A 57,671-nucleotide genomic window follows, 5' to 3' on the forward strand; every position below is an offset into this window, starting at 1 on the left:
TAATAAAATCCAAATTAAAAATCTTATTTATGGTTTAAATAAAAAAATAAACCCCGAATTATATCGAGGTTTGTCATCAATCTGAAACCACTTTTTCAAGTGGTTTTTTTTCAGTTTTATTTTAGTTGACTAAGTAAATTAGCAATTGACCTAACCCCAATACCTGTTGCGCCTGTTGCCCATAAAGCGGTCGCACTTTTACGGAATGTTGCAGAGCAATCAATATGTAACCAGTTTTGTTGATAGTTTTTTATAAAATGTGATAAGAAAGCCGCAGCGGTACTGGCACCAGCGGTATTAGGTAAACCTGAATTTGCCATATCAGCAAATGACGATGGAAACTGAGTGCGATGAAATTCAGCCAATGGTAATCGCCAAAAAGCTTCATGTTCCAAATCGCTACTCGCTAATAGTTGATTAGCAAAGTTATCATCAAATGAGAGTAATGATTGATAATCATTCCCCACTGCAATTTTAGCCGCACCGGTGAGCGTTGCGCAGTCAATAATATAATGAGGTTTGTCATTATCAGCACAAATCAGGCCATCTGCTAACACTAAACGCCCTTCGGCATCAGTGTTATCAACTTCAACTGTTTTACCATTACGATAACGAATAATATCGCCAAGTTTAAAAGCATTGCCACTGACTAAATTATCGGCACAACATAAATAGAGTTTGATCCGATGATGTAGCCCTCGTGCAATCGCTAGCGCTAAAGCTCCCGTTACTAATGCAGCACCGCCCATATCTGAACGCATTGATTCCATAAAGCTACTTGGTTTTAAACTATAACCGCCCGAATCAAACGTAATCCCCTTGCCAACTAAACAAGCAGTAATCGGTGCGTTAGGGTCTTTAGTAGGATTATAATCTAGCTCAAGTAACGTAGCTGGTCTATCTGACCCCTTACCTACCGTATAAATGCCCATATAATTGTGCTCTTTTAAAGCTTCGCCTGAAATAATTTTATAAGTCACATCAGATGAATAAGTGCTAATTAACTTAGCGGCTTGTGTTGCTAACTCGGTAGGACTTAATGTTTCGGCTTGCTCGTTAACGATATCTCGACACCAATCAATAATTGCCAAACGATGTTCTAATTCTTGTTTATCTTTGCTATTGAGTTTTGGCCAATTGACTTTCGTACTTTTTTTGGCATTACGATAACCTAACCAAAAATGCCAACACGCTTCAAGATCCCAATTTTCACCACTTAGTTTCAGCAAATTTATTCCTTGGTTATCAAGTTTTCTCCCCGCACGTTGGATCGCACCAAGACGGTGATCCGATTTATAGTGAATAGTAATTGTATCGTTCGAAAAACTCAGCAGTGCATCTTTTCCCCATTGCGTTGGCGCAGCTTTATCAGACAGTAAAACAGATAACATGGACATAATAAGTACCTTAAATCATTCGTAATAATAGAAACAGTGGCTTAATTCTAATCAGAAACATGTTAATATAGCAAGTAAAGTTAAATATAATTAAGGGGTAGTCATGACGTGTGTTGTACCAATAAAAAATGGAGTTAATTTTCGTGATTTAGGTGGAATCAAAACAACCGATGGACGTCAAATTCGATCGGGTCTGCTATATCGCTCAGGTGCATTCTCACTGATCACGCCAGAAGAGCAATCTTTTTTATCTGATGAGTTAAATCTACACTATATTTTAGACTATCGCGATCCTGATGAAATTGCTCGAAATCCAGATAAATTATGGCAAAACACTCATTATATTAACGTACCTGCTAACCCTTTAAGCGATACGGTCACCGCAAGTTTAACAAGTGACTTAAGCAATCACACCCAAACACTGAAAAAAAATGCACCATTTGATTTTATGGTTAAGCTATACCAGCTTCTACCATTTAAAAACCCAGCATATCAAAAACTTTCGTCAATCTTACTGAACTCACAAGGTAAACCATTAGTGCAACATTGTGCGGTTGGTAAAGATCGTACCGGTGTTGGTGTCGCATTAACACTGTTTGCTTTAGGTGTGAGTGAAGAAGCTATCATGCAAGATTATTTACTCACTGAACAGCTATTGGCAGATTATCGTGAAAATCTATTACGCCAATACCAACATAAAGTGACTCCTGAGGAGTTTGAAAACCGCAAATTAATTTTTGCCGCCAAAAAAGAGTATTTAACAGCCGCATTTGACGCAATTAAAACGCGTTATGATACCATTGATGATTGGTTATCACAGGAATATCAATTAAATGAAAACAATAGAAAAAAAATTCAAGATATCTATTTAGTTTAATAAATAGCAATGATTTATTTTACCCTAATAGCCTAATAGATAGTAGCAAAACGCTATATTAAGATAACAAAATCAATTTAGAAATCGGTTGATTACTATTTACAGATAGATGAACATCGCCTACTTGACGATATTGATAATGAAAGTCTTGCCCAAAAGGAGCTATAATCATCTGCTGGTTTAAGTCAACTTTAACCGATTTTATTTGCCAAACCCCTTTGGCATACAGTTTTAATGCCGACTCTTTCAATGTCCATAATTGCCAAAAAGCTCTTAATGTATCATCTTGCTTAATCATCCATTGAAACTCATCATCCGCAAAAAAGTTTTTAGCCACATTTAGATAATTTTTACGTGGTCGTGCCACTTCGATATCTAAACCAACCTTATCTGTTAACGAAATTGCCACAGCCACCCAATCTTGGCTATGGCTAATATTAAAATCGGGTAGCGGTTGCTGTAAAAAACAAGGACGTCCATTATCACCAACTTTAATAGCGGGTAACCCTGAAATATCACAATGCTGTTGAAGTAAGCTCGCCAATATTGAACGACAAACTAAAAACTGTTTTTTGCGTTGACCATGTAATTTATTGGCTTCATCAAGAAGCTGGGGTGACAACAATGAAACATCAATGTTGGCATCATTAAGATTAGCAAGTTTAACTATAAGCATAATTGCAAAGAAAATATTAATAAAATTTATTTTTTACTATTTTAACAGCATGCTATGCTAACTGTTATCAAAATTAATCAAAATACCAATATTCATAAATAACAGCAAAGGTGTCTTATCATGTCATTACCAACAAAATTAGTTCATGCAGGACGTAAAAAGCGTTATACACAAGGTGCGGTTAATTCAGTTATTCAACGTGCATCATCACTGGTTTTTGATTCTATTGAAGCCAAAAAAGAGGCCACAAAAAATCGTGCTAGTGGTGCATTATTCTATGGACGACGTGGTACATTAACCCATTTTGCACTACAAGAAGCGCTGGTTGAAATTGAAGGAGGAGCGGGTTGTTACCTTTATCCATGTGGTGCAGCGGCTATTACTAATGCCATTTTAGCTTTTGTGAAAACCGGCGATCATATTTTAGTGTCAGAAGCCGTTTACGAACCCACTCAAGATTTTTGCCAGCACATTTTAAAAGATTTTGGTGTTCAAACTGATTACTTCTCGCCATTAATTGGTCGCTATATCACAAATCATATTAAGCCAAATACTAAAGTCGTGTTTCTTGAATCGCCAAGTTCAATAACCATGGAAGTTCAAGACATACCTGCCATTGTTAAAGCCATTCGCAGTGTTAATCCTGAAATCATCATTATGATAGATAATACATGGGGCGCGGGTATTTTATTTAAAGCGTTAGAGCATGATATTGATATTTCAATACAAGCCGGTACCAAATACCTGATCGGTCATTCGGATGCCATGATAGGCACCGCGGTGGCTAACGAGCGCTGTTGGGAAACATTGCGCGAACGTTCTTACTTAATGGGACAAATGTGTGATGCGGACACCGCCTATATGGCTGCGCGTGGTTTACGCACATTAGCAATAAGATTAAAACAACATCACGAAAGCGGTTTAAAAGTGGCAAAATGGCTAGCAAGTCATCCAAAAGTAGCGATCGTCAATCACCCAGCATTAGAAAGCTGTAAAGGACACGAATTTTTTAAACGTGACTTTTCAGGCGCAAGTGGCTTATTTTCATTTATACTCAAAGAACGATTAACAGACGTACAATTATCTGAATTTATTGATCATTTAACTTACTTCTCAATGGCCTATTCATGGGGTGGGTTTGAGTCATTAATTTTAGTCAATCAACCCGAAGAACTAGCCCAAATTAGACCGGTATCTGGGATAGATTTTGCAGGAACACTTATCCGACTACATATTGGTCTTGAAGATCCTGATGATTTAATTGCCGATCTTGCAGCGGGTTTAGATAGAATCAAACTACATAAAAATAAAGCCAATGCATTACAAAGCTTGGTGTAATTAAATAGAAGATGAATAATCCACACCAAACAATGTTTGATGAAAGCATCAAACAAACAATTATGCATAAAATCACACACCACAAAGCACTACTGGTTGCTTATAGTGGTGGTGTTGATTCAACCGTATTAATGCATGCACTAGTTGCACTCAAACAGCAATTATTACCTGATTTAAAGCTAAGAGCGATCTATATTCACCATGGTTTAAGCAACAATGCTGACAACTGGGCAATGCATTGCCAAAAACAATGCCAAGCATGGCAAGTGCCGCTGATCATTGAAAAAGTCAAACTCGACCCTAATGCAGGAAATATCGAAGAACAAGCCAGAAATGCACGCTATCAAGCTATCTATCGTCACTTAACAGATGATGAAACTTTATGCACTGCACAACACCTTGATGATCAATGTGAAACGTTCCTTTTAGCACTAAAACGCGGAAGTGGTCCTGCGGGATTGGCCGCCATGCCACAGGAACATAAACAGCATCTTCGCCCTTTATTAACCATTTCACGCGCACAAATTGAAACTTATGCTAATCAGCATCAACTCAACTGGATAGAAGATGAAAGCAACCAAGATGATCGTTACGACCGCAACTTTTTACGCTTAAAGGTCTTACCGACGCTTAATCAACGCTGGCCACATTTTTCGCAAATGGTGGCACGCAGTGCTGAGTTATGTCAGCAGCAAGAAGCGTTAATTAATGAATTGTTATTAGTTGATTTTCAACAAATGGTTAGCCAACAAGGACAGCTAAATCTAACCCCTTTAATGGCGTGTTCAGAATATAAACGCAATGCCATAATGCGCATGTGGCTACGATCCCAACAAATAACTATGCCTAGCCAAAAGCAATTAGCACTCATTTGGCATACCGTTGGCCTAGCAAAAGAAGATGCCAACCCTAAATTTATACTATATGACTGGCAAATTCGTCGCTATCAAAATCAACTTTATTTATTACCGTTATATCAAGATATTGAACAACAAATCCTTAATTGGAATTTGGCTTTGCCCCTAATTCTTCCTGATAGTATTGGTAAATTACAGGCTAATTATCAAACTGATTTATCTTGCCGTTTACCCCATGCAGATGAACAAGTCACTGTACGATTTCATGCTCAAGGACAATTTCAAATTATCAATCGCCATGGTTCACGATCAATAAAAAAGCTATGGCAAGAACATAATATTCCACCGTGGATGCGTACACGAATCCCGTTAATTTACTATAATGAACAACTGATTTGCGCGGTTGGCGTGTTTGTTACCGAACAAGGAAAAGGCACACAAATCGGTTTTAGCCTCGTGAATAATGGCTTATAGGATCTATCACCATTATGCTTCTATCTGATTATCTAAAATCTACAGATATTGAATTAATCCATAATAGGTTAAAAAAACTAGCCATGACAAGCTTAAAGCACATTCTTAATAATAACTACAGCGAATTAGAGCTTAATACTAAGCGAGATATCAAAACACTGACTTTTTGTGAAAGTCTAAGTGTGATTTTAACGGGAGGTTATACTGAACCTGTTTTTCAAATGTGCTTAAAAATTTATAAAGATGAAATGTATCTTGGTTATTATCACTATTTGACAACATTAGACCTTACCTTTGTTGATGAATTCTTTGTAATCAGATAGAATCAATTATTTTATTATAGATCAAGTAGATATTAATTTATGATGAAAAAATTACATTTATTAAGCTGCTGTATTTGCCTGTTACTATCATTAAAAACGCAAGCAGTTGTTGTCAATGATGTTACAGGTATGACACCAGTACAAGTCGCTGCGATTGTGCAACCAGAATCTACCCAGCAGGTGGCCGAACTGGTCAAAAATGCCTCTGGTCCAATTAGTATCGCTGGAGGAAAATATAGCATGGGTGGACAAACAGCAATAACCGGCGCAATCCAAATAGATACGCAAAAGCTGAACCATGTGATTGATTTTAATCCTGAGCAAAAACGTTTAACCATTGAGACCGGCGCAAGTTGGCGTCAAGTACAAGAACTTATTGATCCTTATAACTTATCGGTAAAAATCATGCAAAGCTATGCCAATTTCAGTATTGGCGGTTCACTGAGTGTGAATGTGCATGGTCGTTATATTGGGGAAGGGCCCATTATCCTATCTGTCGAACAGTTCAAAATCGTACTTGCCGATGGTTCAGTTGTAATAGCCAGTCCAGAAGAAAATCAGGATATATTTTACGGTGCTATTGGCGGTTATGGTGGCTTAGGCGTTATCACAGAAGTTACATTGCAACTTACTGATAATGTTAAGGTAAAACGTATTAATGAAGTTATGCCAATGACAAAGTATCACTCGTATTTCACTCAGCATATCCGTCCTGATAAAACCGCAATATTTCACAATGCCATAATCTATCCGCCTGATTTTAAAAAAGTCCGTGCAGTCACATTTAAACAAACACAAGAACCACTAACTATTTTGGATAGATTAAGACCTAACGATAAATCTTCAAATAATCAACAGGTAAAACTAAAAATCGTCTCTTCATCTACTTTAGGCAAAGAGTTACGAAAAGTTCATGATAATGTCGATTATGTAAAACAACCCGTGATGTGGCGTAATTATGAAGCCAGTTATGATGTAGCCAGTTTACAGCCTATTGCTGAAAAAAACAAAAGTTATGCGCTACAAGAATATTTTATACCGGTAGAACGATTTGATGATTTTTATCCCCAATTAATTGCTATTGTGAAAAAACATCAGGCGAATATCATCAATATTTCTATTCGACATGCAAATCCAGATAGCGGTTCGTTGCTGGCATGGGCCAAAACGGAAGTGTTTGCTTTTGTTATTTATTATCAGCAAACGACCGATGAACACAGTAAAGAGCAGGTAGGGCTCTGGACTCGAGAGTTAATTGATGCTGTACTAGCCAATGCTGGCAGTTATTATTTACCCTATCAATTACATGCAACCGCTGAACAGTTTCAGCGCGCATATCCACAAGCAGAGCGTTTTTTTAAACTTAAAGCACGGTTAGATCCAGAAAATAAATTTAGTAATATGCTGTTGGATCGATACCGTCCTAAAACGATTCAGTAACCAAAACAAAAATATAGTTATCTTGGTTATTATGCTATTCAATGACTTTTAATTCTAACCAAAAATAAAGGAGGCTATAAGCCTCCTTGCCAAACCAAACTACACTAGCTATTTTCCGATCTTGCTTTCCAACGTTTAAGTAACAATGCATTAGTAACCACACTCACGCTACTTAATGCCATAGCAGCACCAGCTATCATTGGATTTAAAAACCCGAATGCCGCTAGCGGAATACCAATCAAATTATAGAAAAATGCCCAAAATAGATTTTGTTTGATTTTATTATAGGTTCGGCGCGAAATATCGATTGCATCAGCAATTAAAAACAGATTCCCACGCATAAGAGTAATACTTGCTGCATGCATAGCCACATCGGTACCCGTACCCATGGCTATACCAATATTCGCAGCCGCCAATGCTGGCGCATCATTAATCCCATCCCCCACCATTGCCACTCGATGATGGGTATCAACATGACTTTCTTTTTGTAACTGATAAATATAATTGGCTTTATCTTGCGGTAACACTTCAGCAATGACTTTATCCAAACCTAACTGCTGTCCAACGTAATTCGCCGCTTTCTGGTTATCGCCAGTTAACATAACGTTTTTTACATTTAACTGATGCAACGCTTCAATGGCGGTTTTCGCTTCTGGCTTGATTACATCAGCAAAACCAAATAGCGCTAATATCACCACATTACCTTCTAATTGCTGTTTGGCTAAAAATGAAATGGTGTAACCTTTGCTGGCTAACTCATTAATCTTATCATCCATACCAACAAAATAGGCATTTAATGATTTCATCCATCGCAGGCTACCTAAATAATACTGCGTATTATCAACAATTGCCATCACCCCCGATCCTGCTACCGAGGTAATATTTTGAGCATAACCATACTCTTTAGCCTTACTTAAAATGGCTTTGGCTAGTGGATGCTCACTACCGGCTTGTAATGATGCGGCGAGCGATAATATTTGATCGGGCGTCTCACTGCCTATAATATCCATTTCAACCAATTCAGGCTTACCAATGGTGAGTGTACCGGTTTTATCAAATGCGACCGTATTAACATTGTGCAACGTTTCTAACGCTTCGGCGTCTTTAATTAAAATACCATGGCGAGCAGCCACCCCAGTCCCCACCATAATCGCGGTTGGTGTTGCCAAGCCTAACGCACATGGGCAAGCAATCACTAACACCGCAACGGCATAAAGTAATGCTTGCTGCCAATCATGCAATATCATTCCCCAAGCCAATAGCGTAACTAATGCAATCAATAAAATCACCGGCACAAAAATCGCACTAATGCGATCAACAATTCGTTGAATCGGCGCTTTTTTGGCCTGAGCTGATTCAACCATTGCAATGATTTTGGATAACGTAGAATCGGCCTGAATAGCTGTGGTTTTAACAAGCAGTAAGCCTTCACCATTAATCGTGCCACCAGTCACCATATCGTTAACCGATTTATTTACAGGAAAGCTCTCACCGGTTAACATCGACTCATCGCTACTTGATGCGCCTTCAATCACAATACCATCAACAGCAATGCGCTCGCCGGGCTTAACAATAACAATATCACCCACTTTAACTTGGCTAATGGGTACACTTACTTCTTGATCACCTTGCTTGACTAACGCAACATCAGGCCGTAGCGCACCAAGCGCTGCAATTGCTTGGGTGGTTTGATGTTTAGCGCTCGATTCTAGCCATTTACCAATCAAAATTAAGGTAATAATAATAACTGACGATTCAAAATAAAGATGTTCACCATTGCCAGTCATCAGCTGATAAACCGATAATCCATACGCAGCACTTGTGCCGATAGCAACCAATAAATCCATATTGCCAGCCCCTGCTTTAACCGCACTAAAGCCACTTCGATAAAATTTAGCCCCCAAGCCAAATTGTACAACCGATGCAATTCCCCATTGCAACCAAGCCGGCATCATCCAATTTATCCCAAACGGCGCTAATAGCATAGGCACCACAAAAGGCATAGCCAGTATTACAGCGGTGACAATAGTCCAGTGAAGTGATGGTTTTTTCGATTTTTGTTGATCACCTGCTGACTCAGTGATTTTAACCGCATGATAACCCGCTTTATCAACCGCAGACATCAATGTTTCGAGCTTTACATGTGCATCAGCATCAACCGTTGCTTTTTCGGTTGCGAGATTAACGCTAACATCAATCACACCGTCGACTTTTTTAAGTGCTTTTTCAACGCGCCCAACACAAGATGCGCAGCTCATATCTTCAACAATAAAATGATATTGGACCGTTTTCATGATATATACCCTATATGGTTTATCGAGTTTAAAGTTAGTATATACTGAATATTAAAGGTTATGCACAAAAATAAAGCGGTGATCACAGGGCTTAAATAACCCTGTGAAAAAAGAAAGGAAATTAGTTACGTAATTTTTCTGGCCAATCGTTTTGGGTAGAAACCAATAAATCTTTTACAATTCTAGGATTACCAGCCACAACATTGCCCGAAACCAGATAATTATTACCACCCGCAAAATCGGTAATAACGCCCCCAGCCTCGCGCAAAATCAGCTCACCAGCAGCGATATCCCATGGTTTTAAGCCAATTTCAAAAAAGCCATCTAAACGACCTGCGGCAACATAAGCCAAATCTAAAGCGGCCGAGCCTGCGCGACGAAAATCGCCACACTTAACAAACAACTTTTGCAAAACGGCAAAATAGCTGTCGCTGTACTGTTTAGCTTTAAACGGGAAAGCTGTTGCAAGTACGCTGCCGTCTAAATCTTTGGCATTACTGACTCGAATACGGTAACCATTAAGTTGAGCACCTTTACCACGAGCAGCTGTAAACAGCTCATTACTCATTGGGTTATAAACCACGGCAATTTCGGTTTTACCTTTAACTCGCGCTGCGATAGACACAGCAAAATGAGGGATATTTTTGATAAAATTGGTCGTACCATCAATTGGATCGATTATCCATTGTGTATCTGCATCATTACCTTTAACAAGGCCACTTTCTTCGGCAATAATAGTGTGATCAGGGTGAGCTTTTTTGATTGTTTCAACAATTAAAGCCTCGGCCGCACGGTCCACATTAGTGGCAAAATCATTAGCGCCTTTGGCTTCGATTTCGATTGAACTAGGATTTTCATAAGCCTTAATGGCCACATTGCCTGCTTTACGAGCAGCGCGAATAGCAATATTCAGCATCGGATGCATAATTTTCTTCCAATTGATGATGTTAAAGAACGGATTGATTTAGTAAGACTGATTCAGAGATACTAAAAATTACCGCATAGTATAAAGGTTTTGCTACTTTATTGCCAGAATATAAGGGAATTGATAGGTAAAATAGTTTTGGCTGGGCTGTTAGTAAAAGCCATGGAAACTTGGGGGTGTTTGTGGCCAAAAAACAGCACAAAATAGAACATTCCATTTACAGCACCGAAAGCGCATAAAGCATTAAATAATATGACATCCATTGAATATAAAACACTAAAACAAGCAGCGTAATTTTCTACGTCAGTTGCATGCACACTATGAGTGTATTTACACAACTATTCAATTGTTAGGTTATATTTTTTGTAAAAAATATTCAGGATTCTATACCGTTTCATAATTAGTCGAAGCTTCGCAGTCACTATTCGTTAAAACATGCGATCAGCATCGCATCAATCAGAAATTCACAAAACCGCCTAGCTCAAACAACTGAGAAAGCCGAAAACGATAGGGACTTTCATGGATTTTAGACTGTATTTTTTGTAAAAAATATTCAGGATTCTATACCGTTTCATAATTAGTCGAAGCTTCGCAGTCACTATTCGTTAAAACATGCGATCAGCATCGTATCAATCAAAAATGTACAAAACCGCCTAACTCAAACAACTGAGAAAGCCGAAAACGATAGGGACTTTCATAAATTTTAGACTGTATTTTTGTAAAAAATATTCAGGATTCTATACCGTTTCGCGATTAGTTGAAGCTTCGCCGTCACTATTCGTTAAAACATGCGATCAGCATCGTATCAATCAAAAATGTACAAAACCGCCTAGCTCAAACATCGGGGAAAGCCGAAAACGATAGGGACTTTCATGGATTTTAGACTGTATTTTTTGTAAAAAATATTCAGGATTCTATACCGTTTCATAATTAGTCGAAGCTTAGCTGTAACTATTCGTTAAAACATGCGATCAGCATCGTATCAATTAGAAATTTACAAAACCGCCTAGCTCAAACATCGGGGAAATCCGAAAACGATAGGCGATTTAATGAAGATGCAGCATAATCAGTAAATAGTCAGCGATGCAAAAGAAAGAAAACAAAAACTTAAAATTTTTATTAAATTTTATCATATAGTTAAACTGAATAAAGCGATTCCTAACAAAACGCCTAGGCATTTTTAGTGGGTTATTTTAATCATGAAATGTAAATGACCAGATATTTTCTTATAATTTATTCATATTCAGCGGTGAATTAATTATTAACTTTTACAAACAACATCATTAATACCTGCTATATTTTCATCACCACTATTTTTGAGAATCTGACAGTAATCAAATAGACAACATCCATGACTTAATAGCATTTTTTTGCTATAGTAAACGCCATTTTTATTTAATCTGGAAGAATTGTAAACTATGGAATCTATCCCTAATTGCCCTGTTTGCCAATCTGAACATACGTATCATGATGGTTCGTTTTATGTTTGCCCTGAATGTGCCCACGAATGGGATCCCAACGAAGAGGTATCTTCTGATGCTGGATTACAAGTAAAAGACAGTAATGGTAACTTACTTGCTGACGGCGATGATATTATTTTGATTAAAGATTTGAAATTAAAAGGCTCTTCAACAGTACTTAAAAAAGGGGCTAAAGCCAAAGGTATTCGTTTAGTCGAAGGTGATCACGAAATCGATTGCAAAATTGACGGCATGAAAATTATGCTTAAAGCTTGCTTTGTTAAAAAGGCTTAATCAAAAATTTTTATTAAAAAGCCTAATTAAAAGACGCAATTAATGCTGATTTTATCAGCATTAAGATGCTTAGTTTTAGATATTGCCTAATATGCTTTATCACACAATAAAAACATTCACATAGAACATTGATTTTTCATTTAACTGTTTTTGTTTATTTATCACTAAATCAATATGTTAAAATATAAACTTCGATAAATAACCACAAAAAACAAGCAAAAATTACATCATACTTTGCAACCATTTTCTGCAATTAGCGAGATAAAATAACAATATTGTTTGATTTGATTATTGATGGCGTTGAATAAAGAGTGCTTCGTGAGCCCGACCTAATAGCAATCTTTCATATACGTTATCAGTCTGTTCTATTATATGGTCTAATTGCTCCTCGGCATCATCAGGCAGTGGATAAGTGTTAATAAGCTTTCTGACTTTCTTATTAAGCATACTAAAATGATCCTTTGAACATAACGCTTCTTCAAATGCTATATAGAAAAATGCAATAACTCAAGACCTCATTTCAAGATCGGTTTCATCTTTGAGTAAAGCCTTAAGTTGCTCAAAAGGTTCTGCGCAATCAGGAAGTGAAGCGAGTCTTTCTGTCTGCTTTATTAATTCTTGTTCTTTGCTCATAGTTAATTGCTTATCCATCATCATTGAGCAAGTAAATAATTAGAATAATAAATAAGACTTGCTTCCGGTTGCTTAGTTTATCATTGTTTATTATTCCAAATAAATTATTATTCAACGATAGAATAGTGAATATTAAACATCTAATAATAATTTAATGATGTTTTTTGCTGGCAAGTATCACTGAGTTAAATACCACAATAGGGTAGCAATGCGCTCAAATATTTGTTCAAAAATAAATTCTGCAAACGCCGGCAATGTTGTAATTAAATAAGTGAGCATGACTAGCCCTAATAATAGTGTCACCGGATAGCCAACCACAAATATAGATAATTGTGGCGTTATTCTATTAAGTAGCCCTAATGATATGTTGATGATTAACAGTAAGGTCATTAAGGGGAGCGCTAGCATAATACCATTGATAAATAATAATTTACTGGCATCAATAAGTGCTAAGTATCCGTTTGCTTGCAATGGCATCACGGCAATTGGAATAATTTCAAAACTATTTGAGATGCCATATAACAGCCATAAATGGCCATCAACACTTAGAAATATTAATAGAGCAATAATGTTAATTAAGCGTGATAATACCGATGTGGATGGTCCTCCAATAGGGTCAAAAAACGTCGCCATGCCCAGCCCCATTTGCATGCCAATTAATTCGCCTGAAAAACGAACAGTCATAAATGCCATCTGCATGGTAAAACCAATTAGCGCGCCAATCATTATTTGCTGCGCGATAATCCATATTCCTATCAAAGAGTATATTTTGATATTGTCATCAATAGGTGGAAGTGGCAGTACAATTGCAATCAGTAGTGCCAAACCAATTTTAATGCGATTGGGAATTTCTTTTTCACCAAAAATGGGGGCAATCATGATCAATGCTAAAATACGCACAAAGGGGAAAAAACAGTCCTTAGCCCAAGAAAAGAAATGAATATTAAATAGAGTGTAACTGTTAAAATCCATCTAATTTAACTAGTTAAGTTAGGAATGTCAGTGATAACGGTTTGAATATAATCAATCATCAATGATAACATGGATGGTCCCATAATAATTAATACAGCAATGACCGCCAAAATTTTGGGAATAAATGATAATGTCATTTCGTTAATTTGCGTTGCCGCTTGTAATAAGCTAATGATTAGCCCTGTTACTAATGCTACTAACAGTAACGGTCCTGCTAGTGATGCAGCGACTTTTATGGCCTGCGTTGCTAAGGTACTAATATATTCAGGTGACATGGTGCAACTCAACTAAAAAAGCTTTGTGCCAGCGAACCGAGTAATAAGTGCCAACCATCAGCCAATACAAATAACATTAATTTAAATGGCAGTGATACCGTTGCTGGTGGTACCATCATCATCCCTAATGCCATAAGTGTGCTGGCAACCACAAGGTCAATGACTAAAAAAGGAATAAAAATGGTAAAACCGATTTGAAACGCTGTTTTTAGTTCACTCACCACAAAAGCAGGAACCAACACTGTTAGTGGGATGTCTTGGCGTGTTTGAATGTCGTTTTGATGAGACATGTTCACAAATAACGCTAGGTCGTTTTCTCGCGTTTGGGTAAGCATAAATTCTTTTAACGGTTTTGTTGCTTTAGTTAAACCTTCTTGCATGGTGATTTGATTTTGCGAATAGGGCACATAAGCGTCTTGATAAATGTTATCAATCACCGGCGACATAATAAAAAAGGTCATAAAAAGCGCTATCCCTAAAATAACTTGATTAGGGGGTGCTGATTGCGTACCAAGGGCATTACGTAACAGACCTAACACAATGATGATGCGTGTAAAGCTGGTCATCAAAAGTAATATTGCTGGAATAAAAGTGAGTAAGGTCAAAAAGACTAATGTCTCAACGGGTAATGACCAATTTTGCCCACCGCTTAAGGGCGTGCTCATGACGGATAATGCAGGGATTTCAGCATGGCTAGATAGGCTAAACAACAATAAGCTTAGCAAAATAGTTAAATTTAACCGCACTTGTTGTTACTCCTTTTTCGCTTTTAAAGCGGATTGTAATATCTGCTGAAATGCGTGACTTTTCGTCAAGTCTTTATCTGCCGCATTTTGCGCAAGTAACATTTTGCTGCGTTGTTCATCGATGGTATGTAATAAAGTCATTTGTTGACAAGTCACACCTACTACTAATAGTTGGTTATCAACATGAACCACCATAATACGTTCTTTAGGCGTAATACTGTATGTGGCTTTGACATCAATCCATTGGTCGGCCTTTTTTTTCCAACCCATTCGTTTAGCAAACCATCCTAATAATAAAATACAACCAATGACCACAATCAGCATTAATCCCATTGACGATCCAACTTCGGTGTAAATATTGGCCTGAGAAGAGGGCACCGATAAGGTATTGGTGTTGGCGGTTGGAACCATTGCTTGTGTCAAATCTGTTTGCTTTATTGCCATTAACGACTCAATCTTCGTACACGCTCTGATGGAGTAATAATATCGGTGATGCGTACACCATAGTTATCACCGACCACCACAATTTCACCTTGGGCAATTAAATAACCATTAATTAATATATCCAATGGTTCGCCGGCAAGTCCATCTAATGCAATGACCGATCCTTGAGTTAGGTTTAACAGATCTTTAATGGCTATTTTGGTTCGGCCAAGTTCGACACTTAATTCTACAGGAATGTCTAATATAAGATTAATATCTTGCTTTTTGTCTTCCGCATGTTGCGGAGATAATGTTTCAAAAATTGCTTGTTTAGTGATGAGCTCGTCACTCGCTACTGTTGTTTTTTGGTTTTTGTCGTGATTTGGTTTGGTGTCAGTCATTGAACACTTCCTCATTCAATTGTTCTATCACAGGATTAATGACCTGTTCTACTTGAATTGCATATTGTTTATTTACTTTACCGTAATGGCCTTTTAATACTGGTACGCCACCGACTGTTACATCTAAACTTGTTGGTTTGTCGATCACTAAAATATCATCCACTTTTAAGGCTAACAGTTTGTTAACGGTTGTGTGAATATGGGTAAAGTTAGCCACTAATTCGACAGTTGATTGTTTGATGCCAGTGGTTAATGAACTCATCCAAACCTTATCATCTTGATAAGTCTGTTGCTCAACAGGTGGTTTGATTAATAGCTCTTTGATTGGTTCGACCATAGAATAAGGAATACAAACACAAAAGGTTGCTTTGCTGTGACCCACTTCAACTTTAAAGTTTGTTGTTAATACAATATCATCAGGAGAACTGGTAATATTGGTAAATTTACTTTGCATTTCAGAGCGAATATATTCGGCTTCAATTGGGTAAACATCAGCCCATGCATTTTGATAAATAACTAATGCTAACTCTAGTACTCGTTTAATGATCTGTTGTTCGGTATGGGTAAATTCACGCCCTTCTGTTTCTATTTTAGTTGTATGTCCATCACCACCAAATAACGAATCAACAATAATAAAAACTAATTCAGGTGAAAATGAAAATAAACTTGAACCTCTTAATGGGTTAAGATGCACTAAATTTAAATGGTTTGCTGATGAAATATCAGAAAATTCTTTGAACGTATGAGGCTCAACGGGTGAAGCCATCACATCAGTATTGCGACGTAATCGGTTAAATAAACCAATTCGAAACTGACGGGCAAAACGTTCATTAATAATTTCTAACGCAGTTAAACGCTCAGGAATAAAGCGATGTTTGACCGATAGATCATAGGGTTTAACGTCGGCTTTTTTCCCTGAAGGTAACGAGACAACGGAAGCATCAATATTGTCATCATCTTGAGCTATCACAAAACTTTCAGATTTTTTTGCTACGTCATCCTTTTCATTTATATCTGTTGTGGCTTCGATCTTATCGGGCATCATAATCACCGTATAATAAAATCAGTAAATAGAACTTCATCAATCTTTACCGAATGTTTTGCATCATAGTGTCGCGATAGCGTATTTTTAATTTGTTCTTGTAAATTGATTTTCCCCGATTCTTGCTTTAGTTGATTAATATACTGTTTTGACGTTAAAAGCAGCACGTCACTTCTTACTTCTGGTAAATAATCTAATAGCACCGTTTTTTGATCTTCATTAGCAACTCGTAAAACAATGCCAACATAAAGAATTTTGTTGATATCGATATTTTCTTCTGAAACAGGTAATGAAATCGTAAATGGTTTTAATGTTAAAAATACAGGCGACAAGATTTCAGGTTCTTCTGGCTCTGTATGGGTGTTTGGTGAATGGTTTTGAAACCATAAATAAGCCGCAAAGCTTATCGCTGATAGCGCAATCAGAGTAAGGATTAAATTTAAAACACTGACTTTTTTTGGGGCTGTAGGCATATTTATTCTTGTCTCTATAAAATTTAAACAGATCTCTAATCCATTAACTGGACATGGTTACAAGAATAATAAAGCATATTTTTAAAATCGATTTGAAGAATAGGCAATAAAACATTACCTATTTATGCGCTTCAATTTATTTATCTCGAAAATTAAAAAATAATATCAATCGTTAAGCAAATATGCTAAGTCCGGAGTTGTGCGAACGATTTTCAACGGTAATTTGCTCAACATCAGCATCAGTCACATCAAGCGTTTGCACGGTCGGTAGCGGGTTGTTTTTTGTGTGTTGATGCATAGCGGATTGCTGTGAATCGTTCATCATCGAAAAATCACCAATATTAGCTTGCTCTAGCATAATGCCTTGATCTTCCAATGATGTTCTTAAAAAGGGTAATGCCGATTCTAACATACCTTTAACAACACTATGCTCAGCCATCATATGAAGATGCATTTTATCGTCATTCATGGCAAGTTTAATATGCAATGATCCTAACTCTTGTGGATGTAATTTGATGTCAGCAGTTTGAATACCTTGACGATTAAACATAATAATTTGTTCAGTTAATGAAGTTTGCCATTGCGCTATATTCACTGGCGTTGATAAATTGATTGTAGTCGATGTGGCGGTAGTATTAGATGACGATAATAATGAACTTAGTCCATTTACATTAGTTGTCAACGAGAATTCTTGATTAGCATGCTCTGCCGCATCTTTATCATAATGATTTGCTATAAATTGAATTTGAGTCGTCACTAATTTTTGCGTAATATTATTAGCATCTTGCGTATTATTTGTTTGGTTAACATACAAATTATTAAGACCGCCTTTAATGCTGGTCGCTTTTTTATGAGCAACGTTATCGTTCGATAAAAACGCTACATCTGTTTGTTGTGTTACTTTCTTAGTTAAATCTTCACTGTCATAGATAGAGGCAAGCAACTGCGTTGCCTGCTCATTTGCCCATGTTTCTGATGATGAATGATCAAATAAATGAGTATTTAGATTATTTGTTCTCAATGCATTGAAATCGGTTGTTATATCGCTATTTTGTGCTGTACTTACAAGAGCGCGTTTTTCTTGATCGAGATCCTGTATATTAATCGGATAAATAGACATCATTAATACCTCGTCTTTAAAGTCATTATCTTCGTGCTCATCTTCGGTCACATTTGACTTGGCATTAACTGATTTTTCCCCCTGCTCTGCTTGATTTTCGCTTAGTCGCAATAGTTGTTGTTGAAAGCAATCATTATCATCAGCCATTACGTCCGTTTCAACACTCTTTGCTTGATGAGAAGTGGTCATGTTCAAATCATTAATAAGATTAATATTCATTTAATGCTCTCCTTGCTAGTTGTAGCTGCGCAAATTCATCTGTCAGTTTTTGTTGTAAGCGATTTTGTTGCTGTTGCTGTTTTTTATAGTGCTTGTCTAATAGTGTTGTATAGGTGTTTAGGCTTTTTTGTGATTGATTAAGTTGATTGGTTATTTGCTTTTGTTTAATATCCAACGTTAACAATACTTTTTGCTGTTGTGCAATGCCTTGCTCAATGGTTGAAATAAAGGCGTTAAAATTACTCAGTTCACCGCCTTTAATACCACGAGATAAAGCGTTATTTAATTTTTGTTGATACTCGGCATAATAGTCATTTAATACATGCAGTTGTGATTGTGCATGGCGGTGGTTTTCATGCGCTTTTTTTAACTTAAGTAACGTCTCATCGACCGATTTTTTTGCTAGTTTTTTTAATGTTAAAAACGCAAATTGCCCAGAATTTTTATTTGCCATTACTCTTCCCTAACTTGTTGATTCGACAATACTCACTAATTGTTGATAAGCATCTTGATAGCTACAATGTTCATTAATACCTTGTTGTAAAAATTTTTGCATGGTAGGAAACAATACTATTGCCTTATCTAATAAAGGATCAGTACCTGTTACATAAGCCCCTACATTGATCAAATCACGGTTGCGTTGAAAACTTGAAAACAGTTGTTTAAATAATCGGGATTTTTTTTCATCTTCTGGCGCAGTAAGATCAGTCATCACCCGACTGATTGAAGCTTCAATATCAATAGCTGGATAATGTCCTGACTCAGCTAGCGAGCGAGATAAAACAATATGCCCATCTAAAATCGCTCTGGCCGAATCGGCAATCGGATCTTGTTGATCATCACCTTCCGTCAATACCGTATAAAATGCCGTAATGGAGCCTTTTCCGTTTTCATCATTACCGGCTCTTTCAACTAATGCCGGTAATTTGGCAAAGACAGAAGGGGGATAGCCTTTTGTTGCAGGGGGTTCTCCTATCGCTAAAGCAATTTCTCGTTGTGCCATTGCGTAACGCGTTAACGAGTCCATAATAAGTAAAACGTTAAACCCTTTATCACGAAAGTTTTCGGCAATTTTTGTTGCGTATGCAGCTCCTTGTAAGCGCAATAATGGTGATACATCGGCAGGAGCGGCTATAACAACTGCTCGAGCTAATCCTTCTTCGCCTAAAATATTTTCGATAAAATCTTTAACTTCACGCCCTCGTTCGCCAATCAGGCCTACCACAATAATATCTGCTTGTGTATAGCGTGCCATCATGCCAAGTAAGACACTTTTGCCAACCCCGGATCCTGCAAATAAGCCCATGCGTTGCCCTTTACCAACCGTGAGTAACGCATTAATGGCTCTGACGCCAACATCAAGTACTTGATGAACAGGAGTGCGTTGTAATGGGTTAATCGCTTTATGAGATAATCCTTCATACTCAACCAGATCAGGTAACGCTCTACCATCTAAAGGTTTACCCATAGCATCAACTACTCGCCCTAATAAGCCCATTCCCATTGGTAAAACTTTATGACTAAAGTGCGTTAGATCATACTGTTTAGTATAAACACGTGCGCCTAATAAAATACCGTCGGTTGATTCAAACGGCATTAAGTAAAGTGTTTTATCATTAAAGCCAACTACCTCACACTCAACAGGCTCAGTTTGACCATTGGTTTGTCGTTCAACTAGGCAGTTAGATCCCAAAGGTAATTTTAATCCAACAGCTTCAAGCACCAATCCCGATGCTTTAACTAAGCGTCCGTATTGGCGAATTAACGATAGCGATTGTAGTTGTTGGGTTGCTTGGTCAATTTTACTTAGCCATTGTGACGAGTATTTCACGTTAATAATCATCCTCTTTTAGGCTATCAGATATTATTTGCCAATGGTGATTGATATTGGTATCAATTTCATTAGTATCGGTTAAAATTTTGCAGCCACCGATTTCAATATTAGCATCGGCAATTAATTGCCATTGATATTGCTGATTTTCGTCATGAAACAGGGGTTCTAACCATTGCAAATCAGTAGGATTAAGATGTAACGATATCGGTTCTGATAAAATAGGACACTGCTCAACTAACGTTTGTATGCTATGGCTTAACTGCTTTTGTTTTACTTTAGCAATACTACCTACTGTTTTTTGAGCTGCGATTAATGCTAAATCAAGCAATTTAGGCACAATTAACTCATCAATATCATTAATTGATTGCTGAAAATTACTGACTAACTCGGTTATAGCATGCGCTGTCTTGCGCTTTGCTTCATTAAGCTCCTGCTCAATTTGTTCACGTCCTTCTTGTTGCCCAAGGTAATATCCTTGTTCATAGCCCGCTTGTTTACCTTCCTCAAAACCTTCAGATCGACCTAAATTAAATCCTTCTTGGTAGGCTTGTGCTTCAACCTGCTGTTTTAACTGCTCTAGCGTTTGTTCGATCTCGTTAGGCTCAATGGGTTCATGCTCAAAATCAGGAGCAGACGTTGGTTCACTAACCTCTAGTTGCTCAATCTCATTGCTTTTGCTTAATTCTGATAGCTTAGATGATGCTAAATCGCGAAAGCTTAGTGGTTCCCAATTTAATCTATCGGGCTGATTATACATATTCATCATCACCGCTAGTTAGAATCATTTCACCGCTTTCAGCTAATCGACGAGCAATAGCCAGAATTTTCTTCTGTTCTGTTTCTACTTGAGATAAACGTACAGGTGGTCTATTTTCTAAATCTTCACGTAAAATAGAGGCTGCACGCTGTGACATATTACTCAATAGTTTGTCACGTAATTCAACTGATGCCCCTTTCAATGCAATGATCAATACTTCATTATCGACTTCTTTAAGTAAGCGTTGGATACTTCTATCATCCACTTCAACCAGATTTTCAAACAAGAACATTTCATCAATAATTTTTTGCGTTAACTCTCCATCGTAATCACGCAATGCATTAATAACCTGCTCTTCTTGCTGTGTTTTCATTAAGTTAATAATTTCTGCCGCAGTACGTACTCCACCAAGATTATTCAGTTTAATATTTTGACCATGTAATAATGTCGATAATGAGGATGAGAGTAATTGCAGAGCGGAAGGCTCAACCCCACCAAAAGTCGCAATACGTAGCATGACATCGTTACGCAATTCATCATCAAACAGATTTAAAATTTCTGCTGCTAAATCACGGTTTAGATGAACTAAAATAGTTGCGATGATTTGTGGATGCTCTTTTTTGACCAGATCAACTGCTCTTGTCGCATCAACATAGTTAAGCATTTCAAGACCATCGGTTGCTTCTTCTTGATCAGTAGATAATAGTTCATCAAGTAAACGTTCAGCTTTTTCAGCACCCAATGATCGCCCTAATATTGAACGTAAATAGCCATTTGGATCGGTATTTAAAACTGCACACTCTTCAAGAGCCACTTGGCATTCATTAAGTATGCCTTTCAATTGTTCCTGAGACAACTGAGGTAACGACATCATAGCGCTACTAATTTGTTGCACCTCTTTTTGACTAAGATGCTGCATGACTTGTGCGGCAAGCCCTTCACCTAACACCATTAAAATCGCAGCCACTTTTTGAGATTCACTTAAAATCATTGTTTAGCGTCCTCTTTATTGATCCAACTACGAATAATTAATGCCATGACACGAGGTTCTTTCTCAACTATTTTGCGTATGTGCTGTTGTTGTTGCATATTATCTTCAAATATTTTGTGCTGTTGTTTACTGTGTGCTTTATAATCTAACTTTTCTTCTACCGTTGATTTAGGATTCAATGATTCCTCTTTTCCGGTCAAGAATTGACGTTGTAATTTCAACCATAATGAACGTAATACCTTGCGCCACATAATCCAGAAAATAAGAATATAAATAAGATATTTAAATCCTGTTTTGACAGAATCATAAAATTCATTGGTTTGCCAAAATGCGATATTGTCATTATCATCAAGTACTTGATCGGTAAATTTCAAATTCGCAACAGTTAATGTATCGCCACGTAAATCAGAAAAGCCCATTGCTTGACGTGCGAGCGCTTCAATATTTTGAAGTTCATCATTATCTAGCTTGACCCATTGTTCGGTTATGGCTGGTGACTGATTGTCATCATCTTCAGACTTAGTATTGTCTGACTCGATTGCGACAAATTTATAATTAACTAAAACAGCAACCGATAAACGTTTGATCCGGCCTTCAGGTATTTGACTGCGTATCACTTGCCTATTGACTTCAAAATTAACGGTATTATTTGATTGTAAGTTGTAAGATGCCTGTTTATCATTTTTTCCAGCCGATTCATCTTGTTCATCAATTGGTGCGCTAGATGTTGGTGCAGGTTGATTTGATAGTGCCCCAGGTACTCCACCTATACCATAGCTATTGGCGGATTGGCGATTTTCGACTTGTTGCTTACTGCGAATCGTTTGATTGGCTATATCGCTATTTGGATCATAAGTTTCAGAAGTCGATTCTTGTCGGCTAAAATCAACATCGGCATTAACTTGTACCTTAACATTCTGTTTACCCAAAATTGGGATGATGATTTTTTCTACTCGCTCACGAACACTATTTTCAATTCGCTCACTAAATTCAAGTTGAGCCACATTGGTATTTCTATCACGGTAGCCATCTCCAGTTAATAGGTGACCATGCTGATCAATAATGGTCACTTTATCTGCATGTAATTCTGGCACACTACTTGAAATTAAATGGATAATGGCATCGATTTGACCTTGTGATAATGAGCGACCAGGTAATAACGTTAATGCCACCGATGCTGAAGGGGATTTTCTTTCTCTGACAAATAAAGATGGCTTAGGCATTGCCAAGTGCACTCTGGCATCATTAATACTACTGATAATGGATATGGTTCGAGATAATTCCCCTTCTAAAGCCCGTTGATAATTGATTTGTTCATTGAATTGGCTCATACCGAAACTTTCTTTATCGAGCAATTCAAAACCCACCGAGCCACCTTTAGGTAAACCTTGTTGTGCAATACGTAATCGGGTATCGTAAACTTTATCTTGTGGAATTAAAATAGTGGAACCAGAAGATGAAAATTGATAAGGAATATTCATCTTATCAAGTTGGCTAATAATTTCGCCACCATCTTTATCATTTAAATTACTAAACAAAACACTATAGGACTCATCTTTAGCCCATAAATAGATGAAACTAATCATCGCTATCGTAATGACACCGGCAATTAACAATGCCATTTTGGTGTTTTGTTTTAGTTGATTGACAAAAGGCAACTTATTTAAGATTGATTCACCTTTATTATTGACTGCTTCGCTAGCCATAGCATCCTGACTCTAAACTATTTAGATTAACTCTGTAGTTTATTATCCATATATTTGAAAAATTCAATGGCGAGAAAAGCGTGCAGTTTTTCCCTTACTTAAACCCTTTGTTTTTTTATTTATGTGTTAACTTTAGCCATACAGTAACAAAAGAACTAAAAAGTAGTTATCAAAATGAATACAATCAACACATTCAATCCAATTGAACTCACTAATTTAAATGAATCAACGTCAATATCTTCAAAAACGCATTTTGCAGATAAAAACTTTGTTGCAGAATTAAAGACCGCTTTAGATAACATCAGTCAACTACAAATACAGGCAAATAATGAAGCCAAAGCTTTTGAAATGGGAGAGGCGAATATTTCATTGAATGAGGTTATGGTTAATATGCAAAAATCATCGGTTTCATTGCAGTTTGGTATTCAAGTGCGCAATAAACTGGTTGCTGCTTATCAAGAAATTATGAATATGAATGTCTAATTAATGACATCGAAAATAATTGCCATATCCTAAATTTTGCATTTTACTTTTACAAATAACCATTAATTTTAGTCTAAATGCGATAATCAACTCACCATACCCTTCAATTTTAAAATAAGCATCGCTCATATTTTTGATGCTTGTTGTACTGCTAAATATATTATTTCCGTTATCAACTGATGGCTCAAAAAACTTTACCATTTTTACTATACTATTTAAAAAAATAACGACATAATGCCATCATTTAATAAAAACAATCAATGAAATACATAAGGGATTCAAAGTGATAACATTCCAAAAAACAATATTATTAACTAGCCTATTACTTAGCATAGTATCAATCAATTGCCATGCTCAATCCCCTGTTGTGAGTTGCCCTGCAACTTTTTCTGATGGACACCACGTTTACCAGCTTGATAATGCCAAACTATTTGATGGTCCAATCTGTAATAAAGTAGATTTAGTGCCCGAATTTAAAAAAGAAAAAGTAATATGGGAACTTACCCCACAAATAAAGCCGTATTTAGTCTGCGAATATGCTGGAACCAATCATTACATTGTTCTTTATGCCAAGGGAGCAGCTTATTGCGAAAGATACGAAGCACCAGTACAGGCACATTGTATGTCATAACAACTTTGACAGTATGATTTTGAAAAAATAGCAATATAACTATCACCATTTAGTAAAAAATAACGAATAAAATACATTAAGGATCCAAAATGATAACACTAAAAAAAACCAATATAGCCTTAAATGAACAGTATCTCGACTACCCAACGTTAGGGCAACTGATTGTTCTGACATCGCTTGATGGGTTTTCTACTACAAGGGCAACTTGTTATCAAGAAAAGCTTGTTATTGCTGCTAATTTTTATCCACAAAATGGGGATGATTATAAGGTTATATATGTTGTTATTGAACTCGATAAGAAAAATACTCATTATTATTACGAGTCTGATGGAATTCTACCCCATTTTTTTGTCAGCCCTACTGGTAAGGATTATGTGTCTATTACTGTGTACCATCCAGATAAAGATTTAGAAATTATGCTCCCATTATTTGATAGAGAAAATATCGCCTATCCAAAGCCCAAACGCCCTATTGTCGGTGATTTTAAGGGAATATATCATGATTTTTCTATTTTCCATTATGTTGATATTTTTTCAGAGACAAAACCAGATAAATTGATTGCAGTTGCATTTAAAAATGATGATATAAAAAAAACCTATACCAATAAAATTCCGCTTCCAAAGCATAACAAATTATTTATTGATTCATTGAATAATCAAATTCATCTACTTGCTTGGGTTGACAATGGTTGGTTACATCGTCAAGTTGATGAAATGGGCAGCGTTTTACAGTCAAGAAATATAAACACAGGAAAGCGTTTTTATCTAACTTGCGTATTGAACTTAAGCTTTTCTAATACATCGAGTCTTTTAAATATTGATGAAAAAGGTAAGTTTTATTTAATCAATGTTTCACCCAAAGGAAAAATCGAACAAAATCTATTGCTCGATATGGAAAGACAAATTTATTATATTTGGGAACCGATAAAAATCGCCGCAGAAACGTTTGTTATGCGATTCACAGATGAAATCGGCAATGGGTGGATTACAATTCAAAATAATCAGGTGATCGAAGCCTTTTCTCAGGAAACCGTAGGTTGCTATATAAACCTATACTCAAAAGAAGTGTTTAAATTATCCACAAAAGAATTAATCATTAGTGAGATCGTCAAAACCAAAGATGCCAATTATACTGTTGTTTTTTACGGAAAAGAAGAAGACAATCACTCAAAAAACAAAGAGTTAATTATTTTAAATCGTAATATTGATTAAGGCTGTTTAACGGGATGCTTGCTTGGTTCCTATTGATGAATAAGATTCAAGCAAAGCACCCATAAACTTACATTAAACAGGCAATTTTTTGATAGCTACCGATTTTAGTTTGATAATCGGCCTGCTTACCAATCAACTCTCTAAGCTGAGAATGACGAGTAATCATTAATTGGGTTAACTGCTGCTGATAGCTAAGTATATTTTTGATATACATTCGAATCAGGTCTTGATGTTGCAATGGCATGTTTTCAATTTTCGAAAAATCATCAACCAACATAATACCTTTCGATAATTGAAGGTATTTCGCCTGCCAACTCAACAATAAATCCCAGTTTTCATTCTGGGCATTTATCAACATTTGTTCAACAACATAATTAAATTGTTCGTATTGTTCTAATAAGTTATTTCCTTGCATAATCATCCTTTTTTTATTTTGCAATTTCACGCCAAGATTCGGCAATATTGTTTAATAAATCGAAACAGGTTTGCAGTTTTTCTTTATCATTATGTAAATTGGCTAGAACTAACTGTTGACTAATATACTGATATAAGCGATCTAAATTTTCGGCAATTTCACCCCCTTTTTCTAAATCTAAGCAACTTTTAAGCCCATTATCAACAATATTAATCGCTTTAGAAATCGCGTTACCTTTACCTACTATATTGCCCTTTTGAATATACAAGCTAGCCAATTTTATTGCATTAAGTGCACCATCAAATAATAAAACGATTAATTGATGAGGGGATGCTTGATTAACACGGGTTTCTAAATTCACTTGCTCATAGGCTTGAGAACCTAATTTGTACATTACTTTCCTCTATTTTTTTAAGTTTGCCATCATATCAAATTGGGTCGTTAAATAATTACTCATGCTATCTAACTGATTAATTAAAATATCTAATTTAGTAAATTGAACTCGGTAGCGCTCAATGGTTTGTTCAATAGAATTACTCACTTGTTCATGGCGTTTATCTAATGATTTTAATGTGGTATTTAACCCATTAGTTGCCGAATCAATCATGCCATCACTGTCAATAAATCCACTGACTTTGGCAAAAACCTCATTGGCAATCCCCGTGTTTTTGCCATCACCTGTAAACAGTGTTGCCACTGCATCACTATTTTCATTCAGTGCTTTTTTTAATTCATTTTCTTTAAGCGTTAACTGGCCATTTTTATCCATGTTAATGCCTATTTGTGCTAAAACAGAGAACTCCCCTGATTGTCCTTTGGCAAAGATTGAACGGATACTTTGATCAATATTGCGTAATGTTGCATCGCCAACAAGAGGTCCATTACTACTATTTAATTCCTTTGAATTTTTCTCTTCTGCGGTGAATTTAGTTAATGTTGATATGGTAGACTGTAATTGATTAAATGCTTCGACCCATTCTTTAATGGCTTCTTCCGTTTTTTCATTATCAGCTGTTATAGTCAGGTTTTGGCTGGTTGTTGTGGTTGCTTTTAATGTTATATCAACACCATCTATTACATCTTTAACGGTATTTGACGCACTGGTTATTGCAATACCATTAAATGAAAGCTTGGCATCTTGCGCTTTTGCAACTTCGGTCATAGGACTATTACTAGGCTGATTAATATCAAATCCAATAATATTATTTAACTTATCATCATCGGATGAAATAGCTGTAATGGTTTGTTGTTCTCCCGTTTCTTTCGAGGTAATCACTAATTGATAGCCATCTGCCCCCGAACGAACAATTGCCGCTTTGATTGTCGAAGGGCTTGTTGTGCCGTCATCATTCATCATTTGGGCGTTGTTAATGGCGTTTGCTATTGACTCTAATGATGTCTCATCTTTAGATAAAGTCACATTCAGTTTATGACCATTGGCTTGTTCAATGGTCATAGTTCTCGTTTGATTGTCATTACCCAATTGAGCACTTTTATCATTGATTGCCGATGTTGCAACGCTATGCGATGTTGCTAATTGATCAACCGTCACCGCATAATCGCCTAAAACGGCTTTACTATTTGCTTTTACCGTAAAATAATTGTCATTACCTGTTGCAGTTCGACTTTGAAATAACTCTTTTTTTTGGAGTTTTGCCGTTGCTGTATTAAACGTTGTTAATGCACTTTTTAATTTACCAAAACCACTAATTTTGGCATTAATCGCTTTTTGTTGAGTAGTAATTGGTGTTAGGCGTGTCTTTTCAGCCGCTTCTAATTGATTTAAAATTTCACCAAGATCGATCCCCGAACCTATTCCCAATGCGCTCATTGCCATGATTTCATCTACCTATCATAATTATTCAATATTTTTTATATCGGCTCATTTTTCCAAAAATTTAGTCATTAGCGGAATTTTTATTTAAGGGATAAAGGTATCTGTGGTTTTGCGAACAAAAAATCATCATTAAAAATTATTTTAAAAATAAGTTAATTGTATGATTTATTTATTAATATTTATCATATTCTAGATTAAATTTGCTGTTTAAAAAAAGAGAATCATTAAAAAAATTAAAGATCCCAATTTTATTACCGATAAGTTATTTATCAGCAAAGGTATTGAATTAAATTTCGATATATCGTTGATTTTACTATTTATATTAACGGAGATAAAAATGGCACAAGTAATTAATACTAATACTATGTCTTTAATGGCAAAAAATAACCTTAACAATTCTCAAAGCGTTCTTAGCACATCTATTGAGCGTCTTTCATCTGGTATGCGTATTAATAGCGCAAAAGACGATGCAGCAGGTCAAGCAATTGCTAACCGTTTTTCATCAAACATCAAAGGCTTAACGCAAGCTGCTCGTAATGCTAATGATGGTATTTCACTTGCACAAACAACAGAAGGTGCGTTAAATGAAATCAACAATAACGTACAACGTATTCGTGAATTAACTGTTCAAGCAGCCAATGGTACTAACTCTGAAAGTGATTTAGTATCAATTCAAAACGAAATCGATCAACGTTTAGATGAAATCGACCGTGTTTCTAAACAAACTGATTTCAATGGTTCTAAAGTATTATCAGAAGATAAAACACTTAAAATTCAAGTAGGTGCAAACGACGGCGAAACCATTGAAATCAATTTGAAAAAAATTGATAGTACTGAGCTTGGTTTAAATGCATTTAATGTTTCTGATGCACCAACAGAAGATCCATTAAAAACAATTGATGCAGCATTATCAAAAATTGATGCATTACGTGGACAACTTGGTGCGGTGCAAAACCGTTTCGAATCAACTGTAACTAACATTAACAATACTGTAAATAACTTAAGTTCTGCACGTAGCCGTATTGAAGATGCTGATTATGCAACAGAAGTATCAAACATGACGCGTGGTCAAATTTTACAACAAGCAGGTACTTCAGTATTAGCACAAGCTAACCAAGTACCACAATCTGTACTTTCTTTATTGCAATAATTCGGATTATCATTTCGAGTTATTCCTCATAGTCATAACGGCATTTAACCATGCTGTTATGACTAATCATTATAATTAGCTATTTTTAAGCCTTTATTCTGCCCATTAAATTCATCAACTATCGTCATAATACTGTTAAGCATTTTTTTTAACATTGGTTCAATAATGGATGATAGTTTATATAACTCACAAGGTGTCATAAACCAAATCGATTGGAAACAATATATTCATCTGGTTCGTAATGAAGCTTTAAAGTTAGCGGTTCGTTTGCCGGCAACAGTTGAACTTGATGATTTATTACAAGTTGGCTACATCGGTTTATTAGACACAATCAAACGTTTTGACATTTCTCAAGGTAATACTTTTGCCACTTTTGCTATACCAAGAATTAAAGGCGCAATGCTTGATGAACTACGCAGCCGTGATTGGTTACCAAGGCAGACGCGTAAAAAAATAAAAGATGTCACAACGGCCATGAATGAGTTAGAACAAAAGCTAGGTATAGCACCTAACGATTATCAGATTGCTCAATATTTAAAATTATCTATTCATGAATACCGTAAAATTTTATTAGATTCAAATAGTAGCCAGATATGTTCATATGATGAAATCTATAAAAAATTGGGAGATAACATTGATGCCATTATTGAATATCAAGAAGATGATGATCCCTTTTCAGCAATAATCGATGAGGAAATCCGCAATACAATTATTCAACAAATTGAAAATTTGCCAGAAAAAGAAAAACTTGTTTTATCACTTTATTACCAAGAAGATCTCAATTTAAAAGAGATAGGTAAAGTAATGGATATTAGTGAATCAAGAGTTAGCCAATTACATAGCCAAGCAATAAAGCGGATACGAAGTAAAGTTATTTTTTAGAAATAATAAAAAAATTAAATAAACCGTAATCAATCGAAAATAAATTGAAATAATTTTTTTATTGACCTTTCGCGTTTAAAAATGTAACTTTACGCACATAAAAAAATATTTAACTTTAATTTTACTGATTATTCGTTTTTTTATGCGAATAAAATATATATAGATTGGTGGCTAAATTGGGAAATATACTAGATGACGATATTCTTAAATGTATACATCATTTAAATCTATCAACGCTGCTGTTAAGCCAGCGAATGCTTGAAAAAGATAAAGTTATGGCAATGTATCGATTGGGTATTGATGAAGAAACGGCCGATATTCTGAGTTGTTTAAGTACCTCGCAAATGTTGGTTTTATCAGAAACCAATCAATTAACATTTCAGCTACGATTCGAAAATGCAGAAATGATGAAAAAACTCACAGAAGAATCGCGCGTTGGCGATATTAAACAGATGCATACAGGCATTCTTTTATCAAGTTTGCTATTAGATTCAATCAATAAATAGCTAAGGAATCAAGATGTCAGGTACAAGTATTATTCAAAAACATGAGGAAACCCAACTTGCTATCAAATTAATTTCCCTTGGCGGAAGAATTCAAATGCTAGAAAGCGAAACTAATTTAAGCAGGAATAAGCTTATAAAACTTTATAAAGAGATTCAAGGTTGCCCGCCACCTAAAGGTTTATTGCCTTTTTCAACCTCGTGGTTTATGACATGGGAATCCAATATCCATGCCAGTATTTTTTATAACGCTTACTCTTTTTTAGTTAAAAATGGCTTGAAGTCTTGCATTCAAACTATTTTAAAAGCCTATCAACTTTATTTAGAACAATGCCAAGTTTCACATAAAGATGAACCTGTTTTAGGGTTAACCAGAGCTTGGATCTTAGTCAAATTTGTCGAAAAAAACATCATGCAACAATCATATTGTACGGCATGCGGAGGGCTCTTTATTACGCACGCTTATCACCCACAAAACACGTTTACTTGCAGTTTATGCCAACCACCGTCAAGAGCGGATAAGAATAATAAAACACTAAAAGAAAATAACGAAAAATGCCTAAAAGTGTTATCAACGTTGAGCAATTTAAATTCATCGGTTGTCACACGGATAACTGCGTAAATAAAAAATTAGAAATATTTCAGCAAGTTTACTGTTATTTCATGGAGAAAGAAGAAAGTCAATGCTAATCATTATAGGGTATATTGTCGTTATCGCCTCGGCGCTACTTGGTTATGTACTAAGCGGGGGCTATTTAGCCGTACTATTTCAACCACTTGAATTATTGATTATTGGTGGCGCTGCGATTGGTGCTTTTATTGTCAGTAATGAACAAAAAACAATAAAAGCAACACTTAAATCTTTAGGGCAATTATTTAAAACATCTAAATATAATAAAAACTTATATCTAACACTGATTAATTTAATGTATAGCATTTTGACGAAGATTCGGCAAAATGGGGGGTTATCCATTGAAGCCGATATTGATAATCCACATGAAAGTGACCTGTTTAAACAATACCCGCTTATTTTAAATAACCCTAGAATCTGCGATTTTATTACTGATTACTTACGACTAATGATTAGTGGCAATATGGATGTATTTGAAATCGAAACACTCATGAGTGAAGAAATTGAAACATTTGTCCATGAACTTGAAAAGCCTGTAGATGCCATTTCAGGTATTGGTGATGGCTTACCAGCATTTGGGATTGTTGCAGCTGTAATGGGCGTAATTAATACACTTGCACAAGCAGATAGACCTGCAAGTGAACTTGGTGAACTCATTGCGCATGCTATGGTCGGAACTTTTTTAGGTATCTTACTTGCCTATGGTTTTGTTTCACCATTAGCATCGTTATTGAAGCAAAGAAATGCCGATATGGTCAAAATATTAGAGTGCACAAAAGTGATTCTGCTCGCCAATATGCATGATTATGCTCCGCAAATTTGTATTGAATTTGGCCGAAAAACGCTTTTCTCGCATGAAAGACCGTCATTTTTTGAATTAGAAAAGTACATACAAGAAGTTAAAGATAAAAATACGAATCCAAATAGCGAATAATGAAAGATAAATCTATAAGAATAATTGTCAAAAAAAAATCTGGGCATGGTGGTGGGCATCATGGTGGTTCGTGGAAAATCGCTTACGCCGACTTTATGACTGCGATGATGGCACTATTTTTAGTGATGTGGTTAATTTCGACATCCACACCTCAAGAGTTGAAAGGCATTGCTGAGTACTTTAGAACCCCCTTAATTCTTGGCTACAATGGTGGTAAAAACATTAGTGATAGTGAAAGCCCCATTCCTGGTGGCGGTGATGATGTGAGTAAACAACTTGGCGAAGAAAAAAGTCATGTTTTAAATTCATCAAAAGATGAATTCGAAAAACAACAACTTGAAAGATTACAGATGATTGAGGCGGCACGTAAGATTTATGAAACGTTCGAAATTGATGATCGCCTTAAAAAACTAGCGCCTAATCTTATTATTGAATTAACGGAAATGGGGTTACGGATTCAAATTTTAGCCTCCGATGATAAACCCATGTTCGATGTTGGTAGCACAACTATTGATCCCAATATGCAAGAAATTTTGCATACATTAGCGCCAATTATCAATTCATTACCCAATAAAATTACCTTGTCAGGCCATACAGATGAACGCCAATATACAACGGGCGATCGAGGATATAGTAATTGGGAACTATCTGCCGATAGAGCCAATGCATCAAGGAGAGAGCTTATTGCTGGCGGATTAGATTCAAGTAAGATTATTCGCATTATTGCATTAGCTGACACCGTTAGTCTAAATAATGCTAACTATAGTAAAGATGCGAATCGCCGGATTAGTATCTTAATTTTAAATAAAACAGCACAACAGTATATTGAAGAAGAAAATAATATGACCGGCATCAATTTTTTAAGGCAATCACAACAAATTAAATCTGAATAAAAAATCAAATAACATGATTTATAAAGATACGTTATATCATTTTTGAGGACTCAAATTAAAAAATTTCCCAGCTGTCACAAAAATTATTAAAGTTTTCAAAAATAAAGACGATATAAAAATAACTTACTTTTTTAATTGATGTTATTAACTAAAACTATATTGAGGGGTTTTTATGGCAAATTCATTAATGAACACAGGTATTAGTGGATTAAATGCAGCACAAAATATGCTTAATGTAATTAGCAATAATATCAGTAATGCGCATACAACAGGTTACAATCGTCAACAGCAAATTCTACGCCAAGCCAATGGCACTCAGCATAGTTTTGGCTTTGTGGGCAATGGCGTTTGTGTATCGTCCGTTAATCGTGCTTTTAACCATTTTGTCGTTGGTCAATTACGCCAATCACAATCACAAAATGGTTCTATTAAATCTTATTACGGTGAGTTATCCAAAGTAGATAATTTATTAGCAGAAAATGATAATAGCATTTCATCACAGCTTAACAATCTTTTTGCGAGTTTAAATAAACTTGCTTCAAATGCGGGAGATGCCTCAACAAAACAAACAGTGATTAGTGATCTCACTTCGTTAACCAGTCAGTTTAATAAAACAGAAACAAATTTGAAAAATCAAATTGCTAATATTAATACTGAATTAAGCAATAATGTTGATAAGGTAAATACCTATACCCAACAAATTGCTGAACTGAACCAAAAAATTTCACAACTACAGTCGGCAGGTGGTGGACTTGCGCCTAATGCATTACTTGACCAACGTGATCAATTGGTTAATGAATTAAGCGAAATTATTGGCATTACTGTTACTGAGCAAAATGGACAATATAATCTTTCACTGGCAAATGGTTTAAATTTAGTTCAAGGTTCTTCGATTAACTTATTATCGGTACAACCTTCAGCAGACGATCCTTCATTAAATACCATTATTTATACGCATCATTCAGGTGCAACCCAAGAACTGACCAGTCAGAACATTACATCTGGCACATTAAATGGATTATTAACCTTTCGTGAAGGACCGTTAACCGAGGCTCGCAATCAATTAGGGTTAATTGCGCTAAATTTAGCTGAACGTTTTAATCAAGTGCATATGTCTGGTGTTGATATTAATGGTAATCAGGGTGAAAAGTTATTTGATTATAATCATCCTAGTTGCGTTACTAACACGAAAAATCAAGGCAATGCCACAGCTAAGATCGAGTTTAACGCTGTGACTGAAGTAAAAGCTTCGGATTATAAAATTGAATTTGATGGTAATAATTGGGTTGTCACACGATTATCAGATCATCAGCAAATCACTCCGCAAATCGAAGAGGGTAAATTGGTTTTTGACGGGCTGGCTATCGAAATAAACGGTAATGCCGTTAGTGGAGACTCGTTTATCATCAAACCTGTTGCTGATATTGCCTCGTCATTACAATTGCAAGTAAAAGATGTCAATAAATTAGCAACCGGTATTAATGATGAAGAAAATGGTGCAGGTGATAATCGTAATGTAGCTAAATTGTTAGCAATCCAGCATGAAAAACTTGTGAATGGCACAACAACGTTAAAAAGTGCTTACACTCGTTTAGTTAGCTACATTGGTAGTGAAACTCAAACGGCGAAAATTTCGGCTCAATCAAGCAAAAATATTACCCAACAAATTTATGAACAAAATCAATCAATATCTGGCGTGAATATTGAAGAAGAATATATCTCTATGCAGGTCTATATGCAGTATTACCAAGCTAATGCAAAAGTGATTGATGCAGCCACAACACTATTTGATACCATTTTAGGTTTAACTAAATGATAAAAGGATAAAAAATGCGCCTTAGCACAAACTCACTCTATCAAAAAAACTTGCAAGGTATTTTAAATACCAATAGCAAATGGCAAAAATCAGGGTTACATTTAGCGACTGGCAAAAAGATTTTATCGCCTTCTGATGATCCCATGGGCGCATCACAATCATTAATAATCAAACAAGCACAAGCACAAAATGAGCAATTTCAAGCAACACGCGAAAGTGCTGATAAATTACTTAGCCGCCAAGACACTATCTTAGCGGAGGCCAATACCGTTATCCAAACCATTCAAGAAACATTGGTCTATGCTTCAAACGAAACCTTAAATGAAGAAAATCGACTCGATCTTGCTAATAAATTACAAGGTTTAAAAGATCAACTTTTGTCATTAGCCAACGCAAAAGATACTAACGGTAACTATCTTTTTGCAGGTAAGAAAAACGATACTCCCCCTTTTGTTATGAACGAATCTGGCGAAGTGAGTTACGTTGGCAGCACAACTTCGGTAAATGTTTTGATTGATGACTCGCGCGAAGTATCGCTAAGTTTTACCGGCATTCAAGTATTTATGACAGGCTCAAATGTTAAAGAATCTGATGGTTCACCAGCAGAAAGTAACCTATTTGCCAGTATTGATTATGCGATTGAAGCGTTAAAAATAGATCTAGATTACGATAACAAAGATACCGTTGAACAATTTAGAGCTGGATTATCAAAAGCTCGCCATGGCATAGACAATTCTTTTAATAATATTTCAACACTCAGAGCAGAGGGCGGCTCAGTCCTATCTGAAGTTGATAGGTTATTAGCGCTTGGTAAAACATTAGATATTGAATATCAAACGCAAATCAGTCAGCTTGAAGATGTTGATTGGTACGAAGCAATTTCTGAATATGTCATGCTACAAGCTAATTTGCAAGCTGCACAATATACCTTTATGACGATGCAAAATATGTCACTGTTTCAAATGAAATAAAGTGTAGAAAAACAACGAGTTGTTTACACTGCATGATTAAAATAATCTGCTAAAACCGCATAAGGCATTTTATCAAAAATCACCTTATGCATTTTGCTTAATTATAGTTATTAATCAATATTTTAATCTTCAATTTCCTATTTTTGGAACCGCTAAAATATGGATCGGCTACACTAATTCATACAACTTTTTTGAGGGGTAAGGTAAACTTATCACAACTAAAAAAAGAGCTAATATGAATAAGATTAAACGAAAAAGACGAACATTCAATGATAATTTTAAACACCAAATGGTCAGCCTTTATCAACACGGTAAATCACGTAGTGAAATCGTTGCACAATAGGATTTGACACCCGCTAAATAACGCAAGCAAGCCAAAGAGGCTCATTTAAAACAAAAGATAACCGCAGCCTACAAGAACAAGAGTTGATAGCTTTGCGCAAAGAGCTTAAACAACTTCGTATGGAAAACGACATTCTAAAGCAAGCAGCACTGATAATAGGGCGAAAATCACTATCCTAAAAGCAAATTGTTGTCGCGAATTTAACTTATATTCGAGTTAACCAACGTTGGAATTATTTATGTGTTTTAGTGAATTTATCCGATAGGCAGATTGTCGGTTATCATGTTGGTAAACATAAAACGGCAGAGCTTGTCATGTCGGCATTAAGCTAAATTAAACAACCATTATCGAGATTGAATTTATTTCATTCAGACCGAGGTAAAGAGTTTGATAATCGGTTATTAGAGGATTGTTTTAAGACATTTAATATCACGCATTCATTAAGCAAGAAAGACTGTCCTTATGACAATGCGGTAGCAGAAGCGACATTTAAAACAATTAAAACGGAGTTTGTAAAAGGCCAACGTTTCAACTCAACAACGGAGTTACAACGCGCTTTTTCGGCTTATGTCTACTGGTATAATAATAAACGATTACATTCTTCGTTAGGCTACTTGCCTCCCGTCGAATTTAAAAAACATTTACCCCTTAATTTTTTTGTTTGAAAATGTGTTGCCATTTCGTGCACTTTACCCCATTTTTACCCTTTTTTTGTCTCTATTTTAATATCAATAATAATCAATATGTTAAAATCATCCTCAAAAAAAGGGTTAGAAATTTAAAAATCAGGAACTGTTGCGGTTTGGCTTAGTCCATAGCTATTAAATTTGCCTTGTACTGGCTCTAGGCATTTTTCTTGCTTTATCCACAAAATAAATTTTTGCCCTGTACTTTTACTATGCAAATGAAAGTGTGGATATTGCAAATGAACGCTTCCCCACTTTTCAATCATTTTATTTTTTACTTCAGGTGTCCATTTTCCTTGTGCTGTTAATCGTTTTTCGGCACGCTTTAATGCACTTTGACCTTTCGGATTAACACGGCTAAAACGTAAATAGCCTTTTATCGTCGTCGGTACTGTAGTGATAGGCATCGGTAAGGCATAATCACGAATTGATGATTTTTGCTGTATATCTGCTTTAAGGTTTTGCAACTCCTGCTCGGTGCCCAATAGGCGAATCACTCCGCCTAATGTTTGGTGCACTCTGTAACAAGGAAAGCTAATTGCGATATTGCCTTGGTGATTGACCAAAATTTGGTGTAATGATTGCATCACTTGATTCATTACATCCACTTCGGTTATCTCAATTTGCGAAATCGCTCGCAACTCTAAATAGTGTGAGTGCATCTTATTTACTCCTTACCGCTGGCCCCAAATACACCACCACGAATTAATACCGCAATCACATAATGTTGCTGATCAAGCGCTGGTTTTTCACCTTTTAAAACCCAATTATCAAATAGGGTATAAAAGTCTGATTTCTGTTTTGGTTGGCGAAAAGCATGCCCCATTGAAGTAACCGAGCCATACGGTTCTATCGCTATTGGAAATTGTGCATTATCTTCATACCAAGTATCGATAGTTCGAATTGCATTACTGATTTTTTGTGAATGCATGGCGGCTTGTTGGTTCTTCTCATACAATACTTTACTTTTTGTTTTACCCGTATCTAGGATTAATTCTTGTGATGGATAGACTTCTTGACTTAAGCCCATTTTCAGTTTGGCTTCAACGTTAAAAATCACAAACTCTTTACCGGATAATCCAGCCTCAATCAGTTTGGCAAGATCATTTACCGATTTATCATCATAATCAAATACATTAAGCTGGTATTGTTTAACATCGCTGACTTCAATAAATGGTTTTTTATCATTTTTTCGAGTAACTGAAAGGCTAATGTGCTCCGCGGTCATACGATTACGCCATAACCAACGACCATTTAAGATATTAATGGCATAACGCTTAGCCAAGTTAAGCATTCCTTGCGTTTGAATATAATCCTGCGTTGTTTTTTCTAGTTCTTTTTGATATTCAATATCATTACACACGGAAGGTTTACCTAAAAATGGTAACACTTTACAGCTCCATGTCACGACCAAAGTATCTTTATCGGCATCTAACGCAGCAACATCAACTGTTTGTAAATTTGGCTTTTGTATTTCAGCATCTAATTTGGTTGGATCGTTTGCAACTGCATTTTTAAGACGATTTGAAATAGTGCCTCGGACTGATTTTTCAGTGACTGTAACAGGAGATAATTTATTGGAATCCGTATTATCTTGCTGTGCAAAAATCGCATCAGAAATATCAAAACTACGTTCAAAAGCAAGTACGCTGGCGGTGGTGATTTTATCTTTACTCATAATGTATTCCTTATTCTATAATTTTCTAAATTTACTTAATTGGTTTCTTGATTAATAACATAAATTTCTGCATCATTAGATTGCAATTCACTGCATTTATAACGCCAAAAAGCCTGTGATAAATTCTCTTCCAAGCGTAAAGGAAAGACCCATTTACCAAGCCCATAAATACACTCCACAAATTGCGTGGCATGCTCATTACTGCGCGCATGTTCAACCTTACCTGCTGAAAATAGTGGCGAAATAGCTTGATAGCCTAAATGTAAAGGCACAAGCCAACCGCGCCCTTGTTTAACCGATGTGGTTTGCCAGTGATCTTTTTCTTGAGGATGATGATGTGACATTGCGGTTTCAATCAAGGCATCAAGCGCTGTAGCATTAGGATCTTGTTGTTGTAATTCCGCAGTGATATCTTGCAAATCTTGTGGAGCCTCAACCAAAACAAAAGCGGGTAATAGTGCATTGATTAAGTGTTTATTTGATTTTGATGCAGAATATAGCGCGACTGATTCAATATCAACAACCTGCCCACCAGCAACACGTTGCTGGTAAAGTTTTTGTTTCATCTGTTGGATAAATGCTTGCTGTTCATCTGCATCATCTAATGTTTCACGATCTTCAATTTTTACCTCGACAAGCAAGGAAACATCTAGATGAACTCGCCCTTCTTCAATAATTGAACGGGTACTACCATTTTTAGCTAGTGGATTGCGTGTTAATCGAAAAGTATAATCCGCATAGTTATTAGGTCGATAAACTTGTACATTACATTCATGACATGCAATTAACACACCATCTAAGTAAATAGGATTTTCTGATTCAATTTTACGACTTAAAGCATGAATAGCGCCTAAAAACCCCGAAATAGCAGGGAATCCATACGTTAATGGGCTAGAAATTGCATTAGCATTATGAATTTTGACATGATCAAATAATAAATAATAACGTAATGATGCCATTAAAAGATCCCCTCCCGTTTACGTTGACTTGCTTTCACCGCAGCACTAAATTCGCGGCGCCATTCGCTAAATTCAGGATCCGCAAATTGCTGTTTAATATTTTTAAATTTTTCTTTTAAAGCATTTTGAACCCACTTGGCAAAACTCTTTTCTAAACTTTGTTGCCAATCGCCTTGTTCATACTGCTTTTTAAAAGCATCTTCATTCTCTAATTGGGCTCGCTGTGGATCAAGCCAAAGTTTTTCATGAAAATCGAGAGAATAATCACGGCTCCAACCGGCTGGTTGAGTAGTTTGAATATGGCGAGCAAACTTAAGTAGTAATGATAAAATCACCACAAACGCATCTTTACGATCATCTCGTTCTTCTACAATATTTTTTGGCGCTTCAACCATATCAAACAGTAATTTAAAACCAAATCGACAAAAACCTTGTAAAGAATGATTAAAAATGGTTTCTTGCTGTTTGCCTACCATTGGAAATGGCGAGTTTTTGAATTTAGGAGGTATGGAAGGCAATAAAAAATTACGCCCCATTTGACTACCAATAAGTTGGCTTGCATTTTGAGCATTACTGCCACCGAGCCTAACAACAGCCAGCTCGTGAAAAGAAAAATAAGGTTGATGCTCAACATCCTTTTTTCGGCGCAGTTCTCGTGCATTTTTATTTTCTTCCGAAAATCGTGTTTGTACCTTTTTATAAACTAAATGACACAAAGCACTAGGATGTAATGGAATCAATAAACGGTAATTATGTTCTTGCTGTGATAAATAAGTTTCTTCACTATTAGGCCAGAAAAATTGCTTATTAAGTTCCGAAGCCTGCGCATCACTCCAATTATCTCTAAGTAACTGCTGAAAATTTTCCAAATAAAGAGCAGATTTATTTTTATCATCAGATAAAGCTTCTTGAACAGCAGGGTGATTATTAATAATAAGCTGTAAAATTGTTATATCATTTTTAACAGTTTGATTTAGTAATCCAAATATATCTAAGGATGCAGCGCTACCTGTTGCATCAAAAGGCAGGACATTTACTGTAGAAGATGATACAAAATTACCTAAAGTATTAGGTTTTACCTGAGTATTATAATTAGCATTACAAGCCTTAGAGCTAGGGTGAATTCCCTTGGAGAGATGCGTTGCGATAAGAAGCCATGAAATACGACGAATAGCTGCATCTTCCATCCACGCTTCAAATTCAAATCGCTTGGCTAATTCATCTAATTTTTGCTGAGCTTCATTAACTGCAACTAAATCACCCACTTCTTTTGCTTTTTCTAGCTTAGCGGTTTCACTTTTATAATTACTATTATTGGCAAGTCGCTGTTGCAGAAAATCTAAAATTACTTTTCTTATATCTTGCCAAGATATGTTATCCATTGGCCCTCCTTATATTTATCTTAAATTTTAATAAAATTAGAATAAAATAAATCAGGCTAAATATCAAACAAAAAATGATCAAAAAAAATAAACATAAAAAGAAATAAAAAAAGAAAAGATAAAACTTAAAAGGATAGATATTAATTAATATTAACCCAAAAAATTAACTAATTTAGAGAGTGGGACTTAATTTTTTTATAAACCGCTTATTCAGCGGTAAAATACTCTTTAAAGAAAAGAAAATACTTAAAATTTCTCAGCAACCTATACGGCTGTCCATTCAGAGTATAAAAGAATTACCTCACTTTTACTAGCAACCATTATTCACCTGACGATATTTTGTCAAAAAGTTTCAGGTAACTATGTGTTTCAGTATAAAAACAAGATTCTTTTATTCTTGCTTTTTATAAAATCCAAAGTAAGGATGAAAATACCAACTGTAATTACGATATAAGTTTACGCTACAAAATTCATTCGCTAATCGATATGGCGTTTTATTTGGGAAATATTCGGCTATTTTTGCTATGGCTTGCTCGACACTATTAATTAGCCAAGGTTGGATGCTAGGATTAGCAAGTGACCAGTTTTTATATTCAATTATACTATTTTGGGTATCTTTACAGCAGTCATCTGGTGTTTGCCATGCGATATCTGCATAGCTAAATTGGTAATTTCCATCATCGTCAAGTTGGCAAATATATTCATCTTGTGTCTCATCATTCCCTCTAAATGGTGAAATCGCCTGTAAATGCACACAATGGTGATGAGCTAAACCTTGTTGCCAATAGCTGGTCACATAATTACTTTTACGGACATTAATCGCAAACAGATCTGCCATGACCTTATGTTCTAATTCAGCTAGCGTTAGTCCATCTTCAGGGCAAGACTTAATACGTGGAACCGCATCAATATTTACTAACTGATGCCCAGGAATTAGTTCATTTGTTTTATGGGTTTTCAGCAAGAATAATGGCTCTTCTTCAAATCCTGGTTTAGAAAAACAGGCTTGATCCGTACGATATTTAGATTCAATTGCTTTTAAATTCGATCCTAATATGGCCACATTGGCCTTTTGTGCAATTTTTTGTGGTCGGTGACGCCATACCCGTCCAACTAACTGAATAATAGATCGCATGGATGATGGTTCTACAATTGCCCAATCATAATCGTGATCACGCCCGACTTCGGTGACTGGCGTGCCTATCACAATAAAGATATGGTTTTCTTTATTGCTACTTTTTATCGCTTGGAGAATTTCGGGTTGGCTAAATAGTGCTTGTTCATCACTGCGATTTAAAATTCTATCGAGTTTTTCTTCTAATTGGCTACGCAATAACAGCAGTTGCCGAGCATGATAGACCACGATATGAAAAGCGGTATCATTAGGTAACTTCTTTTGTGCATAAATTTGTTGTGTAAGTGAAATAACATCTTCTATATGGGCAAAACGCATTAAACCAATACTAACTTTTTTTTGTGATTTTTTATCTATTTGATGATGATCTTGGTGAAATTGATAAGCTTGATCTAATAGTTGCTTAGCCAGTACACCATAATTAATTTTTTGGTTTTCTGTTTTATTTTCTTGGTAATTTAATAGATCTAAAATATGCCCTTGGCGACGGATTGCACTTTGTGCTAATTGATGAATGCGTGTTGCTACAAATTGTTGATGGTGCTCGCTAAACGTTTTAGTATCAGCAATTTGGGATATCGACTGTTGATATTCATCAAACCAGCCACATACAATAGTATTATCGGCATATTGATTATTTTGATTCCAAATTTTTCGCCCGGCTTGGTAAGCGTCAAATAATCCGGCAATTAAATCTGGCGTTAAGGTCGCCGATGACAGTAGTACTTTGCTCCCAAACAATCCGGCTAAATGCACTAAACGCGCTAGCGCTGGCAAATCGTGTTGATCAAAATCATCCGGCTCATCTAAAATCAGATCTGAGGTTAACAATCTTAACGTTGGTGCAATATATTTACCGCCTCGCGTACATTCGCTCGCTTGGATAATATGGTCAATAGTGCATGTCACAATGGGCGCATAGAGTAATTGTCTTGCTTTGCTGTTTTCGATAATGGTACCTAATTCACAATCAGCAATACCACTTTCTGCTACATCAATATATTCATCAAGTAACGATTCGATAGATTCACTACCTTGGTTTTCTGAATTTTTTGGAGAATCGTTTTGTTGTATTTCTTCATTACTTAGCTCAAACAAGGTTTTTGTGGCTCGCCCACCCACTAAAATCGCCAGATGTTCATCACTTAAGTGTAATCTTTCTCTTAATGCTTTACCTGTTTGCAACGTTAAAACACGTAATCCCAATGCAATGGTAAAACGCACGCCACGTTTAGGATTTGAAAGCGCATACATTATTCGCCCATTGGCTAAGGTTTTACCGCAGCCAGTCGATGCCATATTCACACCAAAAAAGCCACATTCATCAGACATTTGTTGATAACTTTTCGCTAAATCAAAAGCATGATTTTGCCATTGAAATCGTTTTATGGTTGTTCGTTTGGTAAAGGGTTTATGCTGATTAATTGCGGGTAATTCAGTGATTATTTTAGGTAATAAACGAGCAAAGCGGGCTGAAAAATTAGCTACACCGATTAAATGATCATCTAAACATTGCTTCGCTTTTTTCAGGTAATTGGTATTGGCAATTAAGATTGCTTTATGTTTTTCGGCTTCTTCATTTGCTAAAGATAAACTTGAGTAGTTATGATCAGCCACCATTAAGCTTAAACGTGAAATATGCAATAAAAACGCGTCAATATTAGACAATTGCATTAAGGGAACATGATTTAGGGCTTTGGCTGCATAACGGCTTAGTTTTTTCAGCCAAGGCTGACTTAAGGTAATATCGCTTTTAAGCTGCCAAAAATCGTTGGGTGAAGTGTGTTGACTATGACTATTTTTAACCCATTTATCAATTGCCTTAAATGTTTTATAAAAACTTCGGATAGTTAAACCAGATATATCAAAATCTATTTTCTGTAAATTTTTAATATCCCCCGTTAATGAATCCGGTAAAAACGGCATTCTATGATGCGACACAATGAGCCACGCAATCCATTGTGCCAATAATGGTAACTGCGTAAGATCATTTTTTTCAACTTTGGTAAGCTGCTTGTACCAATTAGGATGTTGCTGTTGATATTGAGTAAAATGCGCTAATCGATTAAATAAGGCTTCGTTGGTGGTGCAGTCTTGAATCATTAATAAAAATAATTGCAACGAAATCCATTCATGTCGATAAGGATCAGCCGCCACAGCCGTTTCTGCTCGTAATTTAGATTGAAAACCAACCGTTGCTTTGCCTAAATCATGAAGTAGGGCTGCCATAGTTGTGATCAATTGAATAGCGGTTGCATATTGCCAACAATTTTCGCTGTCACTGCGTAAAATATTACGTTTAGTACGATTAGTTGGGACTCGTCCCTCTTGATTAAACTGACTACGATCGCCCACAATCCACAAAAGATCAGTTAAATTTTTACCATGTGTCCAATAACATGCAACAGCAGTATTTTTTCGTGCAGTTTTGCGTAATAATTTATAAAGCGTTTGTAACCCAGCTTCGGTCATCGGGCTTTGCCATGTCCGTTCACCGCAGCGCTCAGCAAACTGATCGATAATCCGCCGTGTTTCGGTTAAGGCGTTCTTTTTGCATTGACTAACAAGTAAAATATTCATATTTGAGCTGCTATCTGTTTTAAAGTATCAATAATCCTATCAAGTGCACCTAATTGGGCAAATTGCGCAATACATGCCATACGAAATTCTTTTTCACTGTCGCCTTGTTTGGCTGATAAAAAAGCTTGAGGTAATACAATGCCATCTTTAATAATATCTGCCGCATCAAAAACTAAGCCACCACGCCTAGTTTTTCCGTGTAAAATAGCCAGCCCATGTGGTAAACCTAATACCCAACAAGCCGTTGCGCCAAGGCCATAGGCTAAATAGTTACCATGATCTAAAAATTGATTAGCGGGATCATGACTTTTGCCTCGTGTGCCTTGTTCTCGTTTAAATTTGTCATCTTGTAAGGTTAATTGATTTGCCATTCCATAAAGACGTTTGCTAATTCGCCCTTCTGCAGCTAAAAGTGCTTGGCTGTTATCAACATCGGTAAATTGTTGTGTTGCATCAGTAAGAATATGCGCTAACTGCGTTTTATCAACATCCCAATCAAATTGTGGCCAACATTCACTAATAATATTAAGCCGTGTTTGTTGCAATAATTTAGCTGCTTGTAATCGACGTTTGTCATCAAACCAAAATTGACACCAACTTTGTAGGTATTGTGTCGGACGATATTCACTTTGTGGTGAAAAAAACTGACAGGCAAATTCAGATTCGGTTGATGAAAATAGAGGCGTTCCGCCTCCGCCACAAAAGCCAATCATAACGCCTGCCCGTGAAAGCTCTCGCACTGCCGCTTGCGTTAATGATGTTCCCGTGCCTAATAAAATACAGGTGGTATTTGCTATTGGGATATTCCAATATAACGACTGCTGACCTTGCTCGGTCACATACTCGACTCGCCCGCCATTAACCAAAACACGGCAATGCTCTAAATAATAAATATTGGCTCGCTTGGAATGCATGATCGTTTTTAGATCAGAAGAATGAATCATATCCATGATGATAACTGATTAAATTAATTGAAATATAGCCAATAAATTAACATTATTTTATATGAAAAACGAGCATTTTATTGTCTATTACGAGCAATTGAGTGATTGCAAAGTTATTAGATTATGGCAGGGATTTTTAAAGACGAGCGATGCTCGTCTTTATCTTTGTGATTAGCAATAAAGTTGCTGTAATGGCGTTACAGTTTGTGCTGGATCGTAATCTAGCGCTGCAGTTGTAGCATAAGCAGCATTCATGGTGGTATCGTAATGTACCTTATATTGAATGGCACTTCGACGCAATATTTTTGACGCTTCAATGGCTGCTCGTCCAGAAGTGGTATTAAGAATGTAGCTATATTCGCCATTTTTTATATGGTCATGGATATTTGGTCGACCTTCGTTTTCTTTTTTTACAATTTGGCATGGTATATCTGCTTGTTGTAACACTTTTGCCGTGCCGATAGTTGCATCGATACTAAATCCATGCGCAATTAATCGTTTAGCAACTTCTAACAGCCTTGTTTTATCCTGATCACGAACCGATAATAATGCTTTTCCTGATTTTTTCATATTCGATAGGCTACCAAGTTGCGCTTTAGCAAAGGCTTCAGCAAAGGTTTTACCGATTCCCATCACTTCCCCCGTTGAGCGCATTTCCGGACCTAAGATCGGATCAACACCACTGAATTTATTAAATGGCAATACCACTTCTTTTACCGAATAATAAGCAGGAATCACCTCTTTAGTCACTTTTTGCTTAGCAAGCGATTGCCCTGTCATCACGCGAGCGGCAATTTTAGCCAGTGGTAAACCTGTTGCTTTTGAGACAAACGGTACGGTACGTGCTGCACGAGGATTAATTTCAATCAGATAAATTTGGTTATCTTTGATGGCAAATTGTCCATTCATTAAGCCTTTTACATTAAGTTCAAGTGCCAATTGTTTGGCCTGCTGTCGTAGTTTGTCTAAAATATCTGCGTTTAAGGTGTGAGTTGGCAGTGAGCAAGCAGAATCGCCTGAGTGAATGCCTGCTTGTTCAATATGTTCCATAATGCCACCAATCACAATTTGTTCGCCATCAGCAATCACATCAATATCCACTTCAATGGCATCATCTAAAAAGTGATCGAGTAAGACTGGTGCATTATTTGATTCGCTTACTGCGGTTTTAAAATAACGCCTTAAATCTTGTTCATTATAGACAATTTCCATTGCGCGCCCCCCTAATACATAAGAAGGTCTAACCACTAATGGATAACCTATTTTTTCTGCTTTGATGACTGCCTCATTAATATCGGTTACTGTTGCGTTGACAGGTTGTTTTAATTTCAGTTTATCGACGATTTCTTGAAAGCGTTGACGATCTTCGGCTTTATCTATAGCATCGGGTGAGGTACCAATAATTGGTAGGCCAGCGGCTTCAAGCGCACGAGCAAGTTTTAGCGGTGTTTGCCCACCGTATTGCACAATAACACCATTTGGTTTTTCAACATGTGCAATTTCAAGCACATCTTCAAGCGTAACTGGCTCAAAATAGAGGCGGTCAGAAGTGTCATAATCGGTTGACACAGTTTCGGGATTACAGTTAACTATAATGGTTTCATAACCATCCTCACGCAGAGCTAATGCCGCATGCACACAGCAATAATCAAACTCAATACCTTGTCCAATCCGATTAGGACCACCACCTAGGATCATAATTTTTTTACGGCTAAATTGAGGATTAGCTTCACACTCTTGCTCATAGGTTGAATAAAGATAAGCGGTATCTGTTGCAAATTCAGCTGCACAGGTATCTACCCGCTTATAAACAGGGTGAATATGATATTGATGACGTAAATCGCAAACCGATTGCTCAGTAGTATTAAGTAGTTTGGCAATGCGTAAATCTGAAAAACCTTTACGTTTTAATTGCCATAATGTTTCTTGATCTATCTGTGCTAGTGACTGCTCTTTTAGCTTGTTTTCAAAATTAACTAGATCTTCAATTTGCACCAAAAACCAACGATCTATATTGGTTAATGTAAAGATCTCATCTAAACTCAATCCAGCCCTAAAGGCATCGGCAATATACCAAATACGATCGGCACCCGCTTCTTGGAGTTCATAACGAATTTTAGTGATATTTTTTTCATCGGTATAATCATCAATTTTAGGATCAAAACCTGAAGCGCCAACTTCAAGCCCTCGCAATGCTTTTTGTAATGATTCTTGGAAAGTACGCCCAATAGCCATGACTTCACCAACCGATTTCATTTGCGTGGTTAAACGATCGTTACAGCCCGCAAATTTTTCAAAATTAAAGCGTGGGATTTTAGTGACCACATAATCAATCGACGGTTCAAATGAGGCGGGGGTTTTACCGCCAGTAATATCATTAGATAATTCATCAAGAGTGTAACCAACTGCCAACTTAGCTGCAATTTTAGCAATTGGAAAACCAGTAGCTTTAGAAGCTAACGCTGATGAACGTGATACTCGCGGATTCATCTCAATGACAATTAATCGTCCGGTTTTAGGGTCGACCGAGAATTGCACATTGGAACCACCAGTTTCAACGCCAATTTCACGCAGTACGGCAATTGATGCATTACGCATGATTTGATACTCTTTATCTGTCAATGTTTGTGCTGGCGCAACGGTAATTGAATCACCGGTGTGAATACCCATTGGATCGAAGTTTTCAATTGAGCAAACAATAATGCAATTGTCATTTTTGTCTCGCACCACTTCCATTTCATACTCTTTCCAACCTATTAATGACTCATCGATGAGCAGTTCATTAGTCGGTGAAAGATCAAGCCCACGGGTACAGATTTCGTCAAATTCTTCTGTGTTATACGCAATTCCGCCTCCTGTGCCACCCATGGTAAAGGATGGGCGAATTATGCAGGGAAAACCAACTTGCTCAAGAACGGCATACGCTTCTTTAAGCGAATGAGCAATGCCTGATCTTGCAGTATCAAGACCAATTTTTTTCATAGCCTCATCAAAACGTTTACGATCTTCGGCTTTATCTATAGCGTCGGCTGTTGCGCCAATCATCTCGACATTAAACTCTTTTAATACGCCTTGTTTTTCAAGCTCTAATGCACAGTTTAGTGCTGTTTGCCCCCCCATGGTTGGTAAAATAGCATCGGGTCTTTCTTGTTCAATAATCTTGCGAACACATGTCCAATCAATTGGCTCGATATAAGTGGCATCGGCCAATTCAGGATCCGTCATAATAGTAGCAGGATTGGAGTTAACTAAAATAACGCGATAGCCTTCTTCACGTAGTGCCTTACAAGCTTGTGCACCGGAATAATCAAATTCACATGCTTGACCAATAACAATTGGGCCTGCGCCAATAATTAATATACTTTTGATATCTGTTCGCTTAGCCATAATTATTGCTCCTGCTTATAAATTTTAATTAACTCAATAAAATGATCAAAAAGAGGTGCGGCATCATGCGGCCCGGGACTGGCTTCTGGGTGACCTTGGAAGCTAAAAGCTGGTTTTTGGTTGTGATGAATACCTTGCAGTGAACCATCGAATAGTGATTTATGCGTCACGCGTAAATGAGCGGGTAAACTTACTTCATCTACTGCAAAACCATGGTTTTGTGCGGTAATCATCACCTGATTATTTTCCAGATCTTTCACAGGGTGATTTCCGCCATGGTGACCAAACTTCATTTTTATCGTTTTGGCACCACATGCCAGCGCTAAAAGTTGATGGCCTAAGCAGATGCCAAAGATAGGAATATCAGTGTTTAAAAACTGCTTAATAGCCTCAATTGCATAACTGCAAGGAGCGGGATCACCTGGACCATTAGATAAAAATATTCCGTCAGGCTTTAATGCAAGGACTTCTTTTGCTGTTGTTTTAGCTGGTACGACTGTTAATTTACAACCACGCTCAACTAACATGCGCAAAATATTGCGTTTTACGCCAAAGTCATAGGCAACAACATGGTATGGTAATTGAGTCTCTGGTATTGGATTAGTCTGCTGTTGTTGCCCTGTCCATAATATGCCTTCAGTCCAAATATAACTTGATGAACACGTCACTTCTTTAGCTAAATCAAGCCCACTTAATCCTTTAAAATTTATCGCCTGCTGTTTGGCTATTTCGGCTTTTTCAAGTAAGGTCTTTTTATCCGTTGCCGTTATGATAACACCATGCTGTGCCCCTTTTTCACGCAAAATACGCGTTAAGCGCCGTGTATCAATATCAGCAATGGCAATAACATTATGCTTTTTTAAATAGCTGGAAAGATCGAGTTCGCTTCTGTAGTTGCTAGCTAATAATGGCAAATCGCGAATAACCAGCCCTTTTGCATAAACTTGACCGGATTCGGCATCATCATCATTTGTCCCTACATTACCAATATGAGGATAGGTCAATGTAACCAATTGTTCACAGTAAGAGGGATCGGTAAGAATTTCTTGATAGCCGGTCATTGAGGTATTAAAAACCACTTCTCCAACAGTTTGACCATCAGCACCAATGGATTTTCCGATAAATTGCGAACCATCTTGTAACATAAGCAGGGCATAAGTTTGCATGATTAAAAAGACCTTTTGAATAATTTATCGATATTTTTGAATATAAATTCAAATTAATTTATCTATAAAGATACAATAATTGACCATTTTATTACACTTTTTTGTACAAAAGAAGCAATATTATAAAAATTATCTTAATAAATAAGTCTAATTTTTGAGACACCTCTCAATATAAAGATAAAATATTGGGATGATTATAATGTTTAACTTGAATTTGCATAATTATTCAAATAGAATTATTTGAATAATTACGGTTATTAGGAGCAATATTATGCACGGTTTTTATCAGCGCCATTTTTTACGATTACTCGACTTTAGCCCTAGTGAAATCAATCAATTAATTAATCTTGCTATTGAATTAAAACAAGCCAAACAACAAGGGCAAGAACAACAACATTTGATAGGTAAAAATATTGCATTAATTTTTGAGAAAGACTCTACCCGTACTCGTTGTGCTTTCGAGGTTGGTGCATTTGATCAAGGTGCTAATGTCACTTATTTAGGACCAAGTGGTAGTCAAATTGGGCATAAAGAGTCAATTGCAGATACTGCGCGCGTACTGGGTCGAATGTATAACGGAATTGAGTATCGTGGTTATGGCCAACAAATTGTTGAAACGCTAGCAAAATATTCAGGAGTGCCAGTTTGGAATGGTCTGACGACCGAAGCACATCCAACCCAAATATTAGCTGATTTTATGACAATGAAAGAGCATATAGGAGATCGCCCATTAAGCAGTATTAAATTTGCCTATTTAGGCGATGCTCGGAATAATATGGGAAATTCATTAATGGAAGGTGCTGCGTTAATGGGGATGGAAATTCGATTAGTGGCCCCAAAAGCTTGTCAGCCGGAAGCCGAACTTGTGCAAAAGTGCCAAGATATTGCCAAAACAACCGGTGCCAAAATTATCTTAACTGAAGATGTTACTTTGGGCGTTAAAGATGTTGATTTTTTATACACTGATGTATGGGTCTCAATGGGGGAGCCAAAAGAAGTCTGGGATGAACGGGTTAAATTATTAACGCCTTATCAAGTAAATGAAAATGTAATCAAACTTACCAATAATCCCAATGTCAAATTTATGCACTGCTTGCCAGCTTTTCATGATACCAATACGACAGTGGGCAAACAGATGGCAGCACAATATGGTTTAATCAATGGGCTTGAAGTAACTAATGACGTATTTGAATCTGAGCATAGTATTGTATTTGACGAGGCGGAAAACAGGCTACATACCATTAAAGCGGTAATGGTTGCAACATTAACCAAAGACGAATAATATTATCACAATCAATACAAAGGTGTTTTGTTAAAATAAGCGCCTTTCTTTTTGCCGACTTAATGTCGGCATAATTTTATCTAAAAAGAATATTGAATCATGACCAAACAAGAGCGAAATAAAGATTTTAAAAAATACCTAAAACTGACCAATCCCATTCATTTCTTAGCAGTAGGATTGGGTAGTGGCATGTCACCGATTATGCCAGGTACCATGGGTTCATTAATGGCAATCCCGTTATGGCTTTTGTTCTATGGATTACAGCCAGCTTTATACTGGATATTTATTTTAGTGACTTTTATTTTTGGTTGTTTTATTTGTCAAAAAACCTCGGATGATACACATACTCACGATTCAGGGCATATCGTTTGGGATGAATTTGTCGGCATGTGGATCACCTTATTTTTTATTCCGCAACTTTCAGTTATGTGGGTTGCCATAGCTTTTGTGGCATTTAGAGTGTTTGACATGGTAAAACCTTGGCCAATTCGCTGGTTTGATAAACGTGTACCGGGTGGATTTGGCATTATGGTAGATGATGTGCTTGCCGCTATCTTTTCATCATTCACCGTTTATGCCATGACATTGATTATTTAAGATGAAATTTTATACTAAAACACATGCTTTCCTGAAAGTTTTTGACAAAATTAGACTAAAACATCTTTTGTGACCAACCTAATTTGGTTGAAAGATTATTAAAGTAATCATAATCTTTGGTATGAATCAAATTAAATTCATACGATGAACGACGAATAATTACATCCTGTGTTGGTTTGACCGGTAAAATAATTTGGCTATCACAGGCAATATTTATATCAAGCGCAGTTGTTGGAAATTTAAGATGAATAGGATTATCTCCCTTAATAACTAATGGTCTAACTGCTAACGAATGCGGAAACATTGGTGTAATAATTAATGCGTCTAAATGAGGCGCTAAAATAGGTCCACCCGCTGATAGTGAATAGGCAGTAGAGCCTGTCGGTGTTGCAATAATCAATCCATCAGCCCGCTGTGAAAACGCATTGCGTTCATTAATGTAAACATCATAGTCAATCATATGGGCAACCGTATTGGGGGTCACAACAATTTCGTTCACAGCAAAACTTGAATTAATTAAATTGCCTTCATCATAAATAGAAACTTCTAGTAAAAAGCGAGGGTCATTGTCATATTCGCCGGCAATCACTGGGCTTAATTGTTCAATCACTTGTTCGTGTGATATGTCGGTTAAAAAACCTAAATTACCACGATTGACACCGATCACTTTAATTTTATATGGAGATAAGTAACGCGCAGAACGTAACATATTGCCATCCCCCCCCACAACAATGGCGAGGTCAGCTTGCTGGCCAATTGTTTCTAAAGAAGCATAATGGCTAACGGGAAATTGAATATGGTCCTCCAAGCGCTCTTCAACTAACACACGAATACCAAGTTTAACAAGCCAATCATAAAGCACTTGATGGGTTTCAATTGCTTCTAACTTACGCGGAAGTCCGATGAGACCAATGCATTTAAATGGAGTTTGCATAAAATATCCTTGTAATTTTTTACATAAAAAATATGTATTTTTTCGTCACAGGTCAAAAAATTACATATCAATGTACCAATAAGCTTGTAATCATAAAAATTGTCCCCATAATAACCGTTATTCACTAAGTTTTCGACTACATTATTTGGAGTACCTTATGACAGAACAAGATAAAAATACGTCAGAAAATGAAACTAGCATTGACACACCAGCAGAAGAAACAATCGAACAACAAGCAGCGTCACAACCTAATTTTGAAGAGCAATTAAAAGCGAAAGAAGTTCGCATTACAGAGCTTGAGCAAGCATTGCAATTAGCGAAAAAAAATGAAAGCGAAGCGATGATTCGTGCACGAGCTGAAATTGATAATGTTCGTAAACGTGTTGAGCAAGATGTTGATAAAGCACGTAAATTTGCACTAGAAAAATTCTCTAATGAATTATTACCAGTTATTGATAATCTAGAACGCGCTTTAGAATCAACAGACAAAGCTAATCCAGAACATAAGGCCACTGTGGAAGGGTTAGAATTGACATTAAAATCATTCTTAGATACGGTCAAAAAATTTGGTATTGAAGTAATTAATACCGAAGATTCACAATTAAATCCTGATGTACACCAAGCAATTAGCATGGTTGAATCGCCAGAACATCAATCAGGTCAAATCGTTAATACCATTCAAAAAGGTTACACCTTAAATGGTCGTTTAATTCGTCCTGCGATGGTCATTGTTGCTAAATAGTTTAGTTTAAATGGATAACCGCCAACCATTTTGGCGGTTAATTTTATTTATTCCGTTGTTCTTCACGAGCAAGCTTTTTCATTTTTTGCTCGATTCGTTGACGTTTTAATGGTGAAAGATAATCAACAAATAGTTTACCTTTTAAGTGATCCATTTCGTGTTGAATACAGATAGCAAGTAGTTCATCGGCGTCAATTTCATAAGGATTGCCATTACGATCAAGTGCTTTAATTTTGATTTTTTCAGCCCTTGGTACAAACCCGCGACAATCAGGTACTGATAGGCAACCTTCTTCAATACCGGTCTCACCTTCTTGGCTAATGACTTCTGGATTGATAATCACATAAACTTGACTTTTATCTTCTGATACATCAATCACAATAATTTGCTCATGCACATCCACTTGAGTTGACGCAAGGCCGATTCCGTTTTCGGCGTACATGGTTTCAATCATATTATCAATGATCGTTTGTAACTCTGGTGTGAACTGGGTAACAGGCTTAGCAACTTTGCGAAGTCGCTCATCAGGGAAACGTAATACCGGTAAAATAGCCATAAATTATTCGATCTACTCCTCAAATTTCGGGTTTATTCAAACTTTTGCACATTGTAAACATTTATCATACTGATGAATAGTGTTTGTTAGCTATTGCTAGTATTTATCTTATCAATTCAAGATAGTTAAATTATTTAACATGAGAACAAAAAAGTTATGATGAGTAAATATGAGTTCTTATTACGAATTTCAATGCTTGGACATGGCAAACAGGCCATTTTTGAAAAAATTGGACAACTTTTTGCAAACAATTTACCAAGTTGCATACAAGATGTTTCTATTTTGTTAGATAAACTGGGATTTTCGGATGTTCAATTAACGCTTTTTTATGAAACATCATATTTGCATTTTGAACCAGTCCTTGAATGGTTAGATTCACCCTGCCCACAAAAACACCTTATTGCCTATTGTGATAGTGATTATCCATTGCTACTCAAACAAATTAGCTCTCCGCCATTATTATTGTTTGTTTTAGGTAATCGACAGCTATTGTATTCCCCTCAACTAGCTATGGTTGGAAGCCGTGAATTTAGTGAATATGGGGCCCAATGGGGGCGATATTTTGCTGGCGAACTGGCTATGAATGGTTTAACAATAACCAGTGGTTTGGCGCTAGGGTTAGATGCGATTTGCCATCGTGGTGCGCTTGAGGTATCTGGTCATACGATTGCAGTTTTAGGTAGTGGTTTAGCAAAAATTGCACCACGATCAAATTTAAACTTAGCTAATGATATTTTAGCTCAAGATGGTGCCATTGTGTCCGAATTTTTGCCGTTTGAAAAGGCTAGATCGGTCTATTTTCCTCGTCGAAATCGAATTATTAGTGGATTAAGTTTAGGTACCTTTGTAATTGAAGCTTCAGAGAAAAGCGGGTCGTTAATTACTGCGCGCTATGCACTTGAGCAAAATCGCGATATCTTTGCCTTACCTGGTGATATTAATAATGAAAACTGTAGTGGAACGCATTATTTAATTAAACAAGGTGCCTATTTAGTTTCTAAACCGGCTGATATTTTAGAGCATTATTGTCGTTATTTATCGGTAGCAAATGGCTCGCATAATCAGTTTAAAGAAGAACAAAATAATTCTATTTTATATCCTGAAATTTTTGCTGTGATTCACCATCAACCTATTCCGGTTGATATTATTGCTCAACAAGTAAATATGTCCATTCCGGAAGTAACAATAAAATTATTAGATATGGAATTAGCCGGATTAATTAAAACGGTAACCGGAGGTTATATTCGCAATAGATTAATTTAAAATAGCCGTATTTATGTTAAAAATTTTTAGGAAAGCATGCAGCTAAGTACAAAATCCGCCGATATAAATCGGCGGTAATAATTCGTTTTTTATTTATCTTCAACTTCTAGAGCTATTTCAGATAAGATAATACCAGTGTTATCAGCATAGACAAAATCACCCGAAAAGAAAGTTACTCCGCCAAAATTAATACGAATATCGATTTCACCAACGCCTTGATCTTCAGCACCAACTGGAATTGCTGCCAATGCTTGAATACCAATCTCGGCTTCAGCCAGATAATCAACTTGACGAACAGCACCATAGACAATAATCCCTTCCCAATGATTTTGAACGGCCATATCTATTAGTTCTGCATCAATTAATGCACGACGAACAGAGCCACCCCCATCGATTACCAAGATTCTACCTGAGCCGTCTGATTGTAAAATTTCGTATAGTAACCCATTGTCTTCAAAACATTTAACTGTTACAGCTTGACCTGAAAATGATGCAACACCACCAAAATTACTAAATATCGGTTCAACTACGTTAACATCTTCTGGGTAATAATCGCAAAGAATTGAAGTATCAAACTCCATTATCAAGTCTCCTTGTGCTGTGATATAAGTTTACTTAGTATAACGCTAACATTAAGTAAAATGATATTAAATTTAAATAAACGTGAACTAGCTCAAAATAATTCCTAAACAATAAAGTAAATTTGTCAATAAAGCAAATTTGACCATCTGTAATAATAAAGGTACAGCCTCTTTATGTGTCTTAAATTGAAAAACAGCATAAATATGTTTAATAAATAGTGGTAAGGTTAGTATAAATAAACCGCTCCATACTGTTTGTAAACAGTTGTATGCAAATAAACTAAGACAACAAAACGCAATAAGTAATAACAATAGATGATAATATCTTCCCATATTTTTACCCATTATGACCACTAATGTACGCTTATTATGATTTTGATCTATTTCTATATCACGAAGATTATTGATGTTAAGTACAGCAACAGATAATAGTCCGCAACCTAAAGCGGGTAAAATAATCGGTAAAAAAAGTACTTTGGTTTGCAAGTAGTAACTACCCATAACCCCAATCAAGCCAAAGAAAAGAAGTACTGATAGATCGCCAAATCCAATATAGCCGTAAGGTTTTTTACCTATGGTATAAGTTATGGCTGCAATAATAGATAAGAGTCCTAATAATATAAAACTAAATAATTCATAAATATTATTACAAGCAAGTATAAGTAAACTTAGCCCAAATGAAACACATAAAAAAGTATTAATCCATAATGATATTTTTAGCTGTTTAAGTGTAATTAAACCCAATTGTATTCCACGAGTATGGGCGGTAAGATTGTTTTGATCACTCCCTTTAATTTCATCACCGTAGTCATTGGCTAGATTAGCAAGAATTTGTAATAATGAAGCGGTAATTAATGAAAATAGTAGTATCCAAAAATTAAATTGGTGTTGCCAATAAGCTAACGCATTTCCTATTAATACTGCCGAAAGAGAAAGGGGCAGAGTTTGTAACCGTAAACTAATAATCCATGGATGAAATTTATTATACATTCAGTACATTATTTATAGTGAAAGCTATTAATCATAATAACAGCAATACAAAAAAAGTTCACGGTATTGATGATAAAAATATCTCTAATAACTTTCAGATTATTTCCAATTATATGCTGGATCGATATTAATCATTTAGCTGCGCATTTTGAAATATCGCAA

The 57,671-nt window shown here is 36.2% G+C and carries 56 protein-coding genes and 1 pseudogene (1 of these 57 running past the window's edge); 22 read left to right on the forward strand and 35 right to left on the reverse strand.

Annotation, left to right across the window (positions count from 1 at the left end):
- Positions 1-116 precede the first annotated feature (116 nt).
- The gene (gene pepB, locus GQ593_RS05790) at positions 117-1,397 is read right to left on the reverse strand and encodes an aminopeptidase PepB (protein WP_160431198.1); all 1,281 of its coding nucleotides are present in this window, start codon (positions 1,395-1,397) and stop codon (positions 117-119) included.
- 103 nt (positions 1,398-1,500) lie between these two features.
- Between pepB and GQ593_RS05795 the strand changes: the two genes are divergently transcribed.
- The gene (locus GQ593_RS05795; RefSeq protein WP_160431199.1) at positions 1,501-2,274 is read left to right on the forward strand and encodes a tyrosine-protein phosphatase; all 774 of its coding nucleotides are present in this window, start codon (positions 1,501-1,503) and stop codon (positions 2,272-2,274) included.
- 58 nt (positions 2,275-2,332) lie between these two features.
- On the opposite strand, the gene GQ593_RS05800 is transcribed toward GQ593_RS05795, so the two are convergent.
- Positions 2,333-2,950, reverse strand: coding sequence for a 4'-phosphopantetheinyl transferase family protein (locus GQ593_RS05800; RefSeq protein WP_160431200.1), 618 nt, complete (start codon positions 2,948-2,950; stop codon positions 2,333-2,335).
- A gap of 120 nt (positions 2,951-3,070) precedes the next feature.
- Between GQ593_RS05800 and metC the strand changes: the two genes are divergently transcribed.
- Genes metC through GQ593_RS05820 form a run of 4 tightly spaced genes read left to right on the forward strand, consistent with a single transcriptional unit; the run spans position 3,071 to position 7,382 of the window.
- Positions 3,071-4,288 (forward strand): cystathionine beta-lyase, encoded by a 1,218-nt coding sequence (metC, locus tag GQ593_RS05805; protein ID WP_160431201.1) that lies wholly within the window; start codon positions 3,071-3,073, stop codon positions 4,286-4,288.
- Positions 4,289-4,320: 32 nt separating this feature from the next.
- Positions 4,321-5,619 (forward strand): tRNA lysidine(34) synthetase TilS, encoded by a 1,299-nt coding sequence (gene tilS / locus GQ593_RS05810; protein WP_160431278.1) that lies wholly within the window; start codon positions 4,321-4,323, stop codon positions 5,617-5,619.
- Positions 5,620-5,633: 14 nt separating this feature from the next.
- A complete protein-coding gene (locus tag GQ593_RS05815; RefSeq protein WP_160431202.1) occupies positions 5,634-5,942 on the forward strand; it encodes a hypothetical protein in 309 nt (102 codons plus the stop codon).
- A gap of 39 nt (positions 5,943-5,981) precedes the next feature.
- Positions 5,982-7,382 carry an FAD-binding oxidoreductase gene (locus GQ593_RS05820; protein ID WP_160431203.1) on the forward strand — a complete coding sequence of 467 codons (1,401 nt, stop codon included), beginning with the start codon at positions 5,982-5,984 and terminating at the stop codon, positions 7,380-7,382.
- A gap of 104 nt (positions 7,383-7,486) precedes the next feature.
- Here GQ593_RS05820 and GQ593_RS05825 read toward each other — a convergent pair whose 3' ends face one another.
- Both GQ593_RS05825 and suhB read right to left on the reverse strand, forming a co-directional pair.
- Positions 7,487-9,676 carry a heavy metal translocating P-type ATPase gene (locus GQ593_RS05825; RefSeq protein ID WP_160431204.1) on the reverse strand — a complete coding sequence of 730 codons (2,190 nt, stop codon included), beginning with the start codon at positions 9,674-9,676 and terminating at the stop codon, positions 7,487-7,489.
- A gap of 121 nt (positions 9,677-9,797) precedes the next feature.
- Positions 9,798-10,601: an inositol-1-monophosphatase gene (suhB, locus tag GQ593_RS05830; protein WP_085247132.1), complete on the reverse strand. Its 804-nt coding sequence runs from the start codon at positions 10,599-10,601 to the stop codon at positions 9,798-9,800.
- A 1,418-nt stretch (positions 10,602-12,019) separates the two neighbouring features.
- Here suhB and GQ593_RS05835 point away from each other — a divergent pair.
- Positions 12,020-12,355: a zinc ribbon domain-containing protein YjdM gene (locus tag GQ593_RS05835; protein ID WP_085248206.1), complete on the forward strand. Its 336-nt coding sequence runs from the start codon at positions 12,020-12,022 to the stop codon at positions 12,353-12,355.
- A gap of 288 nt (positions 12,356-12,643) precedes the next feature.
- On the opposite strand, the gene GQ593_RS05840 is transcribed toward GQ593_RS05835, so the two are convergent.
- The 15 genes from GQ593_RS05840 to fliF form a co-directional block, all read right to left on the reverse strand.
- Positions 12,644-12,802 carry a hypothetical protein gene (locus GQ593_RS05840; RefSeq protein WP_160431205.1) on the reverse strand — a complete coding sequence of 53 codons (159 nt, stop codon included), beginning with the start codon at positions 12,800-12,802 and terminating at the stop codon, positions 12,644-12,646.
- 60 nt (positions 12,803-12,862) lie between these two features.
- Entirely contained in the window at positions 12,863-12,988 is a 126-nt protein-coding gene (locus tag GQ593_RS13980) for a hypothetical protein (protein ID WP_272914598.1), read from the reverse strand.
- Between the two features lie 177 nt (positions 12,989-13,165).
- Positions 13,166-13,960, reverse strand: a complete 795-nt coding sequence (gene fliR / locus GQ593_RS05845) for a flagellar biosynthetic protein FliR (RefSeq protein ID WP_160431206.1) — start codon at positions 13,958-13,960, stop codon at positions 13,166-13,168.
- Positions 13,961-13,965: 5 nt separating this feature from the next.
- The gene (gene fliQ / locus GQ593_RS05850) at positions 13,966-14,235 is read right to left on the reverse strand and encodes a flagellar biosynthesis protein FliQ (protein WP_160431207.1); all 270 of its coding nucleotides are present in this window, start codon (positions 14,233-14,235) and stop codon (positions 13,966-13,968) included.
- 8 nt (positions 14,236-14,243) lie between these two features.
- Entirely contained in the window at positions 14,244-14,981 is a 738-nt protein-coding gene (gene fliP, locus GQ593_RS05855) for a flagellar type III secretion system pore protein FliP (protein WP_337189709.1), read from the reverse strand.
- Positions 14,982-14,987: 6 nt separating this feature from the next.
- Entirely contained in the window at positions 14,988-15,425 is a 438-nt protein-coding gene (gene fliO, locus GQ593_RS05860; RefSeq protein WP_160431208.1) for a flagellar biosynthetic protein FliO, read from the reverse strand.
- Positions 15,425-15,805, reverse strand: coding sequence for a flagellar motor switch protein FliN (gene fliN / locus GQ593_RS05865; protein WP_160431209.1), 381 nt, complete (start codon positions 15,803-15,805; stop codon positions 15,425-15,427). Before fliN ends, fliO begins: the two co-directional genes overlap by 1 nt.
- The gene (gene fliM, locus GQ593_RS05870; protein WP_160431210.1) at positions 15,798-16,847 is read right to left on the reverse strand and encodes a flagellar motor switch protein FliM; all 1,050 of its coding nucleotides are present in this window, start codon (positions 16,845-16,847) and stop codon (positions 15,798-15,800) included. The genes fliN and fliM overlap by 8 nt, the downstream gene beginning before the upstream one ends.
- Before the next feature lie 5 nt (positions 16,848-16,852).
- Entirely contained in the window at positions 16,853-17,320 is a 468-nt protein-coding gene (locus tag GQ593_RS05875) for a flagellar basal body-associated FliL family protein (RefSeq protein WP_160431211.1), read from the reverse strand.
- Positions 17,321-17,492: 172 nt separating this feature from the next.
- Positions 17,493-18,659 carry a flagellar hook-length control protein FliK gene (locus GQ593_RS05880; protein ID WP_160431212.1) on the reverse strand — a complete coding sequence of 389 codons (1,167 nt, stop codon included), beginning with the start codon at positions 18,657-18,659 and terminating at the stop codon, positions 17,493-17,495.
- On the reverse strand, positions 18,649-19,113 hold the full coding sequence (fliJ, locus tag GQ593_RS05885; RefSeq protein ID WP_160431213.1) for a flagellar export protein FliJ: 465 nt from the start codon (positions 19,111-19,113) through the stop codon (positions 18,649-18,651). Before fliJ ends, GQ593_RS05880 begins: the two co-directional genes overlap by 11 nt.
- A gap of 9 nt (positions 19,114-19,122) precedes the next feature.
- Positions 19,123-20,490, reverse strand: coding sequence for a flagellar protein export ATPase FliI (gene fliI, locus GQ593_RS05890; RefSeq protein WP_337189710.1), 1,368 nt, complete (start codon positions 20,488-20,490; stop codon positions 19,123-19,125).
- Between the two features lies 1 nt (position 20,491).
- The gene (locus tag GQ593_RS05895; protein WP_160431215.1) at positions 20,492-21,256 is read right to left on the reverse strand and encodes a flagellar assembly protein FliH; all 765 of its coding nucleotides are present in this window, start codon (positions 21,254-21,256) and stop codon (positions 20,492-20,494) included.
- Complete coding sequence (fliG, locus tag GQ593_RS05900; RefSeq protein ID WP_160431216.1) at positions 21,243-22,241, reverse strand: flagellar motor switch protein FliG; 999 nt, start codon at positions 22,239-22,241, stop codon at positions 21,243-21,245. The genes GQ593_RS05895 and fliG overlap by 14 nt, the downstream gene beginning before the upstream one ends.
- Positions 22,238-23,947: a flagellar basal-body MS-ring/collar protein FliF gene (gene fliF, locus GQ593_RS05905; protein WP_160431217.1), complete on the reverse strand. Its 1,710-nt coding sequence runs from the start codon at positions 23,945-23,947 to the stop codon at positions 22,238-22,240. The genes fliG and fliF overlap by 4 nt, the downstream gene beginning before the upstream one ends.
- 174 nt (positions 23,948-24,121) lie before the next feature.
- On the opposite strand from fliF, the gene fliE reads away from it, so the two are divergent.
- From fliE to GQ593_RS05920, 3 genes are all read left to right on the forward strand, one after another.
- The gene (fliE, locus tag GQ593_RS05910) at positions 24,122-24,430 is read left to right on the forward strand and encodes a flagellar hook-basal body complex protein FliE (protein WP_160431218.1); all 309 of its coding nucleotides are present in this window, start codon (positions 24,122-24,124) and stop codon (positions 24,428-24,430) included.
- Between the two features lie 283 nt (positions 24,431-24,713).
- Positions 24,714-25,061 carry an STY0301 family protein gene (locus GQ593_RS05915; protein WP_160431219.1) on the forward strand — a complete coding sequence of 116 codons (348 nt, stop codon included), beginning with the start codon at positions 24,714-24,716 and terminating at the stop codon, positions 25,059-25,061.
- A gap of 89 nt (positions 25,062-25,150) precedes the next feature.
- A complete protein-coding gene (locus GQ593_RS05920) occupies positions 25,151-26,272 on the forward strand; it encodes a hypothetical protein (RefSeq protein WP_160431220.1) in 1,122 nt (373 codons plus the stop codon).
- Positions 26,273-26,339: 67 nt separating this feature from the next.
- Here the strand turns inward: GQ593_RS05920 and GQ593_RS05925 are convergent, their stop codons facing one another.
- From GQ593_RS05925 to fliD, 3 genes are read right to left on the reverse strand one after another with little or no spacing between them, the layout of a single operon-like run.
- A complete protein-coding gene (locus GQ593_RS05925; protein ID WP_160431221.1) occupies positions 26,340-26,687 on the reverse strand; it encodes a hypothetical protein in 348 nt (115 codons plus the stop codon).
- Between the two features lie 13 nt (positions 26,688-26,700).
- A complete protein-coding gene (gene fliS / locus GQ593_RS05930) occupies positions 26,701-27,081 on the reverse strand; it encodes a flagellar export chaperone FliS (protein ID WP_160431222.1) in 381 nt (126 codons plus the stop codon).
- A 9-nt stretch (positions 27,082-27,090) separates the two neighbouring features.
- Complete coding sequence (gene fliD / locus GQ593_RS05935) at positions 27,091-28,524, reverse strand: flagellar filament capping protein FliD (protein ID WP_160431223.1); 1,434 nt, start codon at positions 28,522-28,524, stop codon at positions 27,091-27,093.
- Positions 28,525-28,861: 337 nt separating this feature from the next.
- On the opposite strand from fliD, the gene GQ593_RS05940 reads away from it, so the two are divergent.
- From GQ593_RS05940 to GQ593_RS05980, 9 genes and pseudogenes are all read left to right on the forward strand, one after another.
- On the forward strand, positions 28,862-29,674 hold the full coding sequence (locus GQ593_RS05940) for a flagellin N-terminal helical domain-containing protein (protein WP_085248168.1): 813 nt from the start codon (positions 28,862-28,864) through the stop codon (positions 29,672-29,674).
- A 165-nt stretch (positions 29,675-29,839) separates the two neighbouring features.
- Positions 29,840-30,556, forward strand: a complete 717-nt coding sequence (locus tag GQ593_RS05945; RefSeq protein WP_160431224.1) for an RNA polymerase sigma factor FliA — start codon at positions 29,840-29,842, stop codon at positions 30,554-30,556.
- Between the two features lie 185 nt (positions 30,557-30,741).
- Positions 30,742-31,062, forward strand: a complete 321-nt coding sequence (gene flhD / locus GQ593_RS05950; protein WP_143421893.1) for a flagellar transcriptional regulator FlhD — start codon at positions 30,742-30,744, stop codon at positions 31,060-31,062.
- Positions 31,063-31,075: 13 nt separating this feature from the next.
- Positions 31,076-31,681, forward strand: a complete 606-nt coding sequence (gene flhC / locus GQ593_RS05955) for a flagellar transcriptional regulator FlhC (protein WP_160431225.1) — start codon at positions 31,076-31,078, stop codon at positions 31,679-31,681.
- 61 nt (positions 31,682-31,742) lie between these two features.
- Positions 31,743-32,624 carry a flagellar motor stator protein MotA gene (gene motA, locus GQ593_RS05960; protein ID WP_160431226.1) on the forward strand — a complete coding sequence of 294 codons (882 nt, stop codon included), beginning with the start codon at positions 31,743-31,745 and terminating at the stop codon, positions 32,622-32,624.
- On the forward strand, positions 32,624-33,517 hold the full coding sequence (gene motB, locus GQ593_RS05965; protein WP_160431227.1) for a flagellar motor protein MotB: 894 nt from the start codon (positions 32,624-32,626) through the stop codon (positions 33,515-33,517). The genes motA and motB overlap by 1 nt, the downstream gene beginning before the upstream one ends.
- Positions 33,518-33,689: 172 nt before the next feature.
- A complete protein-coding gene (gene flgK / locus GQ593_RS05970) occupies positions 33,690-35,333 on the forward strand; it encodes a flagellar hook-associated protein FlgK (RefSeq protein ID WP_160431228.1) in 1,644 nt (547 codons plus the stop codon).
- Between the two features lie 14 nt (positions 35,334-35,347).
- Positions 35,348-36,304 (forward strand): flagellar hook-associated protein FlgL, encoded by a 957-nt coding sequence (gene flgL / locus GQ593_RS05975; RefSeq protein WP_160431229.1) that lies wholly within the window; start codon positions 35,348-35,350, stop codon positions 36,302-36,304.
- A gap of 235 nt (positions 36,305-36,539) precedes the next feature.
- Positions 36,540-37,312, forward strand: a pseudogene (locus tag GQ593_RS05980) (IS3 family transposase).
- 113 nt (positions 37,313-37,425) lie between these two features.
- Here the strand turns inward: GQ593_RS05980 and cas6f are convergent.
- The 8 genes from cas6f to carA all read right to left on the reverse strand — a co-directional run bounded on the left by cas6f (position 37,426) and on the right by carA (position 50,564).
- Positions 37,426-37,995 carry a type I-F CRISPR-associated endoribonuclease Cas6/Csy4 gene (gene cas6f, locus GQ593_RS05985; protein WP_160431230.1) on the reverse strand — a complete coding sequence of 190 codons (570 nt, stop codon included), beginning with the start codon at positions 37,993-37,995 and terminating at the stop codon, positions 37,426-37,428.
- A gap of 5 nt (positions 37,996-38,000) precedes the next feature.
- Entirely contained in the window at positions 38,001-39,011 is a 1,011-nt protein-coding gene (gene csy3, locus GQ593_RS05990; protein ID WP_160431231.1) for a type I-F CRISPR-associated protein Csy3, read from the reverse strand.
- Between the two features lie 35 nt (positions 39,012-39,046).
- Positions 39,047-39,970 (reverse strand): type I-F CRISPR-associated protein Csy2, encoded by a 924-nt coding sequence (gene csy2 / locus GQ593_RS05995; protein ID WP_160431232.1) that lies wholly within the window; start codon positions 39,968-39,970, stop codon positions 39,047-39,049.
- A complete protein-coding gene (csy1, locus tag GQ593_RS06000; RefSeq protein ID WP_160431233.1) occupies positions 39,970-41,352 on the reverse strand; it encodes a type I-F CRISPR-associated protein Csy1 in 1,383 nt (460 codons plus the stop codon). The genes csy2 and csy1 overlap by 1 nt, the downstream gene beginning before the upstream one ends.
- Before the next feature lie 391 nt (positions 41,353-41,743).
- A complete protein-coding gene (cas3f, locus tag GQ593_RS06005; protein ID WP_160431234.1) occupies positions 41,744-45,067 on the reverse strand; it encodes a type I-F CRISPR-associated helicase Cas3f in 3,324 nt (1,107 codons plus the stop codon).
- Positions 45,064-46,017 carry a type I-F CRISPR-associated endonuclease Cas1f gene (gene cas1f, locus GQ593_RS06010; RefSeq protein WP_160431235.1) on the reverse strand — a complete coding sequence of 318 codons (954 nt, stop codon included), beginning with the start codon at positions 46,015-46,017 and terminating at the stop codon, positions 45,064-45,066. The genes cas3f and cas1f overlap by 4 nt, the downstream gene beginning before the upstream one ends.
- 165 nt (positions 46,018-46,182) lie before the next feature.
- Positions 46,183-49,398 carry a carbamoyl-phosphate synthase large subunit gene (carB, locus tag GQ593_RS06015; RefSeq protein ID WP_160431236.1) on the reverse strand — a complete coding sequence of 1,072 codons (3,216 nt, stop codon included), beginning with the start codon at positions 49,396-49,398 and terminating at the stop codon, positions 46,183-46,185.
- A gap of 2 nt (positions 49,399-49,400) precedes the next feature.
- Positions 49,401-50,564, reverse strand: a complete 1,164-nt coding sequence (gene carA, locus GQ593_RS06020; RefSeq protein WP_160431237.1) for a glutamine-hydrolyzing carbamoyl-phosphate synthase small subunit — start codon at positions 50,562-50,564, stop codon at positions 49,401-49,403.
- A 271-nt stretch (positions 50,565-50,835) separates the two neighbouring features.
- Between carA and argF the strand changes: the two genes are divergently transcribed.
- Positions 50,836-51,846: an ornithine carbamoyltransferase gene (argF, locus tag GQ593_RS06025; RefSeq protein ID WP_160431238.1), complete on the forward strand. Its 1,011-nt coding sequence runs from the start codon at positions 50,836-50,838 to the stop codon at positions 51,844-51,846.
- Positions 51,847-51,945: 99 nt separating this feature from the next.
- Positions 51,946-52,443: a phosphatidylglycerophosphatase A family protein gene (locus GQ593_RS06030; RefSeq protein WP_160402161.1), complete on the forward strand. Its 498-nt coding sequence runs from the start codon at positions 51,946-51,948 to the stop codon at positions 52,441-52,443.
- Between the two features lie 55 nt (positions 52,444-52,498).
- On the opposite strand, the gene nadK is transcribed toward GQ593_RS06030, so the two are convergent.
- On the reverse strand, positions 52,499-53,377 hold the full coding sequence (gene nadK, locus GQ593_RS06035; protein ID WP_085247585.1) for an NAD(+) kinase: 879 nt from the start codon (positions 53,375-53,377) through the stop codon (positions 52,499-52,501).
- 157 nt (positions 53,378-53,534) lie between these two features.
- On the opposite strand from nadK, the gene grpE reads away from it, so the two are divergent.
- On the forward strand, positions 53,535-54,119 hold the full coding sequence (gene grpE / locus GQ593_RS06040) for a nucleotide exchange factor GrpE (RefSeq protein WP_085247586.1): 585 nt from the start codon (positions 53,535-53,537) through the stop codon (positions 54,117-54,119).
- A 43-nt stretch (positions 54,120-54,162) separates the two neighbouring features.
- Here grpE and def read toward each other — a convergent pair whose 3' ends face one another.
- Positions 54,163-54,675, reverse strand: coding sequence for a peptide deformylase (gene def, locus GQ593_RS06045; protein WP_085247587.1), 513 nt, complete (start codon positions 54,673-54,675; stop codon positions 54,163-54,165).
- A 156-nt stretch (positions 54,676-54,831) separates the two neighbouring features.
- Here def and dprA point away from each other — a divergent pair, with 156 nt between their 5' ends.
- Complete coding sequence (dprA, locus tag GQ593_RS06050) at positions 54,832-55,938, forward strand: DNA-processing protein DprA (protein ID WP_202115388.1); 1,107 nt, start codon at positions 54,832-54,834, stop codon at positions 55,936-55,938.
- An 89-nt stretch (positions 55,939-56,027) separates the two neighbouring features.
- Here dprA and rraA read toward each other — a convergent pair whose 3' ends face one another.
- The 3 genes from rraA to GQ593_RS06065 form a co-directional block, all read right to left on the reverse strand.
- Entirely contained in the window at positions 56,028-56,519 is a 492-nt protein-coding gene (rraA, locus tag GQ593_RS06055) for a ribonuclease E activity regulator RraA (RefSeq protein WP_160431239.1), read from the reverse strand.
- Positions 56,520-56,606: 87 nt separating this feature from the next.
- The gene (locus GQ593_RS06060; protein WP_160431240.1) at positions 56,607-57,509 is read right to left on the reverse strand and encodes a 1,4-dihydroxy-2-naphthoate polyprenyltransferase; all 903 of its coding nucleotides are present in this window, start codon (positions 57,507-57,509) and stop codon (positions 56,607-56,609) included.
- 135 nt (positions 57,510-57,644) lie between these two features.
- A protein-coding gene (locus GQ593_RS06065) for an ABC transporter permease (RefSeq protein WP_370737829.1) crosses the window boundary here: on the reverse strand, positions 57,645-57,671 show its end. 1,134 nt of this gene lie beyond the right edge of the window; only the last 27 of its 1,161 coding nucleotides appear in the window; its start codon lies off the right edge, out of view; its stop codon occupies positions 57,645-57,647.

Origin of the sequence: Gilliamella sp. Pas-s25, assembly GCF_009795885.1 — a bacterium.
GTDB lineage: Bacteria > Pseudomonadota > Gammaproteobacteria > Enterobacterales > Orbaceae > Gilliamella.

Bases quoted from the DNA above. Each gene is read 5' to 3' on its own strand.
- def (WP_085247587.1), bottom strand. From the start codon at position 54,675: ATGGCTATTTTACCGGTATTACGTTTCCCTGATGAGCGACTTCGCAAA.
- GQ593_RS05835 (WP_085248206.1), top strand. From the start codon at position 12,020: ATGGAATCTATCCCTAATTGCCCTGTTTGCCAATCTGAACATACGTAT.
- flgK (WP_160431228.1), top strand. From the start codon at position 33,690: ATGGCAAATTCATTAATGAACACAGGTATTAGTGGATTAAATGCAGCA.
- fliF (WP_160431217.1), bottom strand. From the start codon at position 23,947: ATGGCTAGCGAAGCAGTCAATAATAAAGGTGAATCAATCTTAAATAAG.
- GQ593_RS06060 (WP_160431240.1), bottom strand. From the start codon at position 57,509: ATGTATAATAAATTTCATCCATGGATTATTAGTTTACGGTTACAAACT.
- carA (WP_160431237.1), bottom strand. From the start codon at position 50,564: ATGCAAACTTATGCCCTGCTTATGTTACAAGATGGTTCGCAATTTATC.
- GQ593_RS13980 (WP_272914598.1), bottom strand. From the start codon at position 12,988: ATGAGCAAAGAACAAGAATTAATAAAGCAGACAGAAAGACTCGCTTCA.
- fliQ (WP_160431207.1), bottom strand. From the start codon at position 14,235: ATGTCACCTGAATATATTAGTACCTTAGCAACGCAGGCCATAAAAGTC.
- pepB (WP_160431198.1), bottom strand. From the start codon at position 1,397: ATGTCCATGTTATCTGTTTTACTGTCTGATAAAGCTGCGCCAACGCAA.
- GQ593_RS05795 (WP_160431199.1), top strand. From the start codon at position 1,501: ATGACGTGTGTTGTACCAATAAAAAATGGAGTTAATTTTCGTGATTTA.
- motA (WP_160431226.1), top strand. From the start codon at position 31,743: ATGCTAATCATTATAGGGTATATTGTCGTTATCGCCTCGGCGCTACTT.
- flhC (WP_160431225.1), top strand. From the start codon at position 31,076: ATGTCAGGTACAAGTATTATTCAAAAACATGAGGAAACCCAACTTGCT.
- fliO (WP_160431208.1), bottom strand. From the start codon at position 15,425: ATGGCAATAAAGCAAACAGATTTGACACAAGCAATGGTTCCAACCGCC.
- cas1f (WP_160431235.1), bottom strand. From the start codon at position 46,017: ATGGATATGATTCATTCTTCTGATCTAAAAACGATCATGCATTCCAAG.
- fliG (WP_160431216.1), bottom strand. From the start codon at position 22,241: ATGATTTTAAGTGAATCTCAAAAAGTGGCTGCGATTTTAATGGTGTTA.
- rraA (WP_160431239.1), bottom strand. From the start codon at position 56,519: ATGGAGTTTGATACTTCAATTCTTTGCGATTATTACCCAGAAGATGTT.
- nadK (WP_085247585.1), bottom strand. From the start codon at position 53,377: ATGCAAACTCCATTTAAATGCATTGGTCTCATCGGACTTCCGCGTAAG.
- tilS (WP_160431278.1), top strand. From the start codon at position 4,321: ATGTTTGATGAAAGCATCAAACAAACAATTATGCATAAAATCACACAC.
- motB (WP_160431227.1), top strand. From the start codon at position 32,624: ATGAAAGATAAATCTATAAGAATAATTGTCAAAAAAAAATCTGGGCAT.
- fliD (WP_160431223.1), bottom strand. From the start codon at position 28,524: ATGGCAATGAGCGCATTGGGAATAGGTTCGGGGATCGATCTTGGTGAA.
- GQ593_RS05825 (WP_160431204.1), bottom strand. From the start codon at position 9,676: ATGAAAACGGTCCAATATCATTTTATTGTTGAAGATATGAGCTGCGCA.
- flgL (WP_160431229.1), top strand. From the start codon at position 35,348: ATGCGCCTTAGCACAAACTCACTCTATCAAAAAAACTTGCAAGGTATT.
- cas6f (WP_160431230.1), bottom strand. From the start codon at position 37,995: ATGCACTCACACTATTTAGAGTTGCGAGCGATTTCGCAAATTGAGATA.
- GQ593_RS05880 (WP_160431212.1), bottom strand. From the start codon at position 18,659: ATGAATATTAATCTTATTAATGATTTGAACATGACCACTTCTCATCAA.
- fliM (WP_160431210.1), bottom strand. From the start codon at position 16,847: ATGCCCGATAAGATCGAAGCCACAACAGATATAAATGAAAAGGATGAC.
- suhB (WP_085247132.1), bottom strand. From the start codon at position 10,601: ATGCATCCGATGCTGAATATTGCTATTCGCGCTGCTCGTAAAGCAGGC.
- fliJ (WP_160431213.1), bottom strand. From the start codon at position 19,113: ATGGCAAATAAAAATTCTGGGCAATTTGCGTTTTTAACATTAAAAAAA.
- fliS (WP_160431222.1), bottom strand. From the start codon at position 27,081: ATGTACAAATTAGGTTCTCAAGCCTATGAGCAAGTGAATTTAGAAACC.
- carB (WP_160431236.1), bottom strand. From the start codon at position 49,398: ATGGCTAAGCGAACAGATATCAAAAGTATATTAATTATTGGCGCAGGC.
- dprA (WP_202115388.1), top strand. From the start codon at position 54,832: ATGATGAGTAAATATGAGTTCTTATTACGAATTTCAATGCTTGGACAT.
- metC (WP_160431201.1), top strand. From the start codon at position 3,071: ATGTCATTACCAACAAAATTAGTTCATGCAGGACGTAAAAAGCGTTAT.
- GQ593_RS05925 (WP_160431221.1), bottom strand. From the start codon at position 26,687: ATGCAAGGAAATAACTTATTAGAACAATACGAACAATTTAATTATGTT.
- argF (WP_160431238.1), top strand. From the start codon at position 50,836: ATGCACGGTTTTTATCAGCGCCATTTTTTACGATTACTCGACTTTAGC.
- GQ593_RS05820 (WP_160431203.1), top strand. From the start codon at position 5,982: ATGATGAAAAAATTACATTTATTAAGCTGCTGTATTTGCCTGTTACTA.
- GQ593_RS05840 (WP_160431205.1), bottom strand. From the start codon at position 12,802: ATGCTTAATAAGAAAGTCAGAAAGCTTATTAACACTTATCCACTGCCT.
- fliR (WP_160431206.1), bottom strand. From the start codon at position 13,960: ATGGATTTTAACAGTTACACTCTATTTAATATTCATTTCTTTTCTTGG.
- GQ593_RS05940 (WP_085248168.1), top strand. From the start codon at position 28,862: ATGGCACAAGTAATTAATACTAATACTATGTCTTTAATGGCAAAAAAT.
- GQ593_RS05945 (WP_160431224.1), top strand. From the start codon at position 29,840: ATGGATGATAGTTTATATAACTCACAAGGTGTCATAAACCAAATCGAT.
- GQ593_RS05895 (WP_160431215.1), bottom strand. From the start codon at position 21,256: ATGAATATGTATAATCAGCCCGATAGATTAAATTGGGAACCACTAAGC.
- GQ593_RS05800 (WP_160431200.1), bottom strand. From the start codon at position 2,950: ATGCTTATAGTTAAACTTGCTAATCTTAATGATGCCAACATTGATGTT.
- fliE (WP_160431218.1), top strand. From the start codon at position 24,122: ATGAATACAATCAACACATTCAATCCAATTGAACTCACTAATTTAAAT.
- fliN (WP_160431209.1), bottom strand. From the start codon at position 15,805: ATGACTGACACCAAACCAAATCACGACAAAAACCAAAAAACAACAGTA.
- csy2 (WP_160431232.1), bottom strand. From the start codon at position 39,970: ATGGCATCATTACGTTATTATTTATTATTTGATCATGTCAAAATTCAT.
- GQ593_RS06030 (WP_160402161.1), top strand. From the start codon at position 51,946: ATGACCAAACAAGAGCGAAATAAAGATTTTAAAAAATACCTAAAACTG.
- grpE (WP_085247586.1), top strand. From the start codon at position 53,535: ATGACAGAACAAGATAAAAATACGTCAGAAAATGAAACTAGCATTGAC.
- cas3f (WP_160431234.1), bottom strand. From the start codon at position 45,067: ATGAATATTTTACTTGTTAGTCAATGCAAAAAGAACGCCTTAACCGAA.
- GQ593_RS05920 (WP_160431220.1), top strand. From the start codon at position 25,151: ATGATAACACTAAAAAAAACCAATATAGCCTTAAATGAACAGTATCTC.
- csy1 (WP_160431233.1), bottom strand. From the start codon at position 41,352: ATGGATAACATATCTTGGCAAGATATAAGAAAAGTAATTTTAGATTTT.
- csy3 (WP_160431231.1), bottom strand. From the start codon at position 39,011: ATGAGTAAAGATAAAATCACCACCGCCAGCGTACTTGCTTTTGAACGT.
- GQ593_RS05875 (WP_160431211.1), bottom strand. From the start codon at position 17,320: ATGCCTACAGCCCCAAAAAAAGTCAGTGTTTTAAATTTAATCCTTACT.
- GQ593_RS05815 (WP_160431202.1), top strand. From the start codon at position 5,634: ATGCTTCTATCTGATTATCTAAAATCTACAGATATTGAATTAATCCAT.